Source organism: Streptomyces sp. CB02009 (assembly GCF_001905825.1).
Lineage (GTDB): Bacteria > Actinomycetota > Actinomycetes > Streptomycetales > Streptomycetaceae > Streptomyces.
The window spans coordinates 140,594-196,322 of sequence record NZ_LIVV01000005.1 but is presented as its reverse complement, the minus strand read 5'-3'; the positions used below and the strand labels follow the sequence as shown (position 1 = coordinate 196,322).

Sequence of the window (55,729 nt, the reverse complement as noted above, 5' to 3'; positions counted from 1 at the left end):
GGTGTCGGAGGCGGGCAGGGACTGCTCGGCCATGTCGTGCAGGAGGTCGGTGACCAGGCCGACGGTGGAGCCCCAGCGGCGGTAGACGGTGGTCTTGCCGACGCCCGCGGTCGCGGCGATCCGGTCCATGTTCAGGGCGTGGAAGCCGGTGTCGGCGAGCGCGTCCCGGGTGGCGTCGAGGACGGCCCTGCGGACCTTCGCGGTGCGGCCGCCGGGGCGCAGGGTGCCGGGCGAGGCCGGCTGGCTCTCAGTCAAATGGGTCTCCTGTTCCATTAACGCCATCGACTCTGCTACGGTACGGGACATCTTAACGGAACCAGTCTCCCATTAAGGGGTCGTACGCATGGTTGCCCTGGACCACCCCACGCCCGCCGCACAGCCCGAGGCCCCGGCCGCCGGGCCCGCGGACGCCCGTATGACCGGACGGATGCGCCTCGTCCTCGTCGTCCTCCTCCTCGCCCAGTTCATGCTCGCCGTCGACTTCTCGATCCTGAACGTCGCCCTGCCCGTCATCGGCCAGGGACTCGGCTTCAGCCTCGGCGGCCTCCAGTGGATCGCCACCGCCTTCGCCCTCGCGGCAGCCGGATTCACCCTGCTCTTCGGGCGCGTCGCCGACCTCGTCGGCCGCCGCCGGCTCTTCCTCGGCGGCATGGCGCTCCTCGGCGTCTCCTCCCTCGTCGGCGGCCTCGCCACCGGCCCGGAGATGCTGATGGCCGCCCGCGTCGCCCAGGGCCTCGCCACCGCCGCCGTCACCCCCGCCGGGCTCTCCCTGCTCACCGCCTCCTTCCCCGAGGGCCCGCTGCGCGCCCGCGCCCTCGGACTCAACGGCGCCCTCATGTCCGCCGGCTTCACCACCGGCGCGATCCTCGGCGGCGTCCTCACCGACCTGCTCTCCTGGCGCTGGGCGTTCCTCGTCAACGTGCCGGTCGCCCTCGCCGTCCTCCTCGTCGCCCCCGCCGTCCTCACCGAGAGCCGCCCGGCCGTCCGCCCCCGCCTCGACATCCCCGGCGCGATCACCGTCACCGGCGGACTCCTCGCCCTCGTCTACGGCCTGACCGTCAGCGGCGAACACGGCTGGACCGACCCCACCGCGCTCATCGCCCTCGCCGCGGGCGCCGCGCTCCTGGTCGCCTTCGTCCTCGTCGAACGCCGGGCCGCCGCCCCCCTCGTCCCGCTCCACATCCTCAAGCGCCGCACCGTCGTCTGGGGCAACCTCGCCGGGCTCGTCGCCTTCGTCACCGAGACCTCCCTGGTCTTCCTGATGACCCTCTACCTCCAGGACGTCCTCGACTTCTCCCCGCTCGCCGCCGGCCTCTCCTTCGGCGTCCTCGGCGCGGGCACGGTCCTCGGCGGAGTGTTCGCCTCCCGCTTCATCGGCCGCTTCGGCGCCCGTACGGCCCTGGTCTCCGGCGGCCTCCTCCAGGCCGTCGCCACCCTCTCCCTGTACGGACTCGGCGAAGGCCCCGGAAGCCTCTGGCTGCTCCTCGCCGCGACCTTCGCCGGCGGCATCGGCAACATGCTCGCCATCGTCGGCTTCATGGTCACCGCCACCTCCGGGATCCCCGACCACGAGCAGGGCACCGCGACCGGACTCGCGACCATGACCCAGCAGATCGGCATCACCATGGGCACCCCGATCATGAGCGCCGTCGTCGTCACCGCGCCCGTCCTCCTCGACGGCATCGGCCTCGCGGTCCTCGTGAACGCCGCGATCGTCACCGCCGGAGCCGTCCTGGCCGGCCTCTTCCTGCGCCGCACGTGACGGGTGGCGGGGACGCGAGAAGGGCCGGACCCCCACGGGAGTCCGGCCCTTCTCGCCGTTCCACGACCGGCTACACCGGCCAGTACGACCGCGCCCACGCCCGCGGACCCGGCCGGTGACGCACCGACCGCGCGATCCGGGACGGATCCGACCAGCCCTCCGGCACCGCCGGGCCGCCACCGTCGGCGGACGCCGCCGCCGACGCCGCGGCCCGCGCCTGAACCACCGCCAGTGCGGCGGCCAACTCCTCCGGGGTCGGGTTTCCTCGTACGACCTTGATCATGTCGACTCCTTGAAGGGTCAGGTCCGGAGCGGCCTAGAGCGGGATGTTGCCGTGCTTCTTCGGAGGCAGGGATTCCCGCTTCGTCCGCAGCTGACGCAGCCCCTTCACGATCTGCGGACGCGTGTCCGACGGCATGACCACCCCGTCGATGTACCCGCGCTCGGCCGCGATGTACGGGTTGAGCAGGGCGTCCTCGTACTCCCGCATCAGCCGCGCCCGCTCCGACTCCTGGTCCTCCGCCTCCGCGATCGTCCGGCGGTGCAGGATGTTGACCGCGCCCTGCGCGCCCATCACCGCGATCTGCGCCGTCGGCCACGCCAGGTTCAGGTCCGCGCCCAGGTGCTTGGAGCCCATCACGTCGTACGCGCCGCCGAAGGCCTTCCGCGTGATGACCGTGATCAGCGGCACCGTGGCCTCCGCGTACGCGTAGATCAGCTTCGCGCCACGCCGGATGATGCCGCCGTACTCCTGGTCCACGCCCGGCAGGAAGCCCGGCACGTCCACGAACGTCAGCACCGGGATGTTGAACGCGTCGCAGGTGCGGACGAACCGCGCGGCCTTCTCGGACGCGTCGATGTCCAGGCACCCCGCGAACTGCATCGGCTGGTTCGCCACCACGCCGACCGGGAAACCCTCCACCCGGCCGAAGCCGGTCAGGATGTTCGGCGCGAACAGCGACTGCGTCTCCAGGAACTCACCGTCGTCGAGCACGTGCTCGATGACCTTGTGCATGTCGTACGGCTGGTTCGCCGAGTCCGGGATCAGCGTGTCCAGCTCCCGGTCCTCGTCCGTCACCTCGGTCTCCGCGACCTCCGCGAAGGCCGGCGGCTCCGACAGGTTGTTCGACGGAAGGTACGACAGCAGGGACTTCACGTACTCGATGGCGTCCTTCTCGTCCCCCGCCATGTGGTGCGCCACGCCCGAGGTCGCGTTGTGCGTCCGGGCGCCGCCCAGCTCCTCGAAGCCCACGTCCTCACCGGTCACCGTCTTGATGACGTCGGGACCCGTGATGAACATGTGCGAGGTCTGGTCCACCATCACCGTGAAGTCGGTGATCGCGGGGGAGTACACCGCACCGCCCGCGCACGGGCCGACGACCAGCGAGATCTGCGGGATCACCCCGGAGGCATGGGTGTTGCGACGGAAGATCTCGCCGTACATGCCGAGCGCGCTCACACCCTCCTGGATACGGGCGCCGCCGGAGTCGTTGATGCCGATGACGGGGCAGCCCGTCTTCAGCGCGAAGTCCATCACCTTGATGATCTTCTGCCCGTACGTCTCGCCGAGCGCCCCGCCGAAGACCGTGAAGTCCTGCGAGAACACGGCCACCGGACGCCCGTCGACCGTGCCGTAGCCGGTGACGACACCGTCTCCGTACGGACGGTTCTTCTCCAGACCGAAGTTGGTCGACCGGTGCCGGGCCAACTCGTCCAGCTCCACGAACGAGCCCTCGTCGAGCAGCAGGGCGATCCGTTCGCGCGCGGTCAACTTGCCCTTCGCGTGCTGCTTCTCCACCGCACGCGCCGAGCCGGCATGAGTGGCCTCGTCGATACGGCGCTTGAGGTCCGCGATCTTGCCTGCGGTCGTGTGAATGTCGATCTCGTACTGCTCTGCCGGCTCGGACATCGGGATGCGGCTCCCTGCCTGGTCACGGGGGGTTCGTTGACTACGAATGGGCTACTGCTCAGCTACTGAGCCGTAGCGTATCGACGCCGATACGGTTCGGCACTGCGGTCTTTGCCACACCTAGTCTGGCTTGCATGACGTCCTCCCAAGGCTCCGGCGGACCCTGGTCCGACCTCGACCGGCCCCCGCTGAACGCCCCCGCACTGCGCCGCGCCCTCGTCCTCCCCGACGGTCTGTGGACCTCGCTCGACGTGGTCACGAGCACCGGATCCACCAACAGCGACCTCGCCGCCCGCGCCGACGAGCTGCCCGAGGGCGCCGTACTCGTCGCCGAGGAGCAGACCACCGGCCGCGGCCGCCTCGACCGCAGCTGGACGGCACCCGCCCGCTCCGGACTCTTCCTCTCCGTCCTCCTCAAGCCGGAGGTACCGGTCCACCGCTGGGGCTGGCTCCCCCTGCTCACCGGCGTCGCCGCCGCCACCGGCCTCGCGAAGTCCGCCGGGGTCGACATGTCCCTCAAGTGGCCCAACGACCTGCTGGTTTCCGTCGGAGGCGAGGAGCGCAAAACCGGCGGCATCCTCGCCGAGCGGGCCGGAGCGGACGGCATCGTCGTCGGCCTCGGCATCAACGTCACCCTCCGTGAGGACGAACTCCCCGTCCCGGCGGCCGGCTCGCTGCTCCTCGCCGGCGCCGCCTCCACCGACCGCGACACCCTCCTGCGCGCCGTCCTGCGCTCCCTCGCCGAGTGGTACGGCGACTGGGTACGGGCCGACGGAGACCCCGCCGCATCCGGCCTCCAGGCGGCCTACGCGGCCGGCTGCGCCACCCTCGGCCGCCGCGTCAGGGCCGAGCTGCCCGGCGAGCGGATGCTGGAGGGCGAAGCCGTGGCCCTGGACGGAGACGGCCGCCTGGTCGTCGCCACCGAGGGCGGCGGCACGGAAGCCGTCGGCGCCGGAGACATCGTCCACCTGCGCACGTAGGCGGACCCGGCGACCACCCCACGCGCGGCGCGCCCTCGCGGCCGTGCAACCCCCGAGGGCGCGCCGCGCCCACGGGGCCCCGCACGGCCGGAGGGCCCGCACGACAGGCCCACGGACACGGGCGGCAGCCTTCAAGGCGTGAGCCAAGCCACAGCTGTCGTATCGTGGACCGCGATCCAGGGCGACAGATCGGCAGGGCAAGTGGGCAGGGAACGGGCAGGAGGCGGCCGGTGACCGTCGACGACGAGAACGAGGGCGGCGCGCCCGAGCCTCCCACGTACCCCACCCCCCATCACGAGGTCGACCACACGGCCGAGCCGAGCGACGATCCGCTCGCCATCCGCCTCGAACAGCTCATCCTCGGCGCGGACCGCCGGTACACCCCGTTCCAGGCCGCCCGCACGGCCGGCGTCTCCATGGAACTCGCCTCCCGCTTCTGGCGCGCCATGGGCTTCGCCGACATCGGCCAGGCCAAGGCGCTCACCGAGGCCGACGTCCTCGCCCTGCGCCGACTGGCCGGACTCGTCGAGGCCGGACTGCTCAGCGAACCGATGGCCGTGCAGGTCGCCCGCTCCACCGGACAGACCACCGCCCGGCTCGCCGAATGGCAGATCGACTCCTTCCTGGAGGGCCTCACCGAGCCGCCCGAGCCCGGCATGACCCGCACCGAGGTCACGTATCCGCTGGTCGAGCTGCTCCTGCCCGAGCTGGAGGAGTTCCTCATCTACGTCTGGCGGCGGCAGCTCGCCGCCGCCACCGGCCGGGTGCTCGTGCAGGCCGCCGACGACGAGGAGATGGTCGACCGGCGGCTCGCGGTCGGCTTCGCGGACCTGGTCGGCTTCACCCGGCTGACCCGCCGCCTGGAGGAGGAGGAGCTCGGCGAGCTCGTCGAGGCCTTCGAGACGACCTGCGCCGACCTCGTCGCCGCACACGGCGGCCGGCTCATCAAGACCCTCGGCGACGAGGTGCTGTACGCCGCGGACGACGCCGGTACGGCCGCCGAGATCGCGCTGCGCCTGATCGAGACCCTCGGCCACGACGAGACGATGCCCGCGCTGCGCGTCGGCATCGCCTTCGGCACGGTGACGACCCGGATGGGCGACGTCTTCGGCACGACCGTGAACCTGGCGAGCCGGCTCACCTCGATAGCGCCGAAGGACGCCGTCCTCGTCGACGGCGCGCTCGCGGAGGAACTGATCAGGACGGGTGAGGCGCCCGCCTCGGAGACGCAGGCCGCCGAGGAGGCCGCCCACGCGGAGAAGGAGGGCCGCCAGGCCGCCACGTACCGCTTCGCGCTCCAGCCGATGTGGCAGCGGCCCGTCCGCGGTCTCGGCGTCGTCGAACCCTGGCTCCTGACCCGCCGCCCCACCTAGGATCTCCCGTGCACGCCTGTTAACAGCCGTTAACAGGCTCTGGATCGGGAGGGTGCGGTCATGTCCGAGCAGCGCTTCGGTGAGTTCGTGGTGGTCCGGAAGGACGGGAACGGGCACGTCGCCGAGCTGGTCCTCGACCGGCCCAAGGCGATGAACGCCGTCTCGTCCGAGATGGCCCGCTCCCTCGGCGCCGCCTGCGACGCGCTCGCGGCCGACCCCTCGGTCCGCGTCACCGTGCTGACCTCCTCGAACGACCGGGCGTTCTGCGTCGGCGCCGACCTCAAGGAGCGCAACTCCTTCACCGACGCCGAGCTGGTCCGCCAGCGGCCGACCGCCCGCGCCGCCTACACCGGCGTCCTGGAGCTGCCCATGCCGACCGTCGCCGCCGTGCACGGCTTCGCCCTCGGCGGCGGCTTCGAGCTGGCGCTCGCCTGCGACGTGATCGTGGCCGACGCGACCGCCGTGGTCGGACTCCCCGAGGTGTCCGTGGGCGTCATCCCGGGCGGCGGCGGTACGCAGCTGCTGCCGCGCCGGGTGGGCGCGGCGCGCGCGGCCGAGCTGGTCTTCACGGCCCGCCGGGTGGAGGCCGCGGAGGCCCGCGAGCTGGGCCTGGTCGACCTCCTGGAGGAGGACGCGCGGACGGCGGCGCTGGAGCTCGCGGGCCGGATCGCGGCGAACTCGCCCGTCGGGCTGCGGGCCGCGAAGAAGGCCATGCGGCTGGGCCAGGGCCTGGACCTGCGGGCGGGCCTCGAGGTGGAGGACGCGGCCTGGCGCTCGGTGGCGTTCTCGGGTGACCGCGCGGAGGGTGTGGCGGCCTTCAACGAGAAGCGGAAGCCGAACTGGCCGGGCGAGTGAGCCCCGCCGTTCCGCAGCGAATGTCACGTACGGTGACGTCTCGAAGGTGAAAACGGGTCGAACCTCCCTAAGCTGGAGGAATGGGTGAGGACGGACGGCTGCGGGCCGTAGTGGCGCTGGCGCAGGGGATGGCGGCGGCGCACACTCCACGCGAGTTCTGGCGGGCGGCGGCGCTCGGGTCCTGCGAGGGGCTCGACGGCACCTTCGCCGCCCTCTCCGTCTGGCAGCGGGACCACGGACGCCTCAAGGTCCTGGTGAACGCCGGGGAGCGGGCCGTGGGCGAGGAGGAGTTCCCGGACTCGGAGACGTATCCGGTGCACCAGTTCCCCGAGATCACCGAGTTCCTGCACGAGCAGTGGGCGGGCGGCGGCGAGCCGGACGCCTGGGTGGAGACCGCAGAGGACCCGGTCCCGACGGGCCGGGTGGCCGGCCTGCGGCGGCGCGGGCGGGGCTGCTGCGTGGTCGCCCCGATCGTGCTGCACGGCCGGGCGTGGGGCGAGCTGTACGTGGCCCGCCCACCGCAGGAGAAACCTTTCACTCGTGCGGACGCCGACTTCGCCACCGTCCTCGCGGCGGTGGTCGCGGCGGGCATCGCGCAGGCGGAACGCCTGGAGGAGGTCCGCAAGCTCGCGTTCACCGATCCTCTGACGGGACTGGCCAACCGCCGGGCCGTCGACACCCGCCTGGACGAGGCGATCGAGCGCTACCGGGTGGACGGCTCGGTGGTCAGCCTGATGGTCTGCGACCTGAACGGCCTCAAGCGGGTCAACGACACCCACGGCCACGCGGTGGGAGACCGGCTGCTCGAACGCTTCGGATCGGTCCTCTCCCGCTGCGGAGCGATGCTCCCGGGCGCCCTGGCGGCGCGCCTCGGCGGCGACGAGTTCTGCCTCCTGACGGTCGGCCCGACGGCGGACGAGGTGGTGGCGGTCGCGGAGGAGCTCTGCGTACGGGCGGCGGAGCTGGAGCTGGGGGAGGGCGTGGCCTGCGGGGTGGCGTCCACGGGCGACCCGATCGGCCCGCTGAGGTCGGCCCGCCGCCTCTTCCGCCTCGCGGACGCGGCCCAGTACCAGGCGAAGGCGGCCCGCTCGTCGAAACCGGTGGTGGCGGGCCGCGACGGCACGGTCGTCCGCCTGGCGGACGCGCCGCCGGGAGCCCGGGACCGAAGGAGGTTCAGGGACGCGCCACCGGTGGACCCGCCGGTGGGGGGTGGGGGGTGAGGTGAGGGCGAGGTCCTGGGGGTGGGCCGGGTTGGTGGGGTGCGGGTGCGGCCGCCCTCTTTCCGAGTGTGGCGGCCTCCGCCGCCGCGTCAAGGGCGCTCCCTGCGGTCGCGTCGGCTTCGCCGATGGGCTGCGCCCACCCTTGACCCGGCGGCGGAGGCCGCCTTTTCACACTCGGAGGGCGGCCGAGGGCCGGGGCCGACGCCAGGGCCCGGGTAGTGGCCGCCGCTTGGGGGCGTCTGATCGCCGGTGGGTGGGGGGCTTGGTTTGTGGCGGGGGTGAGTGGGCTCCGGTCGGCCGGTTCGGGGTGCGCGGTTGTTGAATGGGGCGGCCCGGCGGCGCTTAGCGGCTGCCCTTCGTCGTTGGGCTGGGACTCAGGCCCCGCTGGTCACTGCCGGTGGGCGGTGGGGTGGGGTCGGTGTGAGTTTCTTACACTTTCAACGCCCGATAAGGGCGATTCGCCCCTCATAGGGCATCTTTCGGGTCGTGTTACTCGGAGTAGCCCGCAGTTTCCTCCACTCACACCCCACCGGGGGTGACCAGCGGGGCCTGAAGCCCCACCACGAACGACCTTCCGCCGCTGAGCCGGGCCCAACTGCCCCATTCAACAACCGCGCACCCACCCACCGGTCGGCACACGCCCGCCGCCCCCGGCCACTGCCCGAGGCCTGGCGTGGACCCGGTCCCCTGGACCGCCCTCCGAGAGTGTTCTCGCTTCTGGAGGTGGTGGGTCAAGGGTGGAGCGCAGCGGAATCGGCGAAGCCGACGCGACGAAGGAGCGCCCTTGACGCACCGCCGGAAGGAGCGACTCTCGGAAAGAGGGCGGTCCCACCCGTCACTCACACACCCGGCCCACCCTGAGGACCCCACCCGAGGCACTCGGAGCAGAGCACCTCGTCGGCGACCGGCCGGAAGAGCATGGGCTGGGTGTGTGCGCCGCCCGCGCACTCCCGCGCGCCTTGGAGGCGCGACGAGAGGCGAGGGCCGGGCGGGGAGGTCGACGGTTCGGGCCGGGGGAGGGTGCGGGGCGGTACCTCGCGCAGCAGGTACCGCACGAGCCCGCCCGGCCGCTGTACGGGCGTTCCGGCGCCCGGCAGGCCGCGCAGGACGTGCTCGTGCACGTCGGCCGAGGTGTGTCCGGCGGCCAGCCAGCGGGCGGTGAGTCGCGTGAGCTCCTCGCGCATGCCGGGTGGGATGTGCCGGAGTGCGGGGGAGAGGAGTGGCAACGCGCCGACGAGCGCGCGTGCTTCGTCGAGTTGTGCGGTCGCCGGGACTTCGCCGGCGGACTCAGGGACCTGCGGTTCCGACGCCGATGCCGACGCCGATTCCGACACCGGTTCGGTCCCGGGCTTCGCCTCCAACGCAAGCGCTGGCTCCGACGTAGGCCCCCCCTCACCCCCCGACCCCGGCTCCGCCGGAAGGTCGGAGGTGTTCTCCCTGCGGTGTTTCTCTGGATGACCGTCGGTCGACGGGGGCGTCGGGTGACCGACGGCCGGGACCGGGGTACTCGGTGCCACCTGCGCGTACACCCGCTCGACGCCGCTGTGCACGGGCATGCGGGCGAAGATCTTGGCGGCTTCCTCCGGGCGTAACGGAGAGCTGGAGACGAGCTGCTGGGTCACCCAGAGTCCGCCGCCCACCTGCACGCGCCGCTCGTGCACGTACCCCTCCGCCTTGAGTTGGCGCTTGGCCGTGGTGAAGGAGGTCGCCCCGATCCGAGCCCGCTTTGCGGTCTCCGACAGGGTTTCCCGCGCGTGTGCGGGGAGCGAGAGCTGCCAGGTGAGGAGCCGCGCGGCATGGGAGTCGAGGCGCGGGTGCCGGATGATCTCGTGAGAGAACTGGCTGAAGGCGCGAGAGGGCGCGATAAAGTTCCGGTAGATCACGGTGGGGCCTAGTCCACTAGTGGTTCAGGCCCGCGTCGTTGGTTCCCGCCGACGACGTGGGCCGATTTGTTGCGAACGTACCGTACGGGCATATGCCCGCAGCGACACGCGGAGTGAAGACCCCCCGTACGAGTGACGGGCCCTCAGGCGCCGCCGCTCCGCGCGGGCGACGTGCTGATGACGCGTACGGCTCCCTGCGGCGTCCGCTTCGAACGCACCGCCACCCCCAACGCCTCGGTCGCCTTCACCGCCTTCGCGCGGATCCGCGCGCTCTGACCTACTGCACGCTCCACCGCGCCGGGTGTCCCGGATCGGCGGGGCAGGCGAAGACGTTCAGCTCGCCGTGGTTGCCGACGACGACCGCGGTCGGCAGGGCCGCCACGCTGGGGTGGAGGCCCTGCTCCTCCAGCGGGGTCCAGCTTCCGCTGCCGCCGTCCCACTCGGACGTGTCGACGGTCAGCAGCAGGTGCATGGGGGTCGCGCAGGTCGTGCAGTCCATCGCGTACGGGTCCGTCTTGTGCCAGGACGCGTACCCGCCGGCCCGCCAGCCGGGCGGGATCGACAGGTCGTACTGGTAGCCGACGGGGTCGGCCTCCTCCCCGCCGTCCTCCCGTTCCTCCGCCTCCTCCTCCAGCGCCTCCTCCCAGGCGTAGATCCGTTCGCACAGCTCCTCGGGCAGCAGTCCCGCGAAGGGGTACGTGACCACCTGCTCCGGGTGCAGGACGCACGGCTCCGGTACGTACCCCTCGTAGCCGACGACCTCCGGAACCGGCGGCGACGTCAGTACGTCGGTCACCTCCGCCGCCCTCCGCCAGCGCACGTGGAGCAACATGCCGTAGCCGGTGGGGCCGTGGGCGTCGAACGGGCACCAGAAGACCTGGAGCAGGTCGGCGCCGTCCGGCCCCGCCGGGAGGTCCGGGACGTCGCGCGCGTAGAGCTGCGCGAGGCCGATCATCGGCACCGGCTCGTCCTCGCTCGCCCCCGGCACCCGGTGCTCGCGCTCCAGCTCCTCGACGAGGCGCCGTTCCTCCTCCGTCAGGCCCTCGTACGGCTCCCGCGCGTGCGCGGCGGCCCGGACCTCGCGCCCGCGGCGGACGTCCTCGGGCCGCCTCCCGCGCCCGCGTCCGTGGGTCTCCGTGCACACCGGCCACGGTTCGTCCGCGGGCCACAGCACCGGTCCGCCGACCGAGCTCTCCGACAGGCCCGGACGGCCCGGCCGCGGGTGCAGGCGGGTGGTGGTGCCCCGGTGGGCGGCCAGTTCAGGGAAGAGCGCTTCGACGTCGAGTGGACGCGGCGGCGTGGTTCTCGTCATGGGCCGACCCTAGAGAGTGCCCCGACCTGTCCACCCCCTGCCTCCCTCCCTTCCGGCGGCACCCCCGGCGCCGCCTCCCGCGTCGCCGGCGCCCCCGGGCGGCAGACTGGAACCCGCCGGTGGCCGCCGGTCCCGCGGCAGCGGTCCGGTGGACCGGCGCTCGCGGTCCAGTAAGGGGCCGTCCCCTGTCGAGCCGGTGACCCCTCACCTAGTGACAGGTTGGTCTTCAATCCGTAGGGTGCTGAATATGGATATGCAGACAGTCGTCCTCGGCACGTCCGGCACGACCCCGCAGGACGTCATCGACGTCGCCCGCCACGGCGCCCGCGTCGAGCTGTCGCCCGAGGCCGTGGAGGCCCTGGCCGCCGCCCGCAACATCGTCGACGCGCTCGCCGCCAAGCCCGAGCCCGTCTACGGGGTCTCCACCGGCTTCGGCGCGCTCGCCACCCGGCACATCGGCCATGAGCTCCGCGCCCAGCTCCAGCGCAACATCGTCCGCTCGCACGCCGCCGGCATGGGCCCGCGCGTCGAGCGCGAGGTCGTCCGCGCCCTGATGTTCCTGCGGCTCAAGACCGTCGCCTCCGGCCGCACCGGCGTCCGCCCCGAGGTCGCGCAGACCATGGCCGACGTCCTCAACGCCGGCATCACCCCGGTCGTGCACGAGTACGGCTCCCTCGGCTGCTCCGGCGACCTCGCCCCGCTCTCCCACTGCGCCCTCGCGCTCATGGGCGAGGGCGACGCCGAGGGCCCCGACGGCGAGCTCCGGCCCGCCGGCGAGCTGCTCGCCGCCCACGGCATCGCCCCCGTCGAGCTCAAGGAGAAGGAGGGCCTCGCCCTCCTCAACGGCACCGACGGCATGCTCGGCATGCTGATCATGGCGCTCGCCGACCTCGACACCCTCTACAAGTCGGCCGACATCACCGCCGCCCTCTCCCTCGAAGCCCTCCTCGGCACCGAGAAGGTCCTCGAACCCGAGCTGCACGCCATCCGCCCGCACCCGGGCCAGACGGCCTCCGCCGCCAACATGCTGGCCGTCCTCAAGGGCTCCGAGCTCACCGGGCACTTCCAGAGCGGCGAGGCCCCCCGCGTCCAGGACGCCTACTCGGTCCGCTGCGCCCCGCAGGTCGCCGGCGCCGGCCGCGACACCATGGCCCACGCCCTGCTCGTCGCCGAGCGCGAGCTGGCCGCCGCCGTCGACAACCCGGTGGTCCTCCCCGACGGCCAGGTCCGCTCCAACGGCAACTTCCACGGCGCGCCCGTCGCGTACGTCCTCGACTTCCTCGCCATCGCCGCCGCCGACCTCGGCTCCATCGCCGAGCGCCGCACCGACCGGCTCCTCGACAAGAACCGCTCGCACGGCCTGCCGCCCTTCCTCGCCGACGACGCCGGTGTCGACTCGGGCCTGATGATCGCCCAGTACACCCAGGCCGCCCTGGTCAGCGAGATGAAGCGGCTCGCCGTCCCGGCCTCCGCCGACTCCATCCCGTCCTCGGCGATGCAGGAGGACCACGTCTCCATGGGCTGGTCCGCCGCCCGCAAGCTGCGCATCGCGATCGGCAACCTCAACCGGATCATCGCCGTCGAGCTGTACGCCGCCACCCGCGGCATCGAGCTCCGCCACGGCCTGTCCCCGGCGCCCGCCTCCGCCGCCGCCATCGAGGCGCTGCGCGCGGCCGGCGTCCAGGGCCCCGGCCCGGACCGGTTCCTCGCCCCCGACCTGGCGGCCGCCGACACCTTCGTACGCGAAGGGAAGCTGCTCGCCGCGGTGGAGCCGGTCACCGGCCCGCTGGCGTAACCCTGAGAAGACGTGTGACCCGTCCCGGACTCCCGGGGCGGGTCACACGTGTGTGTACGGAAAGCGCGCCGAAGACAGTACGGAAAGCGCTACGGAGACGGCCGCTCAGGACGTCCGGTCGCGGCGGTGCATCGCCAGCGCCACGAAACCCGCCCCGACCCCCAGGAAGCCCGTCCCGCCCAGCAGGTACGGCAGCGTGTCCCCGCCGCCGGTCTCCGCCAGGCGCCCCTCGCCCGCGGCGGGGCCGTCCTGGATCACCCCGATCCGTACCCCGCCCTGCTCGTCGGTGGCGTTGGCGTTCGGGACGAACCACAGGGCGCACAGCAGCGTGCCCGCGGCGGTCGCGGTCAGCAGTGGGCGGCGGGCGGCGGACACGGAAATTTCGATCCCCCTTGCGGAAACCGCGAATTGGTCGGTGCGCCGATGCTAATGAACACAGCGGGTCGTGGGAAAGCCGGGACCCCCGGGGCGCCTACGCTCCGACCCATGAGTACTTCCGAGACACCGCGCTATGTACGCCTTCGGGTCGATGTGGTCCTGGAGATCGACGGACCGGCCGCACTGGCCTCGGCGGCCGAGGCCAGGATCGACGCCGACGAGTTCATGCCCGAGGAGGAGCGGGTGCCCGCCCGTGCCGCCGCGAACGAGGACAGCGCCGAGGCCCTCGCGTACCTCGTCGAGCCCTTCGACCTGATCCGGGACGTCCCCGGCATCGAGATGGTCCAGGCCTCCTGGAGCAGTGAGGAGATCGAGTACGACCCCGATGCGCTGGAGTGGGATCTCGGCGAGGAAAATGGGCAGGAGGAAGACGACGACGACCGGTCGTAGGACCGGTATCCGACCTGTTCGCAGGCCCCGGGACGGCGTCCCGGGGCCTGCCTCGCGACCAGCGGGCGAAAGGTGACGGGGGCCACTGAGGCTCCGGGAACCGGTCGGGACCGTACGAGCGTGTCGGGCAGTGGTGTTCCCCACAAACGCTCCGCTTCCGGAACGGACGGGGTGTCATGGGCGTTCTTATCAAGAAGTTGGCAGGGGATCGGCGACGATGGAGAAGCGTGTGATGACGGACGGCAAGCGCCGCCGCAGGAGCCTGGCCGCCGCGGCCGCCGTGCTCAGCGGTGTGCTGGTGCTCTCGGCGTGCAGCGACGAGGACAAGGGCGCGGGCTCCTCCGGTTCCGCGACGCCGCAGTCACAGGCCCAGGTCGACGAGGCGGCAGCGCAGAAGACCTCCAAGGCGAAGATCACGATCTCGCCGAAGAACGGCGCGCAGAACGCCTCCATCAACAACGACGCCAAGGTCTCCGTCACCGAGGGCAAGCTCACCGAGGTCGTCATGACCTCCGCCGAGGGCGAGGCCGTCAAGGGCGAGATAGCCGCCGACGGCCTGAGCTGGAAGCCGTCCGGTCAGCTGGAGCGCGCCACGGTCTACAAGATCGCCGCCACGGCCACGGACGCGGAGGGCCTGGAGGCGCACGAGAACTCCTCGTTCACCACGGTCTCCAAGGCCAACAGCTTCATCGGCAACTTCACGCCGGAGGACGGCTCGACCGTCGGCGTCGGCATGCCGGTCTCGATCAACTTCAACAAGGCGATCACCGACAAGAAGGCCGTCCAGGCCGGCATCACGGTGACCTCCAGCAGCGGCCAGGAGATCGTCGGGCACTGGTTCGACGGCACGCGCCTCGACTTCCGTCCGGACGACTACTGGACCGAGGGCTCGACCGTCACCCTCAAGCTCGACCTCGACGGCGTCGAGGGCGCCGACGGTGTCTTCGGCGTCCAGCAGAAGACCGTCACCTTCAAGATCGGCCGCAACCAGGTCTCCACCGTCGACGTCGCCACCAAGACCATGACGGTCACCCAGGACGGCAAGACGATCAAGACCATCCCGATCTCCGCCGGCTCCCCGGACAACCCGACCTACAACGGTCAGATGGTGATCTCCGAGAAGTTCAAGGAGACCCGGATGAACGGCGCGACCGTCGGCTTCACCGACGACGACGGCAAGGGCGAGTACGACATCAAGGACGTGCCGCACGCCATGCGCCTGTCCACGTCCGGCACCTTCATCCACGGCAACTACTGGGGCCCGGACTCGATCTTCGGCTCGGCCAACACCAGCCACGGCTGCGTCGGCCTGAACGACGTCAAGGGCGCCGGCGACCCGAACCAGCAGGCCGCCTGGCTGTACGACCACTCGATCGTCGGCGACGTCGTGATCGTCAAGAACTCCAAGGACAAGACGATCGCCCCCAGCAACGGCCTCAACGGCTGGAACATGAGCTGGGCGGACTGGAAGGCCGGCTCGGCCGCCTGATCCCCCGGACGCACACGGGAAGGGCCCCCTCCTGGCGGAGGGGGCCCTTCCCGTCCTGTCACCTCAGCGTGTCCGCCGGCTCGTCCACACCCCACTGCGCCAGCAGCCGCAGCGCGTCCGCCGACGCCGACCCCGGCTCCGCCTGGTACGTGATGAGCATCAGGTCCGGGTCCCCGCCCGCCACCTGCATGCTCTCGTACGTCAGCGTCATCTCGCCCACCAGCGGATGCCGCAGCACCTTCGTCCCGTGCCCCTTGTCCGCGACCGTGTGCGCCGCCCACAGCGAGCGGAACTCCTCGCTGCGCACCGACAGTTCGCCGACCAGCGCGAGCAGCGCCGGATCCTCCGGGTAGCAGCCCGCGTACAGCCGCAGGACGCTCACCACCTCGGTCGCCTTGCACTCCCAGTCCCGGTACAGATCACGCGAGTTGGGCCCCAGGAAGACCATCCTGGCCACATTGCGCTCGGCCGGCTCCATCGCCTCGAAGTCGCCCATCAGAGCCCGCGCCATCCGGTTCCAGGCCAGGATGTCGAGCCGCCGGCCCACGAGGAACGCGGGAACGCCCTCCATCGCGTCCAGCAGATGCCGCAGCCCCGGCCGCACCTGCTGGGGGCGGGCGATCGCCGCCCGGTGCTGCTTCTTCTTCGCCGTCGGCTTCGCCAGATGCGTCAGATGCGCCCGCTCCGTGTCGCTCAGCCGCAGGGCACGCGCGATCGAGTCCAGCACCTCCATGGACACATTGCGGCCGTTGCCCTGCTCGAGCCGGGTGTAGTACGCCACCGACACCCCGGCCAGCTGCGCCAGCTCCTCGCGGCGCAGCCCGGGCACCCGGCGGTGGCGCCCGAACTCCGGCAGACCCACGTCCTCCGGCTTCAGACGGGCCCGGCGCGAGCGAAGGAATTCGCTGAGTTCGGCACTGAGATCCATGCGTCCCGATTATCCCAGGTCGCGCGTCCCGGCGGACGGCTGTTCCTGTCCCTGCCAGTGGTAGGCACGCTGGACGTAGGCAGAACAGGGGGCTGGGTGATGCCCGCGCCCTCGCGCAGGCTGGAGCCATGACCACGAACGTGACCACCGTCCCCGCGTACGCCGCACCCGCCGCCAACGCCCCGCTGGAGCGCACCACCGTGCCGCGCCGGCCCGTCGGCGAGCACGACGTCCTCATCGAGATCAAGTACGCCGGCATCTGCCACTCCGACATCCACCAGGCCCGCAACGGCTGGGGCGAGGGCATCTTCCCGATGGTCCCGGGCCACGAGATCGCCGGAATCGTCGCCGAGGTCGGCCCCGGGGTCAGCCGCTTCCAGGTCGGCGACCGGGTCGGCGTCGGCTGCTTCGTCGACTCCTGCCGGGAGTGCGCGTACTGCCTCCAGGGTCTGGAGCAGTACTGCGTCACCGGCGGCACCGGCACGTACAACGCCGTCGGCACCGACGGCGAGCCCACCTACGGCGGCTACTCCAGCCACATCGTCGTCGACGAGAACTACACCCTGCGCATCCCCGAGGGCATCAGCCTCGACGAGGCCGCCCCGCTGCTCTGCGCCGGCATCACCCTCTACTCGCCGCTCGCCCACTGGCAGGCCGGCCCCGGCAAGAAGGTCGCGATCGTCGGCCTCGGCGGCCTCGGCCACATGGGCGTCAAGATCGCCCACGCGCTCGGCGCCGAGGTGACCGTCCTCAGCCAGTCCCTGAAGAAGCAGGAGGACGGCCTGAAGCTTGGCGCCGACCACTACTACGCCACCAGCGACCCGGCGACCTTCACCGAGCTGGCCGGCACCTTCGACCTGGTGATCTCCACGGTCTCCGCGCCGCTGGACTTCAACGCCTACCTCGGCCTGGTCAGGACCGACGGCGCCCTCGTCAACGTCGGCGCCCCCGAGGAGCCCGTCTCCGTCAACCTCTTCTCCCTCATCGGCGGCCGCAAGACCCTCGCGGGCTCGATGATCGGCAGCATCGCCGAGACGCAGGAGATGCTCGACTTCTGCGCCGAGCACGGCCTCGGCGCGGAGATCGAGGTGATCCGCGCCGAGCAGATCAACGAGGCGTACGAGCGGGTGCTCGCCAGCGACGTCCGCTACCGCTTCGTGATCGACGCGGCGACGATCTGACACCGGGCGCCGACACCGCGGGCTGACACCGCGGGGCTGACACCCCGCGCCGACACCGTGCGCCGACACCCGTCCGCTCCGGCGGACGGGTGTCGCGATCATGAGGCCGGGCAGGACGTCGATCATGACGCCGATCATGACCTCAGAGGTCATCGACTCCACGGCGCATGCTCAGGCATTCTTCGATCATGACCGCATACGCCATCGGAAACCTGCACCCGAAGCCCGTCCTCGACGAGGAGGTCTTCACCTACATGGAGCGCGTCCAGAGCACCCTGGACCCCTTCGGAGGCCGCTTCCTCGTCCACGGCGCACCCGCCCGCGAGGTCCCCGAGGGCGAGTGGCCGGGCGCCGTCGTCATCATCGGCTTCCCGTCCTACGACGACGCCCGCGCCTGGTACGCCTCCGCCGCCTACCAGGCCCTCATACCGCTCCGCACCCGCCACATGGCCGGCGACATCCTCCTGATCGAGGGCGTCGCGGACGGGTACGACCCGGCGGCGACGGCCGCCGCCATGCGGGCCGCGTCAGGCGACCAGGCCTGACCGGAGCTCCAGCCGCCGGCCGCCGAAGCCCGCCCGGAAGCGCTCGTCGTGGGAGACCGCGACCACCGCCCCCGGAAAGGCCGCCAGAGCCTCCTCCAGGTCCTCCACCAGGGAGAGCGCCACATGGTTGGTCGGCTCGTCCAGCACCAGCAGATCGACCGGCCGGGTCACCAGCCGGGCCAGCTCCAGACGGCGCTGCTGGCCCACCGAGAGCCGCGCCACCGGCACGGACAGGTCCTCCTCCCGGAAGAGCCCGAGGGCGAGCAGCTCCGCCGCGTGCTCCTCGGGCGGACCGGGACGCCCCGCCGCGTACTCCGTGAGCAGCGGCTTCGGCGACGGCACGGCGGGCAGCTCCTGGCGCAGCCGGCCGACCCGGCCCGAACGGCCGACCGTCCCGCGGTCGGGACACAGGTCCCCGGCGAGGACCCGGAGCAGGGTCGTCTTGCCGGCGCCGTTGGGCCCGGACACGAGCAGCCGGTCCCCGGCCGAGACCCGCAGCGCGTCGATCCGCAGCCGCTCGCCGACGACGACGTCGGCGAGCTCGACGAGCGGCCCGTCGACGGAGCCTCCTTCGGCGCCGGGGGCCGCCGTCGCGATCCGGGCCGTGAAGCGCAGGGGTTCCGGCGGGGCCGGGACCGGGGACCTCCGCAGCTGCTCCAGCCTGACCCGGGCCGCCCTGACCTGCCCCGACAGCTTGTTCTCGTGCGAGCGGCGGTGCTTGCCGAAGCCCTGCCGGGGGTCCTTCCCGGCCCCCGCGAGCCGCTGCCCGGCCGCCGCCACCAGCTCCTCGGTACGGGCCAGCTCCTCCCGCCACTCCTCGTGCTCCTGCACCCTGCGGCGCCGCGCCGCGACCTTCGCCGCGCGGTAGCCGGACCAGCCGTCGCCGTACCGGGTCACCGCGCGGGTGTCCCGGTCGACCTCCAGGATCGTGGTCGCCATCCCCTCCAGGAACGCCCGGTCGTGGGTGACCGCGACGACGGTGCCGCGGTGGGCGCGCAGCCGTTCCTCCAGCCAGTCGGCGGCGGCCCGGTCGAGGTGGTTCGTCGGTTCGTCGAGGAGCAGCAGCTCGGCGCCCGAGGCGAGGACGCAGGCGAGGGCGAGCCGGGACTGCTCGCCGCCGGAGAGCGTGCCGAGGCGCCGCCCGTACGGGACGTGACCGAGGCCGAGCCCGTGCAGGGCGGCGTCCACCCGGGCGTCGGCCTGGTAGCCGCCGCGCTCCTCGTAGCGGGCGGCGAGTTCCCCGTACGCGGCGAGTTCCCCGGGTGTGGCGGAGCCGAGCGTCTCCTCGGCGGCCCGCATCTCCCGCTCCATGGAACGGAGTTCGGCGAGCGCCGCGTCGACGGCGTCCCGCACGGTGTGCTCGGGCCCGAGGCCGAGGGTCTCGGCGAGCGTCTGGGCGAGACGTGCGGCGCCGCCGGGGAAGCGGACGGTCACCTCGCCGGTGTCGGGCGCCTCCGCCCCGGCCAGGAGCCGGAGCAGGGTGGACTTGCCGGAGCCGTTCTCACCGATGACGGCGGCCTTCTCGCCCGGGCGGACGGTGAGCGTGAGCTGGTCGAGGACGGAGCGGTCCCCGTAGGACTTGGAGACGTCTTTCAGGGTCAACTGGGCGCGGTCGCGCATGGGATCTTTCCCTGGGTGCTGGGGGGCGTTCGGGCCGGAGAGGGGACAACGGGACCACCACTGCCGCGCCCCGGGGGCGGCGGATCAGCGGGTCGGACCGTGTCCTCGGCCGGAATCAGAGAAAGAAGTAGAACGCACCCATGCCGGCGAGTGTAGCTACCGGGGGTGCGGTGCCGCCGCTGCTTTTACGGCGTCGTCCAGGAGGGCACTGATCAGTAGCCCGAAGGGTGCGCGGACAGCCACGCGGTGTGCCGGTCGCGCAGCCGGTCCCGCTCCTCGGGGGTGGCGAGGACGACGTCCGCGCCCCCGTCGTACGGAGCGTGGATACGGGTGAGGCCCGTGTCCGTCACGAAGACGCCGGGAAGCGCTTCGTCCGCGGCGGCGCGGAACAGCGGATCGACGCATCCACGTCGCCACGGTCGGCGGTCGGCGTAGTAGAACCAGCGGATGTGATCGTCCGGATCCGGATGGTCGGTCTCGTCCAGGGTGGTCCACAGCGTGCCCTCCGGGTGGAGGGCGGCGCGGTGGGCCGACCAGTGCGTGGGCTCGGACGGGTCGGCCCAGTCGATCGTCACCACGTACACCTCGCCGCCCGCGAACAGCTCGTCGAGGACCGTGTTGTACCGGTCGAGGAGGATCGCGTACTCGGTCTCGTCCTCCGCGTAGCGCTTCGACCCCGGCAGGCTGTGGAACCGCACCCAGCGGCTCGCGTAGGCCGTCTTCAGCTCCCACGGCAGCACCGGCCCGGCAGGCCGGTGGGCCTGCCAGAGCCGGGTCAGCCGCTCGTGGGCCGGGTCGGCGAGCGGGGCGCTGCTCACTCCCCGGGTGCCTTCGCGACACCGATCGGGCACGAGACGCCCGTGCCGCCGATGCCGCAGTAGCCCCCGGGGTTCTTGTCCAGGTACTGCTGGTGGTATCCCTCCGCCGGGTAGAAGGCGCGGCCCTCCGCCGGGAGGATCTCCGTGCTGATCGTGCCGTAGCCGGAGCCCGTCAGGACCTGCTGGTAGGCCTCGCGGGAGGCGTCGGCGGTCGCCGCCTGGGCGGGGGAGTGGGTGTAGACGGCCGAGCGGTACTGGGTGCCCACGTCGTTGCCCTGGCGGAAGCCCTGGGTCGGGTCGTGGGACTCCCAGAAGAGCTTCAGGAGGGACTCGTACGAGACCTTCGCCGGGTCGAAGACGACCCGGACGACCTCGGTGTGACCGGTCAGGCCCGAGCAGACCTCCTCGTAGGCCGGGTTCGGCGTGTAGCCGCCCTGGTAGCCGACGAGGGTGGTCCAGACGCCCTCGGTCTGCCAGAACTTGCGCTCGGCGCCCCAGAAGCAGCCGAGGGCGAAGTCGGCGACCTCCAGGCCCTCCGGGTACGGGCCGAGGAGCGCGTTGCCGAGGACCGTGTGGCGCTCGGGAACGGCGAACTCCGGCTCGGGACGGCCGCGCAGGGCCTGCTCGGGGGTGGGGAGGACGGGGGTGCGGGACAGGAACATGCTGCATCTCTCCTCGACGGTCGGCAGTGGTCACAACGCCGGCGGGCGCGGAGGGATTCCCCGAGGCGCTCCTCGGAGGGGCTCCGGGAAGGGGGCCCCGAAGGGGTCCCTCGGAGGGGCGCCCGCCCTCCGCGCCGTCAGTGCGGCAGCGTCGCCGGGTTGCCGCCGTTCGCCTCGTACCCCGCCACCGCCAGGTTCCGGAAGACCGTGAACTCCGCCGCCGGGTCGCCGCTCAGCGTCCACGGCACCGCGCCCACGTGCCCGTCGACCTTCACCAGCTGGTGCATGGCCTCCGCCCAGCGTTCGCCGCGCACCAGGAACCAGACGAGCAGATGGCGCACGTGCGCCAGCATCGGGTCGTCGGACCGGGCCGAGTGCACCGCGTACAGCGCGCCGTCCATCGCCTTCGACACCACGGCCGTACGGAAGAAGTCCTGGACGAGCACCACGTCCGGCACGTGCTCGTACACCGCGAACAGCGGGAGCGCCGCGAGCAGCGAACCCCGCGGGGCGCGCGCCGCGGCCGTCGTCGCGAAGTGGTCGGCCTCCTCGCGGGAGCCGTGCCACTTCTCGCACCAGTAGTGCAGGGCCGCGAGGTGCGCGCCCATGTGCTGCGGCGCCCGGTCGATGACCCGCGCCCACACCTGGTCGAACTGCTCGTGGCTGTAGCCGAGGCCGCGGGCCACGGCCAGCTGCGTGATGGAGGGGACGGGGTCGCCCGGGGCGAGCAGCGCGGCCTCCTCGGTGACCTTCCGCGCCTCCTCCAGGATGATCCGGAAGTCCTCGGTCCCGGCCGCCGAGGAACGCCAGGCCTGCTGCACCAGGAACTCGCCGTGCACGGCCGCGCCGCCCGCGTCCTTCGGGGCCTCCGCCCGCCACGTCCGCAGCCAGGCGCCGCCGACGCCGGGCCGCTCCTGGAGTTCCAGGGACGCGGCGCCCGCGAAGGCCTGGACGCGCTGCCAGCGCACCTCGCCCTCCTTGTCGGTGGCGGCGAGGAGCCGCGACGCGGCCCGCCAGTCCTGGGTGGCCTGGACGACGTCGAGGACGTGCAGGAGCTCGTCGTCCGCGCCCGGGAGCCGTACGTCCTGGTCCTCCTGGCGCACGAATCCGTACGCCTCCGGGTCCGCCGCGTCGGGTGCGCCCGGAGCGACCTGCCGGATGCCGCCACCGCGGCGGCGCAGCAGGTAGGGGCCGAGGACGCCGAACAGCAGGCCCAGCGCGATCAGGAACCAGAGAATCTCCATGGTGTCCATTGTCCAGGACGCGTGGTGAGACGATCGCGGCGCCGGGGGCCGCTCGGGACTACGCTCCTGACACATGAGCGACCAGCACTCTCACCAGAGCTTCGAGACCCGCGCGATCCACGCGGGCAACACCGCCGACCCGCTGACCGGCGCGGTCGTCCCGCCCATCTACCAGGTGTCCACCTACAAGCAGGACGGCGTGGGCGGGCTGCGCGGCGGTTACGAGTACAGCCGCAGCGCCAACCCCACCCGTACGGCCCTTGAGGAGAACCTGGCGGCCCTGGAGGGCGGCCGGCGCGGTCTCGCCTTCGCCTCGGGCCTGGCCGCCGAGGACTGCCTGCTGCGCGCGCTCCTCGCGCCCGGTGACCACGTGGTCATCCCGAACGACGCCTACGGCGGCACGTTCCGGCTGTTCGCCAAGGTCGTGCAGCGCTGGGGCGTCGACTTCTCCGTCGCGAACACCTCCGACGTCGAGGCGGTGCGCGGCGCCGTCAACGACCGCACGAAGCTGATCTGGGTCGAGACCCCGTCGAATCCGCTGCTCGGCATCACCGACATCGAGGCGATCGCGGGCGTCGCCCGCCAGGCCGGCGTGAAGCTCGTCGTGGACAACACCTTCGCCTCGCCGTACCTCCAGCAGCCGCTGGCGCTGGGCGCGGACGTCGTCGTGCACTCCCTCACCAAGTACATGGGCGGCCACTCCGACGTCGTCGGCGGCGCGCTGGTGACGGCCGACGAGGCGCTCGGCGAGGAGCTGGCGTACCACCAGAACGCGATGGGCGCGGTCGCCGGCCCGTTCGACTCGTGGATCGTGCTGCGCGGCATCAAGACCCTCGCGGTCCGCATGGACCGGCACAGCGAGAACGCCGAGAAGATCGTCGAGATGCTGGTCCAGCACCCGAAGGTCACGCAGGTCCTCTACCCGGGTCTCCCGGAGCACCCGGGGCACGAGGTCGCCGCCAAGCAGATGCGTTCCTTCGGCGGCATGATCTCGTTCCGCGTGGAGGGCGGCGAGGAGGCGGCCGTCGAGGTCTGCAACCGTGCGCAGCTCTTCACCCTCGGTGAGTCCCTCGGCGGTGTCGAGTCCCTCATCGAGCACCCGGGCCGGATGACCCACGCGAGCGTCGCGGGTTCCGCCCTGGAGGTTCCGGCCGACCTCGTCCGTCTCTCGGTGGGCATCGAGAACGTCGACGACCTGCTGGCGGACCTGCGGCAGGCGCTGGGCTAGTCGCCGGTACGGGGCCGGGCGGGCGTTCCGCGGTGTCGCGGAGCGCCCGCCCGGCCCGTCGTGCGGGTACGGCTCGTCTCAGGTGCCGGGCAGTGGCTCCTTCATGGAGGCCCGGATCTCCGCGCGGAGTTCGGGGCTGTCCGTGTGCTCGTGGACGGAGACCACGTGCTGGACGGCGGCCCGTTCGAGTTCCTCCTCCTCGCCCGACATGTAGAGGGAGCAGCCGGAGACGCTCGGGGTGTCCCGGCAGTCGGTGGCTTTCCTGGCCATGACGACCTCCTGACGGGCCTGCGGGCAGGCCCCTCCTTCCAGGCTAGGACCGTCCTCACACGCCGTCGAACGGCGGAGTGGTCTCCAGCGCCGGGGGCTCCCAGGGCTGTGCCGCCGACGCCCAGAGGACGAAGGCGAGCACGGCGAGCGCGAACAGGGTCCAGGCCAGCCGTCGTGCCGCGCGGTTCCTTCGGAGCAGGCGGGCGCCGCGTTCCGCGGCCTCTCCTGCGAGGCTGCCGGGGACCGGCGGGTGCGGGGTGTCGAGGAGGCGCCGGACCGCCGCCTCCTTGTCCTCGTACCGGCTCATGCGGCGGTTCTCCCGGCGGGCTGCCCGGCGGCGCGGCCGGCGGTTCTCAGGGTGGCCACCGCCCGGGCGTGGACGGCCCTGACGCGGGCCTCGGACAGGCCGAGCAGGGCCGCGACCTGTTCCTCGGCGACCCCCTCGTACAGCCGGAGGACGACGACGAGCCGTTCCTGCGGGTGGAGGGCGGAGAGCACGCCGCCCCGGCCGCCGTGGTGCCGCCAGGCGGTGCGGGCGAAGCGGGCGGCGAGCGCGCGCCGGGTGAGGTCGTACGGGTCCTCGTCCCGCAGCCGTTCCCACACCGCGTAGGTGTGGGCCAGGGCGGCGGTCAGCAGGGCCTGGGCGTACGGGTTGCGGGTCCGGGTCTCGGCGGTGAGCAGGGTCGCGGTGTGCAGCAGCCGGCCTGCCGCCCCGGCCACGAACGCGTCGAACTCCCGGGTGCGGTAGGCGCGTTCGGTACGGGGTCCGTTCCGCTGCTGTCCCACGTCCTCATCTGAGGACAGCGCGGGGGCGGGGTCAAGAGGTCTGCGCGGACTCACTCGTCCCGTCGGCCCGGTCGTCGGCGACGAGCGCGGTTCCCGCCGGGTCAGCCGGGTCCGCCGTGGCGGGCGGCGCCGTGGCGGCGGATTCCGTCGAGGGTACGCCCGTGTGCGCCGACTGCCGTGCGGACAGGGCGGTGTTGAAGCGGGTGAGCAGGGTGCAGAAGGACTCCCGCTCGTCCGGTGTCCAGCCTTCCGTGACCTCCACCATCAGCTGGCGGCGCGAGGAGCGGACCTCCTCCAGGCGGGCGAGTCCGCGGGGCGACAGCTGGAGCACGACCGCGCGCCCGTCCTCGGGGTGCGAGGTGCGCTTGACCAGGCCGGTGTCGACGAGCGGGGCGACCTGGCGGGTGACGGTCGAGGAGTCGATCCCCATGCCCGCGGCCAGGGCCTTGACGCCCATCGGGCCTTCCTGGTCAAGACGGTTGAGGAGCAGGTACGCGGCCCGGTCCATCGAGTTGCGGAGCTGGCCGGTGCCGCCGAGGCGGGTCTGCTCGGCCCGGCGGGCGAAGACGGCCACCTGGTGCTGGAGGGCATCGAGGAGACCGGGGTCGAACTCAGTCGTCATGTCCTGAGATGTGGGCATGGCTGTGGGTCTCTCTCGTGCGGGGGTGGTCGGTTGGTGGGGGACAGAGTACGCGGCCCCGGGGAGGTCCGTACCGGGGCTGCGCAAACCCGCTGGGGGACCCGGTCGCCGGGCGGCCACCAGGGCCGTGAGCTGCGAGACTTGCTGTCATGAGCTTCCGTACGCCAGACCCCTTGCACCGGCTGATGCTCGACGACGTGCGGGGGGCGCAGAAGATGCTGTCCGGGGTGGCCCGGACGACCGCGATGGAGGGCAGCCGCCATCTGTCGTCGCTGGTGGGGGCGCCTGTCCATCTCAAGTGCGAGAACCTGCAGCGGACCGGTTCGTTCAAGCTGCGCGGGGCGTACGTGCGGATCGCGGGCCTGCGGCCCGAGGAGCGGGCGGCGGGGGTCGTCGCCGCGTCGGCGGGCAACCACGCGCAGGGTGTGGCGCTCGCCTCGAGTCTGCTGGGTGTGCGCGCGACCGTCTTCATGCCGGTCGGGGCGCCGCTGCCGAAGGTCGCGGCGACCCGGGAGTACGGTGCGGACGTCCGGCTGCACGGTCATGTGGTGGACGAGACGCTGGCGGCGGCGGAGCGGTACGCGCGGGAGACGGGGGCCGTCTTCATCCATCCCTTCGACCACCCCGACATCATCGTCGGGCAGGGCACGGTGGGGCTGGAGATCCTGGAGCAGTGCCCGGAGGTCCGGACGATCCTGGTGGGTGTCGGCGGCGGCGGTCTCGCCGCGGGCATCGGGCTCGCGGTGAAGTCGGTGCGTCCGGACGTGCGGGTGATCGGCGTGCAGGCGGAGGGTGCCGCCGCCTACCCGCCCTCGCTGGCGGCCGGGCATCCGGTGGTGGTCGAGTCGCCGGTGACGATGGCGGACGGGATCAAGGTGGGGCGGCCGGGGGACGTGCCGTTCGCGCTGGTCCAGGAGTACGTCGACGAGGTCCGCACGGTCTCCGAGGACGCGCTCTCGTCGGCGCTGCTGCTCTGCCTGGAGCGGGCGAAGCTGGTCGTCGAGCCGGCCGGTGCGAGTCCGGTGGCGGCTCTGCTGAGCGACCCGACGTCCTTCGAGGGGCCGGTGGTGGCGGTGCTGTCCGGCGGGAACGTCGACCCGTTGCTGCTCCAGCGGATCCTGCGGCACGGCATGTCCGCGGGGGGCCGCTACCTGAGCCTGCGGCTGCGGGTCACGGACCGGCCGGGGGTCCTGGCGACCCTCCTCGCGGTGCTCACCGTCGCCGACGCGAACGTCCTGGACGTCGGACATGTGCGCACCGATCCGCGGCTGGGCCTGACCGAGGTGGAGGTCGAGCTGCACCTGGAGACGAAGGGCCCCGAGCACTGCGTCGAGGTGGCGGACGCCCTGCGGGACGCGGGATACACGGTGCTGGGCTGAGTGCCGGGCCGAGTGCCGGGCCGAGTGCCGGGCCGAGTGCCGGGCCGAGTGCCGGGCTGAGTCCGGCGCCGCGCGCGCCCGGCGACATGATCGTGTGTCCCGGATCACAGATTCACTGGGCGGGGCGGGTCGGACGAACCTAGGATCGGTGGGAAACGCCCGATTTCAACGTCCGTATCTCCCTGGGAGTACCCACATGCCAGGCGCGATCTACGCCGAGGGTCTGGTGAAGACCTTCGGTGACGTACGAGCTCTGGACGGCGTGGACCTCGACGTCCCCGAGGGAACCGTCCTCGGCCTGCTCGGCCCGAACGGCGCGGGGAAGACGACCGCCGTGCGCGTGCTGACCACGCTTCTCCGGCCCGACAGCGGCCGGGCCGTCGTCGCCGGGATCGACGTCCTCAAGGACCCCGACGAGGTGCGCCGCAGGATCGGGCTCTCCGGCCAGTTCGCGGCCGTCGACGAGTACCTCACCGGCCGCGAGAACCTGCAGATGGTCGGGCAGCTCTACCAGATGAGGGCGAAGGACGCGAAGGTGCGGGCCGGCGAGCTGCTGGAGCGCTTCAACCTCGCCGACGCCGCCGACCGCACCGCGAAGACGTACTCCGGGGGCATGCGCCGCCGCCTCGACCTCGCGGCCGCCCTCGTCGTGTCCCCGCCGGTCATGTTCATGGACGAGCCGACCACCGGGCTCGACCCCCGCAACCGGCAGGGCCTGTGGGAGGTCATCAAGGAACTCGTCGCGGGCGGTACGACCCTGCTGCTCACCACGCAGTACCTGGAGGAGGCCGACCACCTCGCCCACGACATCTGCGTGGTCGACCGGGGCAAGGTCATCGCGCGCGGCACCTCCGACCAGCTCAAGGCGCAGACAGGCGGCGAGCGCGTCGAGGTCGTCGTGCACGCGCCGGGGATGATCGCGGACGCCCGGGGGGTCCTCGCGCGCTACGGCATCGCGGGCATCGGCCACGGCGAGGTGTCGGTCGAGGAGCACACCCGGAAGCTGACGGTCCCCGTGGCCGGCGGCGCGAAGCTGCTCGCCGAGGTCATCCGCGACCTGGACGCGGTGGGCGTGGAGATCGACGACATCGGGCTGCGCCGCCCCACCCTCGACGACGTCTTCCTCTCCCTCACCGGCCATGTGGCCGAGCGGGAGGCGGAGGAGACCGGCGGGTCGGACGGGGACTCCCGGCCGGGCGGCCGCGGCGGCAGGCGCGTGAAGGAGGCGGCCGAGTGAGCACCATGAACGACTCCCTGGTGATCGCCCGCAGGAACCTGATCAGAATGTCCAGGATTCCCGAGATGATCCTGTTCGGCCTGATCCAGCCGGTGATGTTCGTGATCCTCTTCACGTACGTCTTCGGCGGCTCGATGAGCGTCGACGGCAGCACCTCCCCGGACGTCTACAAGAACTTCCTGATGGCCGGCATCTTCGCGCAGACCGTCACCTTCGCCACGGCGGGCGCGGGCGCCGGCATCGCCGACGACATGCACAAGGGCCTCATCGACCGGTTCCGGTCCCTGCCCATGGCCCGGGGCGCGGTCCTCACCGGCCGCACCCTCGCCGACCTCGTGCAGACCGCGCTGACGTTGACCGTGCTCGCGGTCGTCGCGCTGATCATCGGCTGGCGGCCCGGTTACGCGGCGCCGACCAACTTCGGGAAGGTGATGGCCGGCTTCGCCCTGCTGCTCCTCCTCGGCTACGCCTTCACCTGGATCGGCGCCCTGATCGGCCTCTCGGTCCGCACCCCGGAGGCCGCGACCTCGGGCGGCCTGATCTGGCTCTTCCCGGTGACCTTCATCTCGAACGCCTTCGTGGACACCAGCAACCTGCCGGGCTGGCTGCAGCCCGTCGCGGAGTGGAACCCGTTCAGCGCGACCGTCCAGGCCTGCCGCAAGCTCTTCGGCGATCCCGGCCTGTCACCGTCCGACGCCTGGCCGATGCAGTACCCGGTGTGGGCCTCGCTGATCTACTCCGTCCTGATCGTCGCCATCTTCCGGACCCTGTCCGTCCGCAAGTACCGGCGCGCGAACGGCTGAGCGCTCCGCGCACCCGGAGCCGTCAGGGCAGATACCGGGAGCCGTCAGGGCAGGTACCCGGAGACGACGAGGCCGTCGGGGAGGGCGAGGAAGACCGCCCCTCCGGCGGCCAGCGCGTCTCCGGTGGCCTGCGCGTCGAAGTCGTCCGGGAGGTTGGCATCGAAGCGCTCCTGTCCGGAGGGGGCGGCCGCGGCGAGGGAGACCACCTCTCCCTTCCCCACCGTGATCACGCGGTCGCCCGCGAAGTAGATCCGCTGCGGGTCGCCCTCGGTCATCATCGGCGTCATCGACCAGTCCTTCTCGCCGGTCCGCAGGTCGTAGGTGGTCACGGTCTGCCCGTTCGTCACCGCCACCAGGCCGTCCGCGTTGACGGCGGGGCCCGCCGTCACCCCCGAGCCGAGGGACCGCCGCAGCTTCAGCGTCGCCGCGTCGAGCACGGTCACCGAGCCGTCCGCGGTGCCCGAGCAGAGCACGCTGCCGCTCTTCTCGTGCACGGTGACCTTTTGGCAGCCCTCCGCCCCGCGCGCCGCCGTCCTCCCGGTCCGCCCGTTGAGCGCCACCGGCACGGTCCCGACGGGGACGTACACGCGACCGCCCGCCGCCACCGGCTGCTCGGGGAAGCCGTCCAGCGGTGCCTTCCACAGCACGCTGCCCGCGTCCTTCCCGCTCCCGCCGAGCCTCACCGCCGTCACGAGGCCTCCGCCCGCCCCGCCGTCCGCCTCGGTGGACGCCGTGTTCACGTACGCGATGTGGAGGACGCCGTCGGCCAGGTCGGAGCCCTTCACCGCCCACGCGGCGCCGGGACCCGGGAGGGTGCCCTCCTTCCGGCCGTTCTGCAGGCCGTACGCGACGGTCCCCGAGGACTCCGCCACGTAGACCCGGTCGCCGACGATGGCCGGGTACTGCGCTGTGGACCGCAGCCCCTCGGCGTTGGTGCGCGCCTCGACCGACCACAGCTCATGGCCGTCCGCCGCGCTCAGCCCCACCAGCGCGCCGCCGGAGCCCGCGCAGACCAGCACCTTCGGGGAGAGGGAGCAGGCGCCGTCGGTGGCCTCCGTCCGCACCATCCAGGGCGACCAGCCCGCCGGGCGGTGCCCCCGGTCCGTCGCCGCCGTGCCGAAGTCGTTGGTACGGCCCTTCCCGCCGTACGGCAGGACGACCTGGCTCAGGGTCGACGGGCCGGCGCTCCCCGTACCGGTCGCGCCGGGGGAGGAGCTGTTCGAGACCGAGGGCCCCGCCGTCCCGCCGCCGTCCCCGCCGTCCCGGTTCACCAGGACCACACCGGCCGTGGCCGCGACGGCGACGGCCACCGCACCGGCCACGGCCGCGCCCCAGCGGCGCCGGCGCGGCGCCACGGGGTCCGCCGGCGGGGTCGCCGGACGGTTCGGGACGGCCGTCGGGGAGTACGGCACCACCGGCCCGAGCGTCGGCAGGTCCGCCACGCCCGCGCCCGAGGCGGCCGCCTCACCGGCCGTCCGCGCCGCCTCCCCGTACTCGGCGAGCAGCGACAGCACCCCGCCGGGCCAGGGGAAGACCCCGGGGCCCGCTCCGGCACCGAGGAGCGCCCCCAGCTCCGCCGCCGTCGGCCGCTCGGCCGGGTCGAGCCGCAGGCAGCGCTCCACCACCGGCCGCAGCTCCTCCGGGACACCGGTCAGGTCGGCGTCCGCCCGGATGATCCGGTAGACCACCGCGGCCATCTCGTCGTCCTGGAAGGGCCCCCGGCCGCTCGCCGCGAACGCGAGGACCGCGCCCAGACAGAACACGTCCGACGCGGGCACCACCGCGCGGCTGCCCGCCAGGTGCTCCGGCGACATGAAACCGGGGGATCCCACGACCAGACCGGTCGAGGTGAGCGCCGTCGCCTCGAAGGCCTGCGCGATGCCGAAGTCGATCAGCTTGGGCCCGGCCGTGCCGAGCAGGACGTTCGCCGGTTTGAGGTCGCGGTGCAGCACCTTCGCCCCGTGGACGCCGGACAGGGCGGTGGCCAGGGCGATCCCCAGGGCCCGCACCGTCGCGGCGGGCAGCGCCCCGGACCGTACGACGGCCTCCGCGAGCGAGGGGCCCGGCACGTACTCCGTCGCCAGCCACGGCGAGGCCGCGTCGGCGTCCGCGTCGACGAGCCGCGCCACGCCCGGCCCGTCGACCGTCCGGGCCGCCGCGATCTCCCGCCGGAACCGGGTCCGGAAGTCCCCGTCGACCTCCAGATCGCTCCGTACGGTCTTCACCGCGACCATCCGGTACGGGTCGGCCGTCGGCGCGTCCGCCCGGCAGGCGAGATGGACCTCGCCCATGCCGCCGGCGCCGAGCCGGGCGAGGAGCCGGTAGGGGCCGACGAGCTGCGCGGGCCGGCCCGGGGGCAGGGCTTCCAGCACGGGACTACTCCTTCTCGCCGGGCAGGGCGACGGAGGCGACCGCGCCCTTGTCGAAGACGACGTACGCGATGCCGCCCACCGGCAGCACCTCCGGCTCCCGGATCTGCCTGGCGACGATGTTCCCGAAGCTCGGGTCGTAGTCCTCCTCCTCGGCGCGCGGCCCGGGGGCGCCCGGCAACGGCGTGACCTTCAGGTCCCCCGGCCTGCCGTCGGCGCCCAGCCGCACCGTGTGGAGGGCGGAGTAGTCGGCGTAGACGATCTGGTCGCCGGCGAGCAGCGGCGACGACCAGCTCTGGGCCAGTCCGGCCGGAGCCCGGCCGGCCGGGAACGAGGCGAGTGTCCCGCCGGTGCGCGGGTCGAGGATCCGCAGGCCGCCGTCGAAGGCCACCACGGCCCGTGGGCCGACCGCCGTGGGAGCCGCCGTGGCGAGGCCGCCGGGCAGCGACGCCTTCGGGGCGAGGGTGCGGGCGTCGAGCTGGTGCAGGGCCGTGTCGGTGTCGCTGCCCGCCCCGGCTCCGGAGCAGTACGCCGACGTACCGAGCACCTTGATGTCCCAGCAGTCCTTGGCGTCGGGTTCGACCTGCCCGAGCTGGGTGCCGTTCCGGCCGTCGTACGAGACGAGTCCGCCCTGGCTGAGGGCGTAGACGACGCCCTTGGCGTAGGCGACGGGTTCGTACGCCCGGCGCTCGGCGAAGGACGTCTCGCCGTTGGTGAGCTCCTCCGACCAGATCGTCTCTCCGTCGGCCAGGGAGAACGCCGTCAGCGCGGCCCGCACGTTCAGGGCGTCCTCCGTCACGTTCGTCGCCGCGAAGACGATCCCGTCGGCGACGACGGGCCGGGTGGCCCAGAGGCCCTGCGGGCCGACGGCCGGCTTCTGCCAGCGGACCGCCCCAGTGCGCGCGTCCCGGACCTGGAGGGAGCCGTTCGCGACGAGGACGACGCTGCCGTCGTGGACCATGGGGGCCGTGGCGCTGCCGGCGGTGAAGGGGAACCCCTTGCCGCTGATGTAGGTCTGGTCGGGGGTGTCCTTGGCGGCCGGGACGTCCCACAGCTGCTTGCCGCTCGCCGGGTCCAGCGCCACGTAGCGTCCGTTCGTGGTCCGGCAGACCAGCACCTTCTCGCCGGCCGAGCAGCCGAGCGCCGGGTCGCCGAGCTTCGCCTGCCAGGGCTTCCAGCCGGCCGGCCGCTGGGCGGTGTTCTGCGGGACCACACCGGAGGAGTCGGCGAGGCCCCGGCCGTCGACGCCCGGGATCCGGGGCGCCACCGGCGCGGCCTTCGGGGGCTGAGGCTTCCCCGGCCCGCCCTCCGGCCACAGCAGGTACGTGCCGACGCCGCCGGCCACGACGGCCAGGGCCACGGCGGCCGCGAGCAGCCGGACCCGGCGCCGGCGGCCGGCCGCGTCGCCCGGGTCGCCCGTGCCGTTCGGGCCGGTCGCGGCCGGCGCGGAGACCGGTGCCCGGGTCGCCGCGGAGTGCAGGCCGGGTGCGTCGGGGTTCGCCGCCGCGTCTCCCGGGTCCGCCGGGGCGGCCTCCAGGAGCGGCCCGCCGGAGGCGACGAGCTGGGCGAGCTCCGTGCCGTACTCGCCGATGTGGTCCCGTACCGCCCCGGGCCACGGGAAGACCTTCGGCGTGCCGCCGCCGAGGAGCTCCGCGAGCTCCTCCGGCGTCGGCCGGTCCGCCGGGTCGAGGGCCAGACAGGCGGCGACGGTGTCGCGCAGCTCCGCCGGGACCCGGGCGAGGTCGGCCTCGGCCTGGGAGACCCGGTACAGGACGGCGGCGAGCGGACCGTCGCCGAAGGGGTCCTCGCCGGTCGCCGCGAAGCAGAGCAGCGAGCCGAGGCAGAAGACGTCGGACGCGGCGGTCACCCGCCGGGCGCCGGCCACGTGCTCGGGCGACATGAAGGAAGGGGTGCCGACCATCAGACCGGTGGCGGTCATCGTGGTGGCCGTGCTGCTGCGGGCGATGCCGAAGTCGATGAGACGGGGCCCGTCGACGGAGAGCATGACGTTGCCGGGCTTGAGGTCCCGGTGCAGGACCCCGGCCCGGTGCAGATCGGCGAGGGCCCGTGCGACGGCGGTGCCGAGCGCGCGGACGGAGTCCACGGGCAGCGCGCCGCCGCGCCGGACGGCCTGCGAGAGACTCGGCCCGGGGACGTACGCGGTGGCCAGCCAGGGCACCTCGGCGTCGGCGTCACCGCCGAGCGGGGCGGCGGCGTACGCGCTGTCCACGAGCGCGGCGACCCGTATCTCCCGGCGGAAGCGGTCGCGGAAGGCGGGGTCGCCCGCGACGTCGCGCCGGACGGTCTTCACGGCGACGAACGTGCCGTCCGCGCCGCCGCCGCCCCGCCCGAGGAAGACCTCGCCCATCCCGCCCGCCCCGAGCCTGGCGAGCAGTTCGTACGGTCCTATCAGGCGCGGTGTGCCCGCGCGCAGCGGTCCCAGCACTTCGTCATCCCCCTTGTGACGCGACGTCAGGCCGCATCATGCCTCATCGCATCACCGGACGGTGGGTGCGGGACGGGGGCCGGCCGTACGCAGCACGAAGGGCCGGCCCCGGTGGGGGCCGGCCCTTCGTGGAGAGCTGTGCCTCAGCCGTTGTACGGCTTCGCGCTGAGGATCTTCACCGTGGCCTTCTTGCCGTTCGGCAGCTCGTACTCGGCGTCGTCACCGGCCTTCTTGCCGTTGACACCGACGCCGAGCGGCGACTGCGGCGAGTAGGTCTCGATGTCGCCGCTCGCGTACTCGCGGGAGGCGAGCAGGAAGGTCGTCGTGTCGTTCTCGTCGCCGTCGAAGGCGATCGTGACGACCATGCCCGGCTCGACGACGCCGTCGTCCGCCGGAGCCTCGCCGACCTTGGCGTGCTCGAGGAGCTGGGTCAGCTGCCGGATGCGGAGCTCCTGCTTGCCCTGCTCCTCCTTGGCCGCGTGGTACCCGCCGTTCTCGCGCAGGTCCCCCTCTTCGCGGGCTGCGGCGATCTTGACGGTGATCTCCGTGCGCGCGGGACCAGACAGGTACTCAAGCTCGTCCTTGAGCTTGTTGTACGCCTCCTGGGTGAGCCAGGTGACGTTGTCGCTGGTCTGGGTCACAGGTGCTCCTCGTAGGTACTGGGAATACAAAGCATCGCCCTACACGGGAAAGCTCTGCTGTCCCGGGTGGGCGAAACCACGAGCCTAACAATGAGTGGCGAAAAGCGGGAGGACATAACCATCAAGATGGCGTCGCCCCAGGTCACCGGGGTGACGCGCCGGGACTCGACACCCGGTCCCTACCCACCGCTACCGAGCCGTACACCCCATGAGCTCCGCACTGGTCGCGCGGGCGGTCGTGCGCAGCGAGTAGACGCGGTCGACCCGGCCCGCGGGCTCGTCGACCCGGACGTCCTTGCGGGCGACCTCGGCGCCGTCCTCGGAGCGGGAGCGCAGGGTGCAGACGCCCTTGACGCCCTCGTCCTTGCGGATCTCCAGGTGTACCTGGACCTCGGTGGCGCTCACCACGTCGAACTTGATCATCTCGGCGCTGATCTTGCTGTCGACGACGTAGTACCAGCCGAACCAGCCCATCAGTCCGAGGAAGAGGACGCCGAGCACGGCGCCGGTGATCCTGAGCTTGCGGTCGGCCGCCTCGTCCGCGGAGCGTCCGTAGCGCCCCTCGGGCAGCTGCTCTCGCACCGCGCTCATGATCGATCCTCTCGAAGCCGGGGGTGGCGGAATTTTCGCTCCCCCGATTCCGTCACTATAGAGACCACGCTCCGCGTCGAATCACTGAGGATCGAGTCTTGACTGAGCAGCTGCGACTGATGGCCGTTCACGCCCACCCCGACGACGAGTCGAGCAAGGGTGCGGCCACGATGGCCAAGTACGTGTCCGAGGGGGTGGACGTCATGGTCGTGACGTGCACGGGCGGCGAGCGCGGCTCGGTCCTGAACCCCCAGCTCCAGGGTGACGCCTATGTCGAGGCGAACATCCACGAGGTACGCCGCAAGGAGATGGACGAGGCCCGCGAGATCCTCGGCGTCTCCCAGGAATGGCTGGGCTTCGTCGACTCGGGCCTGCCCGAGGGCGACCCGCTGCCGCCGCTCCCCGAGGGCTGCTTCGCCCTGGAGGACGTCGACACCGCGGCCGGGGAACTGGTCCGCAAGATCCGCTCCTTCCGTCCGCAGGTCGTCACGACCTACGACGAGAACGGCGGATACCCGCACCCCGACCACATCATGACCCACAAGATCTCGATGGTGGCCTTCGACGGCGCGGCCGACGCCGAGAAGTTCCCCGAGGCCGAGTTCGGCCCGGTCTGGCAGCCCCTGAAGCTCTACTACAACCAGGGCTTCAACCGCCCCCGCACGGTCGCCCTGCACGAGGCGCTCCTCGCGCGGGGCCTGGAGTCCCCGTACGGCGAGTGGCTGGAGCGCTGGAAGGAGTTCGGGGGCAAGGAGCGGACGCTGACCACCCACGTGCCCTGCGCGGAGTTCTTCGAGATCCGCGACAAGGCCCTGATCGCCCACCGCACCCAGATCGACCCCGACGGCGGCTGGTTCCGGGTCCCGATGGACATCCAGAAGGAGGTCTGGCCGACGGAGGAGTACGAGCTCAGCAAGGCGCTGGTGCCGACCTCCCTCCCCGAGGAAGATCTCTTCGCGGGCATCCGCGACAATGCCTGACATGAGCGCACACCTGGCACTGACCCAGCTTGTCCCCTTCGCCGCCGAAGAGCTGGACGAGAACAAGGTGACCCCCGGCGTCCTCGGCTTCGTCGTCTTCGCGGTGCTGGCCCTCGCGGTCTGGCAGCTGATGAAGTCGATGAACCGCCACATGGGCAAGGTCGACTTCGAGGAGGCCCCGGACCCGGCCGCCGCCCCGGGGGCCCCGGCCCCCTCGGCCGGCCCCGCCGGCAAGTAGCCGAACCGCCCCCGGGTCCGTACCTCAGAGGTACGGACCCGGGGGCGCCGTCGTGCCGCGGCGGGCCATCCGCCCGGCGCTGCGGGGCGGGGACGCCCTCGTGCCGCGGCGGGCTATCCCACCGGTACCCCCAGGACCTCCCGGGCGTGCCGGTTCGGCACCATGCCCAGGTCCCAGGCCTGCCAGGGCGTCGACGGGTGGACGCCCCGGCCCAGGACCACCGCGTACGCCTCGGCGCAGTCGTCGAGCCGCGGATCGCGCGCCGGATGCCGGTCCGCGACCAGCGCCGCGAGCTCCTCGCGCGCCGTGACCGTCCCCGGCTCCGGGTTCCCCGGCACCGCGTGCGGGAGCAGCGTGCAGCGCAGGAAGCGGGCCCAGTCCGCGCCCCGCCGGTCGCCGTACGTACCGAACAGCGCACGGGCCTCGTCGCACAGCGCGAGCGCCTGCGGCACCCGGGCGTTTCCGGCGTCGATGACCGCCAGCTCCAGACAGGTCCAGGCCTCCCCGTGCGGCACCCCGATCCGGTGGAAGTCCGCCCGCGCGTCCACGAGCAGCTGCCGGGCGAAGCCCGAGTTGCGCAGACCGCCGGTGCGGGCCGCGAGCTGGTCGCGGGTGACCCGCCCCGAATGGTGCCGGGCACTGGCCAGCCCGTACACGTCCCGCATCCGCGAGAACATCGTCCGGGCCCTGCCCAGCTCCCGCACCGCGTCGTCCCGGTCGCCGCGCTCCTCGAGGGCGTGGGCCAGGTGGAACAGCGTCCACGCCTCCCCGCGCGCGTCCTCCTGCTCCCGGTGCCGGGCGAGCGCCCCGCGCAGCCCCTCGACGGCCGGCTCGGCGTCCCCGGCGGCGAGCCGCGCCCTGGCCAGCTGGGTCAGCGCCCAGGCCGCGCCGCGCCCGTCGTGGATCCGCCCGTAGCCGTCGAGCGCCTCCCGCAGCCCGGCCTCCGCGCCCGCCAGGTCGCCCCGCAGCAGCAGCACCTGGCCCCGCTGGAAGTGCGCCCACGCCTGGCCGTGCGGGGACTCGTGCTCCCGGTGCAGCGCGAGCGACCGGTCGAGCAGCGCCGTCGCCTCCGCCAGGTCGCCGCGGTCCCGCTCCACGGCCGCGAGCGCGTGCAGCGTCCAGCCCCGGTCGGCGGCGAGCGCCGCCGGCTCCTGGAGCGCGAGGGCCTCCCGCAGCCGGGCCGCCGCCTCCGTGAGGCGGCCCTGGTGGTGCAGGGTGATGCCGAGCGAGCAGAGCGCGAGCGCCGCCCCCGGGTCCTGGTGGGCCTCCTGGTAGAGCGACACCACGGACGTCAGGGTCGTGCGCGCCTTGTCGAGCTCGCCGAGCTGCCGGGCCGCGATGCCGGTCCGCCACTGCACCGAGCGGGACAGCTGGCCCTGCCCGACGGACTCGGCCAGTTCGTTGATCTCGCCGAGCCGGTAGAGGTCGCCGCGCAGCAGGCAGTAGTCGCAGAGCGCGCCCAGCAGATCGAGCACGGTCTGCTGGTCGACGCCGTCCGTGTGCCGAAGGGCCGCCGTGATGAAGCTGGACTCCTCGTCGAGCCAGCTCAGGGCGGCTTCGAGGGACCCGAAGCCGTGTCCGTCGAAGCGGTTGGCGCGGGTCGACATCTTGCCGTCGACCATGCGGATCACCGCGTCCGCGAGCTCCGCGTAGTTCCGTATCAACCGCTCCTGCGCCGCCGCGGTCTCCGCCGCGTCCTCCTCGTCGAGGAGCCGGGCCGCCGCGAAGCCGCGCACCGCGTCGTGCAGCCGGTAGCGCTCCCCGCGCACCGGGGCGAGCAGTCCCGCGCCGGCCAGCTCCCGCAGCAGCCGGGCGCCGTCGGCGCCGCTCCCGTCGAGCAGCGCGGCGGCGGCCGCGGCGCCGAGGGAGGCCCGGCCGGCGAGCGAAAGCCGCCGGAGCAGCCGCCGCGCCTCGTCGTCGAGGTCGACGAAGTACCGTGCCCACAGGGCGCGTTCGAGAGGGGCGTCGCCCCAGCCCGGGCGGCCGAGCACCTCCGCGAGGTCGTCCATGGACCGCCGGCGCAGCAGGGAGCCCGCCGCCCGCAGCGCCAGCGGAAGTCCGCCGCACAGCTCCCGGATCCGGTCGAGCGCCTCCGCGTCGTACGGGCCGGGGTCCGCCGCCCCGCCCGCCGCCCGCAGCAGCTCCTCCGCCCCGGCCGCGTCGAGCGCCGCCACGGGGAGGACGTGCGCCGCCACGTCCCCCAGGTCCAGCGGCTCCCGGCAGGTCACCAGGACCAGGCTCTCGGAACGCTCCGGCAGCAGCGCCCGCACCTGGGCCGCGTCCACGGCGTCGTCCAGGATCACCGTCACCGGCACGCCGGTCAGCTGCCGCTGGTACAACTCCGTGAGCCGCGCCGCCTGTTGGTCCGCGGTGGCGCCCTCCCTGAAGAGGAGACGGTCGCGCGGTGCGCCGAGCCGGTTGAGCAGATGGAGCAGCGCCTCCCGGGTCGCCAGGGGCCGCTCGCCGCTCGCGCCTCCCCGCAGGTCCACCACGCACGCGCCGCGGAACTGGTCGCGGAGCGCGTGCGCCGCCCGTACCGCGAGGGCCGTCCGTCCCGACCCGGGCTCGCCGTGCAGCAGGACCACCGTCGGCCGGGTCTCCGCCGAGGCGCGCCCGGTCTGCACCCACCGGGTGATCCGGGCGAGTTCCTCCCGTCGGCCGGCGAAGTCCCCTCCGGCGTCGGGCAGATGGCCGAAGGACCGCTCGAGCACGGCCCGGCGCCTGGCCGCCGCGCTCCGGTCGGAGCCGCGCAGCCGCTCGGGCGGCCGTGGGGCCGGCGTCCGCCGGTCCCAGGAGGGCCGCTCCGCCACGTCGGCCGGGGGTGCGTCCCCGGCGCCGCCTGCGGGTGCGGCCCGCTCCCGCTCAAGGAACGGGCGCATGCCCCGTACCTCCAGCGCGGTCAGCCAGCGCGCCCGTGCCGCCTCGACGGCGCCGTCCGCGACCGCCGCGGGCGCCGCCGCGGCCGTCGGCGCGGCCTGTTCGGCACGTCCGCCCGTGGCCTTGAGCACGGTGGCCGCCGCGCCCGCGACGGCCACCACCGCGCCCGCGCCGAGCGCCGTCCCCGTCGTCGTCCCGAGTGCCAGGTCCGCGCCGACCGCGGCGACGGCCGCGACTCCCGCGACGAGCGCGGGGCCGCCGAACAGCGGGCCTGAGGAGCGGTGCGCGGTGGTGCGGGCGCCGGGTGCTCCCTCCTCCAGGGCCCGTACGTACGCCGTGTACTCCTCGCCGGCGCCCGCCGCCATCGAGTCCAGCGCGGCGCGGCCCCGGGCGAGCAGGGTCTCCGCGCCCGCCCGGCTCCCGGAACTCCGCAGCTCCTCCTCCACCGTCCGTTCCCACAGCCGCTCAGCCTCGGCCCGATGGCTGTCCCGCATGTGCGTCCCCCTCCGCGCGTGCCCGACCATCCCGTCCCTGAGGCCCTGTCAGGCCCCGGACCGTGCGCGTCCAGTGTGCTGCGCGGGGCGCGAAGGCGCGAGAGCGGAGAGGGGAGGGGTGGCCGCGACGGAACGTCCGACATGCCGAACGGTGGGGGGAGTTGTGGGTCGAGAACTGGCCGGATGCCGTCCGGTCCCGGCTCGCCGGGTCCCGGCGCCCGGGGCCGCGGCGCCCGGCCCCCGGGTGACGGGGCTTCGCCGCGCGGCGCCCTCCCAAACACCGTTCGCGGCCGGCGGAATCACCGCCCCCAATCTTCCGAGTCGCCCCGTATAAAGGATCCGTAATGCTGGCCGAAAAGAGCTGTCACTTCTGATGCTTTCCAAGTCCTGTGTTATACGCGGAAGTTGCCGGGTCAATTGCGCTTGACGAGTTCTTGAAGGTCTGCCTAAGGTCGGTCCGCAGCTTCCAGTTGCAAACGTTGTGCAGCGCGTTCACACAGAGCGGGCGACGGGGGTGGCAACGTTCGATACGCCTGGACCATTCGCTCGCATGACCACCGACGAAAGGTTAGTGAAGTGCGATCTGAAATGACTCTTACGAGCTCGAATTCCGCCGAGGCGCTGGCGGCGCAGGACTTTGCGAACACCGTTCTCAGCGCGGCAGGCCCGGGCTTCCACGCGGACTGCGAGACGCCGGCCATGGCCACCCCGGCCACGCCGACCGTCGCCCAGTTCGTGGTCCAGGGCAGCACCATCTGCCTGGTCTGCTGATGCGGGACTGAGCCTGCCGCCGGAGAGGCCCGTCACGCACGGGCCTCTCCGGCGCGCGGTTCCGCAGCACTCACGACGGCGGCCAGGTATGCGACGGGGGAGACGGACAATCCGGTGAAATGGAAGTGGCTGGGGCAGCGCGCCTCGAATGCGAAAGGCGCCCAGGAAGCAGCCGATCGCGTATTTCTTCCGATTGCGGTCGGACAGGCACTGGCGGCCGCGGAGACCCTTTTCCTCCGTGAAGAATTCGAAGAGGACGGATATCTGAGGGGTACATCGGCCCAGCAGTATCCGAAAGGAACACTGCGCCACCGGATAGGCCGCGTACTCGACCATCCGCGTACTCCGCGCGTGCTCGCCGGAGTGACCCTCGCCGCATCGGCGGGACTGGTGCTCGCCCGCGGCAACCGGAAGGCGCAGATCGCCGCCGCGGCGGTCATCGGGACCTGCAACCGGCTGAGCGAGATCCGCACCCCGTACGGGCGGGACGGCGCCGACCAGATGACGGCGGTCATCACGCAGTACCGCGCCCTCACCGCGCTGATTCCCGACCAGCGGCTCTCCGACGACCTCTTCCTGCGCGCGGTCAACTTCCAGGCCGGGCTGAGCTACGCGGTCTCGGGAATCTCCAAGGCCTTCGGCAGCAGCTGGGTCCAGGGCGACGCCCTGCTCGAAGTCCTGCAGACGGAGGCGTACGGCCGGGGACCCGCCGCGGCGATCCTGCGCAGGTACCCGCGGCTCTGCCGCGCCCTCACCGTCGGCACGGTGGTGTGGGAGACGGCCTTCCCGCTCGTCTACCTACTGCCGCGCAAGCAGGCCTCCTATGCGCTCACGGCCGTCAAGGGCTTCCACATCGGCGTGGCGACGGCCATGGAACTGCCCCGCTTCGTCTGGGGGTTCTTCGGCTCCCACGGAGCCGTCGGCTACGTCCTGGACACCCGCGGCGCACCCCGGACCTTCGAGAAGGCCGTCCTCGGCATCGCCGGCGGCGCCGTCCTCACGAGCGCGCTGATCGCCCGCGAGAAGCGCCGGGTCGCCGAGCAGCGCCGGCTCGGCCCCAAGGGCGCCGCGCGGCTGCGCCACGGCGACGGCGAGGTGGAGTACCGGGTGGACCGCCCCGAGGAGGGGACTCCCTCCCGTGCGGTGATCGTCCTGGAGTGCGGCCTCGGGCAGTCCTTCGAGTCGTGGGAGTGGGTCGCGGCGAGCCTGGCCGAGCAGCACACGGTCATCCGCTACCACCGTTCCGGATACGGCCTCACGACGTCCCGCGCGGCCGACGGCGAGCTGCTCGCCGCCGTGCTCGACGAGGTCGGCGCCGAGGGGCGGATCGTGGTGGCCACCCACTCGATCGGATCGCTGAGCGCGGCCTCGTACCTGGGCGAGGAGCCCTTCGCGGGCCGCGTCGACCGGCTGATCGTGGTTGACGGCACCGACCCGGTGCTGCTGGACGAGGACCGCACGGACCGCAGGCGGCTCGGCCGCTTCCTCCAGGCGCAGCTCTACACGCTCGTCGCGGCGCTCACCGGGATCTACGAGTGGGCCCCCAACGCGGTGGAACGGCAGGCGGGCTACACGCCCGACGTCCAGTACAGCCACGTGCAGTTCGTGTTCTCGCCGAGGAACGTCGTGAACTCGGTCCGCGAGTACCGCCGTATGCGCACCGAGGGCGCGGTGGACCGGCTCGCCGCGGTCGACTCGGTCCTGGTCGTCGCCTCGGACGAGTACGCGGACCAGCAGGCGGTGCTGGCCGAGAAGCTCGGGGCGAAGTTCGAGGTGGTACGCGGCTCCGCGCACCGGTCGATCATCGGGTACCGGGAGCACGCCGAACAGGTCGAGGGCGCTATCAGAAGGTTCATGGATGCTTACTGACCGGATCAAGGGCGGGGCGGCGACCGTCGCGGTCGGTGCGCTCGCGGCGCACCTGGTCGCGACCGTGCTGCAGAACACCCCCGACTCGTACAACCAGGACATGCGCACGTTCACGGGCGGCTGGCCCGTTCCCGGCTGGCGGTTCTTCGCGCCCAACCCGGGTGTGCAGAACGTGCACCTGCTGGTGCGGGAGACCACCGACGACGGTCCGACGCCGTGGCGCGACGTGACCCCCGTCGTGCCGCACGGCTGGACGCAGGTGCTGTACAACCCGCGGAGCCGCGGACCCAAGGCGCTCTTCGACGCCATGCAGCAGCTCTCCATCATGAGCGCGAACCAGGCCGACTTCTCCTGGGTCACCCAGAGCCTGCCGTACGACCTGGTGCTCGCGGCGAGCCGCGCCGCGGTGGGCGACGACGCACGGGCACTGCAGTTCCTGCTGATGAACGTGTTTCCCAGCGCGCCCGCGGACCAGCGGATGAAGCCGATCCTCACCTCCGAGTGGATCCCCCTCGGTACCGCCCGCCGGCCGGCGGGAGCCGGCGCGTGAACGTGGAGAAGTTCGAGGGCGCGGAGCTGCACGTCCATGTCACGGGCTCCATCAGCGCGGCGCTCGTGCCGTGGTGGATCCACTGGCTCAGGGAGTTCCAGCCGGAACTGGTCGTCAACGTGTCGGTGACGCCCGCCGCCTCGCGGTTCCTGGCGGTCCGGGCGCTCCGCCACCTGGCCAACGGCGCGGTGTGGGTGGACTCCTGGGACGACCCGGACGTGCCCCGCGAGGTCAACTCGGGGAAGAGCGGCGCCTCCGAGTGCTTCCTCGTCTTCCCCGCCACGCTGGACACCGTGATGCGCCTGGCGCAGGGGCGCGCGGACTCGCCCGCCCTCATGATGCTCCAGCTGACCGACGCGCCCCTCGTGATCGCGGACACGTTCCCGGGGACCAACGAGATCGTCGAGAACAACGTGCGGAACCTCAAGCTCCGCCCGAACGTCGAGTTCGCGCCGCGGGTCAACGGCGTACGCGCGAGCAACCGGCAGACGGCCGAGGTGGGGTTCAACCTGCCGGGTGCCCTCGCCGTGGCCAACAGGATGCGGAAGGAAGGGCGTTCCGGTGAGTGACCCGAGCGTGTACGACGAGACGGCGATCGAGGCGTACGACCTGGTGTCGTCGATGCTCTCCCCGGGGGCCGGGCTCGTCGCCTGGGTGTCCTCGCACCGCCCCCTCGACGGGCGGACCGTGCTCGACCTGGGCTGCGGCACGGGGGTGTCCTCGTTCGCGCTCGCCGAGGCCGGAGCGCGGGTCGTGGCGGTCGACGCCTCGCGGCCGTCCCTGGACATGCTGGAGAAGAAGCGTCTCGACCGCGCTGTCGAGGCGGTGGAGGGCGACTTCCGCGACCTCCGCCTCGACTCCGCGTTCGACGTCGTCACGATGTCCCGGAACACCTTCTTCCTCGCCCAGGAGCAGGAGGAGAAGATCGAGCTCCTGCGCGGTGCCGCCCGGCACCTGAAGCCGGGCGGCGCGGTCTTCCTCGACTGCACCGACCCCGCCGAGTTCCAGCGCGCGGGCGGCGACGCGCAGTCGGTCACCTACCCGCTCGGCCGGGACCGGATGGTGACGGTGACCCAGACCGCGGACCGCGCGGGCCAGCATGTCCTGAGCATCTTCCTGGTCCAGGGCGCGCAGACGCTCACCGCGTTCCACGAGCAGGCCACCTGGGCTACGCTGGCCGAGATCCGGCTGATGGCACGGATCGCGGGTCTGGAGGTGACGGGCGTCGACGGGTCGTACGCGGGAGAGCCCTACACCGCGCGCTCGCGGGAGATGCTGGTCGTTCTGGAGCGGCAGTGAGCGAAGTACCGGCGATCGCCGCGGAGGACGCCTCGGTCGTCCTGGACGGGACCACCCTCCTCGCGCCGACCACGTTCGAGGTGAAGCCCGGCGAGTTCTGGTGCCTCACCGGCAGCAACGGCTCCGGGAAGACGACCCTGTTGCGGGCCTTCCTGGGCAGCCGGAGGCTGACGGACGGCGCCGTCCTCGTCCGCGGCGAGACCGTCGACATGGCCAGGCCCCGGCACCGGCGCCTGATCGCCTCGCTCGTCGAACCGATCCCCGTCGCCCGTGACATGACGCTCCGCGAGCAGGTGACCCTGGTCGCCGCCTCCTGGTACGGCAACACCGCGGAGACCGCCGAGCGCGCCGACGAGATCGTCGGGCGACTGGGGCTCACGGCGCTGGGCACCCGCTTCCCCTCCCAGCTCTCCTCCGGCCAGCTCCAGCTCTTCAACCTCGCGCTGACCCTGGTCCGGCCCGCCGACGTCATCCTGCTCGACGAACCCGAGCGGCACCTCGACACCGACCGCGTCGACCTCGTCGCCGCCCTGCTCTCCGAGCGCGCCGAGCAGGGCACGTCGTTCCTGGTCGCCACCCATGAGGCCGCCATGGTGGAAGCCTGCGACGGCCTCATGGAGCTGGGATGACCACGGACAGCATCACCGCCGTCGAGGCCGGCCCCAGGGACCGCGTCCACGCGGTCCGGCACCGGTACGCCCACCGCGGCGACCGCGCCACGGTGCAGGACTGGGCGTACACCCTCTACCTCAGCGTCATCCTCGGCGCCGTCTACGTGGCGCCCGTCGTCTACCTGGTGCGAACCACGGAGGCCCTGGTCTCCCTGCCGACCGCCGAGGCGGCGACGCCGGTGGCGTGCCTGGTCGCGGCGGCGGTGGTCGGCGGCGCCCAGCTCACCGGCCGGTTCTGGGGACCGCTGGTGCTCAAGCCGTTCCTGCTGCACGTGTTCATGTCGACGGACCTGTCCCCGACGGACTACCTCGGCACGATCGCCCGTCGCCGGCTCGCGTACGCGGGACTCGGCACGCTCCTGGCGGTCTGCACGGCGACATTCCTCACGACCGACCTGTTCGACCGGCCGGGCAGCGCACTGCTGCCGCAGACCCTGGCCGTCGCCGTGGGCATCGGCGCCGTCGCCCCCGCGGCATGGCTGTGGGGCCAGGTCCGGACGGTGCGCGAGAACGTGCTGCTCGCCACCGCCGTGGCGGGCGCGGCGGCCGCCACGGCCCTGCTCGGCAGCTCCTCCCTCCTGGGCGGGAACGGCCCGTGGCTCGTCACCGGCGTCCTCGCGGCCGCCGCCGTCCTGCTCGGCCGGTCCGCCTTCCGGTCCGTCCGTACGGTCGACCTCGCCCGGCTCGCCCGCGAGTCGGCGCGCGCCGCCGAGGCCCAGACGTTCGCCTGGACCGGCACCCTCCACCACGCGCTCGACCTGTACCGCCCGCAGCCGCGCGGGCTCACCTCCGCCCTCACCCGCCCCGACGGGCGGCTCCGCGGCCACCTCGCCCAGGGCGCGGTCCGCGCGGTCCGCACCCGGGGCCGGGCGATCGCGGCCGCGGTGTTCCTGCCGGCCGGCGGCGCCCTGCTGACGCTCGGCGTCGCCGCACCGGACGCCCGGCTCGCGACCCTGTCCTGGACGGCCGGCGCGGTCGGCGTCTACCTGGGGTCCGGGTGGGTCGGCGAGAGCTGGCGCGGACTGCGCGACGAGCTGACCCTGGCCCCGCTGCTCGGCGAATGGTGGGGCGGGATGCTCGCCCGCACCCTGGCCTGGCCGGTCGTCGCCGTGGCCGTCCCGGTGGGCCTCGCGAGCGCCGTCACCCTCCTGGCCGGCCGCCCGCCCCAGGGCGGACCGGCCGACGCGGTGCTGCTCACGGCGGGGTCTGCGGTCCTCGTGCTGGGCGCCAGGTTCCTGCGCGAGATGAAGATGAACCTGCCCGTCGAACTGCTGCTCCCCCTCATCACACCGCTGGGCGACCTCTCCGCCCTCCGCGTCTTCGTCTGGCAGTTCGACGGACTCGTCGTCGTCCTGGCCGGCGTCCTCGTCATGAACGGGATGCCGTCCGCGTCCGGCGCGGCCCTGGTGGCCCTGGCCGCGGCCGCCTGCTGCGTCTGGGCGGGCCTGCGCCGCACCGGCTGGTCCCTCCGCTCCCTCGCCACCCGCCTCCGGCGGGCGTAGCGACGCCCCGCGGGAGCCGACCCCGCTCCGCCTGGGGCAGGGGTCCCGCGTGGCTCCGGGGCGGCAGGGCAGGATGGACACCATGGCGAACCGACTGGCCCATGAGACCTCCCCGTACCTCCTTCAACACGCCGACAACCCGGTCGACTGGTGGCCGTGGTCGGCCGAGGCCTTCGAGGAGGCCCGGCGCCGCGACGTCCCCGTGCTGCTCAGCGTCGGATACAGCTCCTGCCACTGGTGCCACGTCATGGCGCACGAGTCCTTCGAGGACGACGCCACCGCGGCCCTGGTCAACGAGAACTTCGTCGCCGTCAAGGTCGACCGCGAGGAGCGCCCCGACGTCGACGCCGTCTACATGGAGGCCGTGCAGGCCGCCACCGGCCAGGGCGGCTGGCCGATGACCGTCTTCCTCACCCCGGACGCGGCCCCCTTCTACTTCGGTACGTACTTCCCGCCCGAGCCCCGCCACGGCATGCCCTCCTTCCCTGAGGTCCTGGAGGGCGTCAAGGGCGCCTGGGCCGACCGGCGCGACGAGGTCGGCGAGGTCGCGGAGCGCATCGTGAAGGACCTCGCGGGCCGGTCCCTCGCGTACGGCGGCGACGGCGTCCCCGGCGAGGAGGAACTCGCCCAGGCCCTCCTCGGTCTGACCCGCGAGTACGACGCGACCCGCGGCGGCTTCGGCGGTGCCCCCAAGTTCCCGCCGTCGATGACCCTGGAGTTCCTGCTCCGCCACCACGCCCGTACCGGCTCCGAGGGCGCCCTCCAGATGGCCGCCGACACCTGCGAGGCGATGGCCCGCGGCGGCATCTACGACCAGCTCGGCGGCGGCTTCGCCCGGTACGCCGTCGACCGCGCCTGGGTCGTGCCCCACTTCGAGAAGATGCTGTACGACAACGCCCTGCTCTGCCGGGTGTACGCGCATCTGTGGAAGGCCACCGGCAGCGACCTGGCCCGCCGGGTCGCCCTGGAGACCGCCGACTTCATGGTCCGCGAACTGCGCACCCCCGAGGGCGGTTTCGCCTCCGCGCTGGACGCGGACAGCGACGACGGTACGGGCCGGCACGTCGAGGGCGCCTACTACGCGTGGACGCCCGACCAGCTCACCGAGGTCCTCGGCGCGGAGGACGCCGCCCTCGCCGCCGCCCACTACGGCGTCACCGAGGACGGCACCTTCGAGCACGGCAGCTCCGTCCTCCAGCTCCCGCAGGAGGCCGGTCCGGCCGACGCCGACAGGATCGCCTCGATCGCCGCCCGGCTCCTCGCCGCCCGCGAGGAGCGCGAGCGTCCGGGCCGCGACGACAAGGTCGTCGCCGCCTGGAACGGTCTCGCGATCGCCGCGCTCGCCGAGACCGGCGCCCTCTTCGACCGCCCCGACCTCGTCGAGCGCGCCACCGAGGCCGCCGACCTCCTCGTCCGGGTCCACATGGACGAGTCCGCCCGCCTCACCCGCACGTCCAAGGACGGCCGGGCCGGCACCAACGACGGTGTCCTGGAGGACTACGCCGACGTCGCCGAGGGCTTCCTCGCCCTCGCCGCCGTCACCGGCGAGGGCGCCTGGCTCGACTTCGCCGGCTTCCTCCTGGACCTCGTCCTGGACCGCTTCACCGCCGAGGGCGGCGCCTTCTACGACACGGCCCACGACGCGGAGACGCTGATCCGCCGCCCGCAGGACCCCACGGACAACGCCGCCCCGTCCGGCTGGACCGCCGCCGCCGGCGCCCTGCTCTCGTACGCCGCGCACACCGGCTCGGACGCCCACCGGGCCGCGGCCGAGGGCGGTCTCGGCGTCGTCAAGGCACTCGGCCCGCGCGCGCCCCGCTTCATCGGCTGGGGCCTGGCCGTCTCCGAGGCCCTCCTCGACGGGCCCCGGGAGATCGCCGTGGTGGGCGCCCCCGGTGACGCCGTCTTCCAGGAACTGCGCCGCACCGCGCTCCTGGCGACCGCCCCCGGCGCGGTCCTCGCCTTCGGCGCCCCCGACAGCGAGGAGTTCCCGCTCCTGAAGGACCGTCCGCCGGTGGCCGGTGGTCCCGCCGCGTACGTGTGCCGTCACTTCACCTGTGACGCGCCGGTCACCGACCCGGAGGCGCTCCGCCGGAAGCTCTGAGCCCTCTGGAAAGGGGACGGCCCCGCAACCCCTCCGAGGAGGGGCGGCGGGGCCGCGCCGTGCCGTGCGTCGTCGCTCAGCTGTTGCCGGCGCCGTTGCCGGACAGCACGGGGATGTCGCTGAGGATGTGCGAGAGCGGCTCGTCACCCTTGGCCTGGGTGGAGTTCTCGGTGCACTGCTGGTTCTGCGGGGAGGACAGGACGTTGACGTCCTGGACCGCGATCGGGACGAGGCCGACCAGCGAACCGGCGTTGACCTTGGCCGGCAGGCCGACGCAGGGCTTGTTCAGGGAGCCCTGAACGAGCGCGAACTGCGGGCTCATGTTGCCGTGGGTGGCGGAGTTGCCGAACTCCTGGTGGGCGCCGTTGCCGCTGAGCGACGTGGTGCCACCGTCGTCGGCGATGGCGAGCGCCTGTCCGGCACCCGCCGCCGTCGCGCCGAGCACCGACGCGGCCACAGCAGCCGTAGCCAACAGCTTCTTCATTGTTCAGGCCTTTCGGATCGTGGCCCGCTGAGTGCCGAGCCGTGCTGATCAACTGGTCAGCGGTGCGGAGGTTCCGCGAAGTCCACCGGACGGACTACGGGCAGATGAGCGAAGCCCCCGGCGCCGGCCGGTAGGTGGCGGCGGAGACCTGGCTGGGCGCGACCTCGTCCGCCGCCGGCAGCGGCCGGTCCTCGCGCAGCCGCCGGAAGACCTCGGCCGCCCCCTCCTCGTCCCAGGCGACGGTGGACCCGACACCGGCGATGACCGGGTGGAAGCCGCGTACGGGCACGGTGGCGAACTCCGTACGGTCCGGGCGCAGGTTCCGCAGCCGCCAGGCGAGCCGGACCAGCTCGGGCGCGGTGATCCCGCGTGCGGTCGCGCCCGTCCCGCGCAGGGTCTCCGCGAGTTCCTTCAGCCGGCCGGGGTGGTGGAGGACGTCCTCGCGGAGCCGCTCCAGGGTGTTCACCACGAACTTCTGCTGCTTCCGGATGCGGCCGAAGTCCATCTGCCCGTCGGCCTTCCGCGACCGCACGTACTGGAGCGCCTCGCCGCCGCCGACCGGCCTGGTCCCGGGCTGCAGGTCGATGCCGGTGGCCGGGTCCTTGAGGGCCTTCTCCGTACAGATGGGGACGCCGCCGTCGACGCGGTCCACGGTGTCCATGAAGCGCCGGAAGTCGATCTCCAGGTAGCGGTGGACGGGCAGCCCCGTCATCGACTCGACGGTCTCCACGGCGAAGGCGGAGCCGCCTTCCGACCAGGCTCCGTTGATCTTCGCCTGGTGGGCGGCGTGCAGCTTTCCGGTGCGCCGGTCGCGGTGCCGGTCGGGGAAGGAGGTGAGCGAGTCGCGGGGCAGGCTCACCACGTCGACGCGGTCGTTCCCGGCCGAGACGTGCACGAGCATCATGACGTCCGTGCAGTCGCACTCCTTCCCGCCGAGCCGGAAACGTTCCTTCTCCGCCGCGGTGAGCCCCTTGCGGCTGTCGATGCCGACCACGAGGAGGTTCAGCCCCTGTGCGGGGGCGGGGAGACCGGTGGGGGCGGCGGCGAGGGCGCCGGGGGCGAGGGCGGCGACGGCGGCGAGCACCGCCGGGACGAGCAGCGGACGTCGGGGGCGCCGTGATCGCGGGAATTTCATGCCCGCACGGTAATTCGATCACTCTCGCACACAGATACGCGACGCGACATGAACAGGACGAATCACTCTCCCGCGACGCCTGTGGAATGATGCGGGAATCGCAGCGGAAGGAGCGAAGATGGCGCCGGATCCCGGGAAATGGGAACGGATGGCCTTCATTCCGAAGAGCCGATATGTGAGCGACCCGGCCCCGGCCGACCGCACACCTTTCCCCCTCTATTCCTCACTCGTGACCCAGTGGGTGCAGGCGGGCCGGACGGTGCCGGGGATGCCCGACCGCGAGTGGGAGCGCCTGATGGCGACCCCGGTCTGGCCGACCTGGTAGCGACGGGCCGGCCCGGTACGGAGCAGACGAAAGGGGCCGCCCCGGAGGGCGGCCCCTGACGTGTGGACGTCGTCGCGCGAAGGCGGGACGTCAGTTGTTGCCGACGCCGTTGCCCGAGAGGATCGGGATGTCGTCCAGGATGTGCGAGAGCGCCTCGTCACCCTTGGCCTGGGTGGAGTTCTCGGTGCACTGCTGGTTCTGCGGGGAGGACAGGACGTTGATGTCCTGGACCGCGATCGGGATGGCCCCGATGAGCGAACCGGCGTTGACCTTGGCCGGCAGGCCGATGCACGGCTTGTTCAGCGAGCCCTGGACCAGCGCGAACTGGGGGCTCATGTTGCCGTACGTGGCGGAGTTGCCGTACTCCTGGTGGGCGCCGTTGCCGCTGAGCGACGTGGTGCCGCCGTCGTTGGAGATGGCGAGCGCGGGAGAGGCAACGGCGGCGGTGGCGCCGACGATGGAGACGGCTGCGGCCGCAGTGGCCATAACCTTCTTGATCACGGGAGTTCCCTTCTAGAACCGGCTCCGTGCAGGGAGCTGCCTGATCAACTGGCTCTGGACGCAAGGGTTCCGCTGTGTCACCCCCTTGGCGGAGCGCACTCGGCAGCGCTAAACGAGGGGCCAGTCGAACGGGTGAAGCGCCGGAACCTCGGCCCCCGCGCGCAGTTGATCCCGTCGCATCAATCACGTCGATTGGTGGGAACAGGAACGGAATCACCGTGATCAAGAAGATTATGGCGGCTGCGGCTGTGACGGCCTCTGTTGTCGGCGCTTCTGCTGCGGCGGCCTCCCCGGCGCTCGCCATCGCCGACGACGGCGGCACCACCTCGCTCAGCGGCAACGCCGCGAGCCAGTCGTTCGGCAACTCCAAGACCGTGGGCGACATGAGCCCCCAGTTCTCGGCCGTCCAGGGCTCGCTGAACAAGCTCTGCCTCGGCGTCCCGGTCAAGGGCAACGTCGGCTCGGTCGTCGGCGTCCTCGTCCCGGTCGCGGTCCAGGACATCAACGTCCTCTCCTCCCCGCAGAACCAGCAGTGCGCGGAGAACTCCACCCAGGCCAAGGGTGACGAGCCGCTGTCGCACCTCCTGGAGGACATCCCGGTCCTCTCCGGGAACGGCGCCTACAACGGCTGATCCGTCGCGCGCACGACAGGGCCGGAGGGAACGATCGCGTTCCCTCCGGCCCTGTCCGTGCGCGCAATGGAGTGAAAGAACGGAACTCGTCGATTTCGCGGGTTTCCTTTGCACGACATGATCGTTGTGTTGCGTGAAAAGTGTTCCGCCACCGAAAGGATGCAGACGAAATGAACTGTAAGAAGGCTGCTGCCGTCGTCGCCGGAATCATCATGGCCATGGGTGCGGCGACCCCCGCCTTCGCCGACGCGGGCGCCGAGGGAATCGCCGTCGGTTCGCCGGGCGTCCTCTCCGGCAACGTCGTCCAGATCCCGATCCACGTGCCGATCAACGTCTGCGGCAACAGCGTGAACGTCATCGGTGCGCTGAACCCGGCCGCGTTCAACACCTGCGCCAACGTCTGAGCCCTCCGCGGCACGCAGACACAGGGGCCGGCCCCGGGAGAGCGTCCGCTCCCCGGGGGCCGGCCCTCGCTCATGCCGAGACCGGCGCCTTCCCGCCCGTACGCGGCCGGCCCACCGCCCCGCCCCGGGCCCCCGTCCGCAACCGCCGCCGCACCCCGCGCACCAGACGCCCCGCCGTGTACTCCGCGCCGAAGACGAACCGCATCGACGGACCGTACGAAGGAGCGGTGAGCAGCCCGGCCAGGAACAGGCCCGGCCACGAGGACTCGAAGAGACGGCCGACCTCCGGGGCGCCGCCCGCGCCGACCGTCCGCAACGCGCCGCGCAGCTCGGGCGAGAGCACACCGGCCCGGTCCAGGCTCGGGGTGAACCCGGTGGCCGCGACGACATGGTCGGTCTCCAGGACCGCGGCCCCCTCCGGCCCGGTCACGTCGAGCCGCAGCCGCCCGTCCCCCGTCACCGCCGCCGCGGTGATCCGCTGCCCGAGGCGTACGTCCCCGACCGCGGCGAACCGCTCCCGCAGCCACCAGGCACCCGCCGGGCCGAGCGCCGAGTCGAAGATCCGCTCACGCGTCCCGGCCGGCAGCCGGCGGAAGACGCCCGGGGAGTCCGCGTACAGCTTGTTCCGCCAGCCGCAGCCGAGCCCCGTGTGCGGCGCGCGCACGCTCGGCCACGGGCCCCGGTCGAGGGCCGGGGGCAGCGTGTTCCAGTTCAGCCGGTCCGCGCGGGCGAGGATCCGTACGGTCGCGGCGCCCCCCTCGACGAGGAGCGCGGCCGTCTCCAGTGCGGCCTGCCCGGCCCCGACGACGGTCACGTCCCGGCCGGCGAAGCGGTCCAGCTCCCCGTGGTGGCTGGAGTGGGTGACGTAATGCCGGGGCAGGCCCCGCAGCGGCCCCGGGATCTCCATGAACGGCAGGACGCCGACCGCCAGCGCCACCGTCCTCGCCCGCAGCGGCTCGCCGTCCTCGGCGCGCAGCTCGAAGCCGTCCGCGCCGGGCGCGACCGCGTCGATCAGCCGCTCGTCGAGCGCGGGCACCGCCTGCCGGGCGAACCAGTCGCCGTACGCGGCGAAGAAGTCCACCGGCAGCGGCACCCCGTGCGTGGCGCGCACCCCGCGCGTGGCGGCGTAGGCGTCCAGTCCGTAGGCCCGCTCCGGGTCGGAGAGGTGGGACGCCCAGGGCTCCGACTTCAGGAACATGCCCGAGGGCATCGCGTGCCAGGACTCCATCGAGCGGCCGAAGGTCCGCAGGCGCAGGCCGTGGGCGGCCGCGTGCGCGGCCACGGACAGACCGTACGGCCCGGCCCCGACGACCACCAGGTCGTACATCGACTTCGACATCGTGCCTTCCGCCTTCATCGTGGGGTGAGCTGCTGGGAGGAGCTGCGGGCCCGCGGCGTCGTCGGGCCCAGCGGCGGACGCGTCCGCAGGGAGCTGAGGAAGCGGCGCGCCGAGGCCACCGCCCTGCGCAGCAGGTGCCCGAACCAGGCGAGGCCCATCGCGAACGCCGGTGCCGGGTCGTCGGCCGCCCACCAGGCGTACTCGGTCCGCTGCGACGGGCCCTCGCACCCGGCACCGGCACCGGCACCGGTCCCGGCTCCGTCCGCGCGACGGCGGCGCGGGGAGGTGAGGAGCGACAGCGCCGCGTAGTTCTCGACCACGAACCGGCGGCCGCACGCGGGGGAGTGCGGCGGTACGGGACGCCCGGTGAGGTCCAGGTGGAGCGCCCGCACCACGTCCAGGCCGTCCGCGTCGGCGAAGAGCCGGAACTGCGCGCCGGGCCGGGGATTGAAGTCGAGCAGGTGGTACGCGCCCGTCGACCGGTTCATCCGGAAGTCCAGGTCGCACACGCCCCGGTAGCCGAGCGCCTCGAACAGCTCGCGGGCCGCCCGCTCGACGGCCGGGTTCGCCGCCCAGCGGCCCACCGCGGTGAGCCCGGCCCCGTCCGGCCAGGACCGCTCCTTGCGGCCCGTCGCCCCCGTCGTACAGCCGCCGTCCGCGGCCACGTAGCCGTGGAAGAACCAGTCCAGGTCACGGCCGGCCGGGAGGAGTTCCTGGAGCAGCAGCCGGCTGCCTGCCTCCGGGCTCCGGGCGTACAGCTCCCGCACCTCGGCGAGGGACCGCACGATCGAGGTGCTCCGCAGCCCGCCGCAGGCCGGAAGCAGCCAGGGACGGCTCCACTTGGCGACCACCGGCAGGCCGAGCGACCAGGCCATCGCGGCGGCCTCGTCGGATCCGGCGGGAAGTTCGGTACGGGGATGGGGCAGGCCGAGCTCCGCGCAGGTCTCGGCGAGCGCCGCCTTGTCCGCGACCTGCAGCAGCTGCTCCTCGGTCTGCTCGGGGAGCAGGAGGCGCGGGGAGAGCTCGGCGCGGCGGCGCGCCAGGGCGAGGGCGCTCACGTCGTCCAGGGGAAGCACGAGGAGGGGAGTTGACGCGGCGTCGGGTGCCCGCGCCGACTCCCCGTCGATCTCGTCCGCGTACCGGTGGAGGAGCGCGGTCAGCTCGTTGGCGGTGGGCGTCCCGGGACTCGCGCGGGTCGACCGGAGATATCGGGAGCGGGCGACCGGGCTGGTGCTCGATTCGATGACCGCGTGGACCGGAATTCCCGCCCGGCCCAGTGAGCGCGCGGCGCCGAGGGTGCCGTGATGGAAGGGATTCCGGTCGATCCGTACAAGGACGGTGGGAACGCTGGTGTCGAAACTCTGACGACGCAGCACGGCATGCCCTTCATCTCGGGGTGCCCCAACTGGGCGATCAAATCCTCTAATGGACTACTGATCAGGGGGAAGCCGAGTTCACGGTCGGCTCATTAGGAATACTTTCGGAGCATCGGATTGACGGATCATCAAAACGCGTACGACGCGAAGGAGCGGCCATGGCGGCTACACATCGGCGACCATCGAGAGTGTGGCTGGGGGTGTTCACCGCCGGTCTCCTCGCTTCGGGCTCAGTCGTGCTCGCGTCCCCCGCGCGCGCCTCCGAACCAGTAACGACGACGGACCCCGGACCGACTCTCTCCAGCGCCATGGGAGCCTTCCTCGACTCGGGCGACCTCGGGGTCGCCCGCATCGAGCAGCTGCAGCAGTGGCTCGGCGGGCGCGAACTCCGGGTCGGCCACACCTACCTCCCCGGCGACCTCTGGAAGAACATCGAGGGCCCGCCCGGCTTCCTCGACGCCTGGGCGGACTGGCGCAACGAGAAGGCCGACCGCCTGTTCGTCCTCAACGTCCCCATGCTGGAGCGCAACGAGGCCGGCGTCTCCGACGCCGAGGTCCGCCGCCAGCTCCAGCTCGGCGCCGCCGGGTACTTCGACCACCACTTCACGGCCCTCGCCGAGCGGCTCGTCCGGCTGCGGGCGGCCGACACGGTCGTCAACCTCGGCTGGGAGATGAACGGGACGACGTACACCCACCGCTGTGCGCCCGACCCGACCTCGTGGAAGAAGTACTGGAACCGGATCGTCACCGCGATGCGTGCCGTCCCCGGCCAGGAGTTCCGCTTCGACTTCAACCCGAGCCGCGGCCGCGATGCCGTTCCGTGGACCGAGTGCTATCCGGGCGACGACGTCGTCGACATCATCGGGATGGACTCGTACGACCAGCCTCGGGGATCGAGTTTCGACCAGCACGTCAGCGAACCGTACGGACTGCAGAAGCAGGTCGATTTCGCCGCCGAGCACGGAAAGGAGATCTCCTATCCCGAATGGGGGCTCTTCCGTAACGGCGACAACCCGGAATACATGCGGCGCATGCTGGAGTGGATGAAGCAGCACAAGCCGCTGTATCACACGATCACCGATTACTGCCCGCACGGCGTCTGGCAGTGCGACGACAATCCCCGGTCGTCGCAGACGTTCCGCCAGATGCTCTACGGCACGGAGCCGGAGCTCCCGACCCAGCCGACGGATCCGACGGACCCGGTCGACCCGACGGACCCGACGGACCCGACGTGGCCGACGGACCCCGTGGACCCGACGCTTCCCGAGCCGAAGCCTGAGCCGAAGCCTGAGCCGAAGCCTGAGCCGAAGCCGGAACCCAAGCCTGAGCCCAAGCCTGAGCCCAAGCCTGAGCCGAAGCCTGAGCCGAAGCCGGAACCCAAGCC

The 55,729-nt window shown here is 72.7% G+C and carries 53 protein-coding genes (1 of these 53 only partly in view); 28 read left to right on the top strand and 25 right to left on the bottom strand.

Going from position 1 to position 55,729, the window contains the following annotated elements:
- Positions 1-306, bottom strand: the start of a protein-coding gene (locus AMK27_RS20355) for a TetR/AcrR family transcriptional regulator (RefSeq protein ID WP_445194862.1). The gene continues 363 nt to the left of window position 1, outside the view; 306 of the gene's 669 nt are visible here — the first part of the coding sequence; it begins with the start codon at positions 304-306; the stop codon falls past the left edge of the window.
- Positions 307-343: 37 nt separating this feature from the next.
- Between AMK27_RS20355 and AMK27_RS20350 the strand changes: the two genes are divergently transcribed.
- On the top strand, positions 344-1,762 hold the full coding sequence (locus tag AMK27_RS20350) for an MFS transporter (RefSeq protein WP_073910101.1): 1,419 nt from the start codon (positions 344-346) through the stop codon (positions 1,760-1,762).
- Positions 1,763-1,832: 70 nt separating this feature from the next.
- On the opposite strand, the gene AMK27_RS20345 is transcribed toward AMK27_RS20350, so the two are convergent.
- Complete coding sequence (locus AMK27_RS20345; protein WP_073910099.1) at positions 1,833-2,045, bottom strand: acyl-CoA carboxylase epsilon subunit; 213 nt, start codon at positions 2,043-2,045, stop codon at positions 1,833-1,835.
- 33 nt (positions 2,046-2,078) lie between these two features.
- A complete protein-coding gene (locus AMK27_RS20340; protein ID WP_073910097.1) occupies positions 2,079-3,671 on the bottom strand; it encodes an acyl-CoA carboxylase subunit beta in 1,593 nt (530 codons plus the stop codon).
- A gap of 134 nt (positions 3,672-3,805) precedes the next feature.
- Here AMK27_RS20340 and AMK27_RS20335 point away from each other — a divergent pair, with 134 nt between their 5' ends.
- From AMK27_RS20335 to AMK27_RS20320, 4 genes are all read left to right on the top strand, one after another.
- Positions 3,806-4,651, top strand: coding sequence for a biotin--[acetyl-CoA-carboxylase] ligase (locus tag AMK27_RS20335; protein ID WP_073910095.1), 846 nt, complete (start codon positions 3,806-3,808; stop codon positions 4,649-4,651).
- 230 nt (positions 4,652-4,881) lie between these two features.
- A complete protein-coding gene (locus AMK27_RS20330) occupies positions 4,882-6,024 on the top strand; it encodes an adenylate/guanylate cyclase domain-containing protein (RefSeq protein WP_073910093.1) in 1,143 nt (380 codons plus the stop codon).
- Positions 6,025-6,084: 60 nt separating this feature from the next.
- A complete protein-coding gene (locus AMK27_RS20325) occupies positions 6,085-6,879 on the top strand; it encodes an enoyl-CoA hydratase/isomerase family protein (RefSeq protein WP_073910091.1) in 795 nt (264 codons plus the stop codon).
- 80 nt (positions 6,880-6,959) lie between these two features.
- On the top strand, positions 6,960-8,099 hold the full coding sequence (locus AMK27_RS20320; protein ID WP_073910089.1) for a GGDEF domain-containing protein: 1,140 nt from the start codon (positions 6,960-6,962) through the stop codon (positions 8,097-8,099).
- Between the two features lie 839 nt (positions 8,100-8,938).
- On the opposite strand, the gene AMK27_RS43740 is transcribed toward AMK27_RS20320, so the two are convergent.
- The gene (locus AMK27_RS43740) at positions 8,939-9,283 is read right to left on the bottom strand and encodes a hypothetical protein (protein WP_241847563.1); all 345 of its coding nucleotides are present in this window, start codon (positions 9,281-9,283) and stop codon (positions 8,939-8,941) included.
- A gap of 831 nt (positions 9,284-10,114) precedes the next feature.
- Between AMK27_RS43740 and AMK27_RS42715 the strand changes: the two genes are divergently transcribed.
- A complete protein-coding gene (locus tag AMK27_RS42715; protein ID WP_158076925.1) occupies positions 10,115-10,258 on the top strand; it encodes a hypothetical protein in 144 nt (47 codons plus the stop codon).
- Position 10,259: 1 nt separating this feature from the next.
- Here the strand turns inward: AMK27_RS42715 and AMK27_RS20310 are convergent, their stop codons facing one another.
- Entirely contained in the window at positions 10,260-11,294 is a 1,035-nt protein-coding gene (locus AMK27_RS20310) for a hypothetical protein (protein ID WP_073910085.1), read from the bottom strand.
- 253 nt (positions 11,295-11,547) lie between these two features.
- On the opposite strand from AMK27_RS20310, the gene hutH reads away from it, so the two are divergent.
- On the top strand, positions 11,548-13,089 hold the full coding sequence (hutH, locus tag AMK27_RS20305; RefSeq protein ID WP_073910083.1) for a histidine ammonia-lyase: 1,542 nt from the start codon (positions 11,548-11,550) through the stop codon (positions 13,087-13,089).
- Between the two features lie 105 nt (positions 13,090-13,194).
- Here the strand turns inward: hutH and AMK27_RS20300 are convergent, their stop codons facing one another.
- Entirely contained in the window at positions 13,195-13,464 is a 270-nt protein-coding gene (locus AMK27_RS20300) for a hypothetical protein (protein WP_198955911.1), read from the bottom strand.
- Positions 13,465-13,575: 111 nt separating this feature from the next.
- Here AMK27_RS20300 and AMK27_RS20295 point away from each other — a divergent pair, with 111 nt between their 5' ends.
- Both AMK27_RS20295 and AMK27_RS20290 read left to right on the top strand, forming a co-directional pair.
- Positions 13,576-13,917, top strand: coding sequence for a hypothetical protein (locus AMK27_RS20295; protein ID WP_073910077.1), 342 nt, complete (start codon positions 13,576-13,578; stop codon positions 13,915-13,917).
- 217 nt (positions 13,918-14,134) lie between these two features.
- Entirely contained in the window at positions 14,135-15,406 is a 1,272-nt protein-coding gene (locus AMK27_RS20290) for a L,D-transpeptidase (RefSeq protein WP_073910074.1), read from the top strand.
- Positions 15,407-15,464: 58 nt separating this feature from the next.
- Here AMK27_RS20290 and AMK27_RS20285 read toward each other — a convergent pair whose 3' ends face one another.
- Entirely contained in the window at positions 15,465-16,334 is an 870-nt protein-coding gene (locus AMK27_RS20285) for a helix-turn-helix domain-containing protein (RefSeq protein ID WP_073910072.1), read from the bottom strand.
- A gap of 128 nt (positions 16,335-16,462) precedes the next feature.
- Here AMK27_RS20285 and AMK27_RS20280 point away from each other — a divergent pair, with 128 nt between their 5' ends.
- Complete coding sequence (locus AMK27_RS20280; RefSeq protein ID WP_073910069.1) at positions 16,463-17,515, top strand: NAD(P)-dependent alcohol dehydrogenase; 1,053 nt, start codon at positions 16,463-16,465, stop codon at positions 17,513-17,515.
- 188 nt (positions 17,516-17,703) lie between these two features.
- The gene (locus AMK27_RS20275) at positions 17,704-18,060 is read left to right on the top strand and encodes a DUF1330 domain-containing protein (protein WP_073910066.1); all 357 of its coding nucleotides are present in this window, start codon (positions 17,704-17,706) and stop codon (positions 18,058-18,060) included.
- Here the strand turns inward: AMK27_RS20275 and abc-f are convergent.
- The 4 genes from abc-f to AMK27_RS20255 form a co-directional block, all read right to left on the bottom strand.
- Positions 18,043-19,680 carry a ribosomal protection-like ABC-F family protein gene (gene abc-f / locus AMK27_RS20270; RefSeq protein WP_073910064.1) on the bottom strand — a complete coding sequence of 546 codons (1,638 nt, stop codon included), beginning with the start codon at positions 19,678-19,680 and terminating at the stop codon, positions 18,043-18,045. The two genes, AMK27_RS20275 and abc-f, sit on opposite strands and share 18 nt — an antisense overlap.
- 212 nt (positions 19,681-19,892) lie before the next feature.
- Positions 19,893-20,498 (bottom strand): DUF3885 domain-containing protein, encoded by a 606-nt coding sequence (locus AMK27_RS20265; protein ID WP_241847562.1) that lies wholly within the window; start codon positions 20,496-20,498, stop codon positions 19,893-19,895.
- Positions 20,495-21,160 (bottom strand): peptide-methionine (S)-S-oxide reductase MsrA, encoded by a 666-nt coding sequence (msrA, locus tag AMK27_RS20260; protein WP_073910061.1) that lies wholly within the window; start codon positions 21,158-21,160, stop codon positions 20,495-20,497. The genes AMK27_RS20265 and msrA overlap by 4 nt, the downstream gene beginning before the upstream one ends.
- A gap of 137 nt (positions 21,161-21,297) precedes the next feature.
- On the bottom strand, positions 21,298-22,404 hold the full coding sequence (locus AMK27_RS20255) for a hypothetical protein (protein ID WP_073911825.1): 1,107 nt from the start codon (positions 22,402-22,404) through the stop codon (positions 21,298-21,300).
- Between the two features lie 73 nt (positions 22,405-22,477).
- Here AMK27_RS20255 and AMK27_RS20250 point away from each other — a divergent pair, with 73 nt between their 5' ends.
- Positions 22,478-23,632 (top strand): cystathionine gamma-synthase, encoded by a 1,155-nt coding sequence (locus tag AMK27_RS20250; protein ID WP_073910058.1) that lies wholly within the window; start codon positions 22,478-22,480, stop codon positions 23,630-23,632.
- Positions 23,633-23,710: 78 nt separating this feature from the next.
- Here the strand turns inward: AMK27_RS20250 and AMK27_RS20245 are convergent, their stop codons facing one another.
- Genes AMK27_RS20245 through AMK27_RS20230 form a run of 4 tightly spaced genes read right to left on the bottom strand, consistent with a single transcriptional unit; the run spans position 23,711 to position 25,328 of the window.
- A complete protein-coding gene (locus tag AMK27_RS20245) occupies positions 23,711-23,902 on the bottom strand; it encodes a DUF1059 domain-containing protein (RefSeq protein WP_073910055.1) in 192 nt (63 codons plus the stop codon).
- Positions 23,903-23,957: 55 nt separating this feature from the next.
- Positions 23,958-24,209, bottom strand: coding sequence for a hypothetical protein (locus AMK27_RS20240; protein WP_073910052.1), 252 nt, complete (start codon positions 24,207-24,209; stop codon positions 23,958-23,960).
- Complete coding sequence (locus tag AMK27_RS20235; RefSeq protein ID WP_073910049.1) at positions 24,206-24,688, bottom strand: sigma factor-like helix-turn-helix DNA-binding protein; 483 nt, start codon at positions 24,686-24,688, stop codon at positions 24,206-24,208. The genes AMK27_RS20240 and AMK27_RS20235 overlap by 4 nt, the downstream gene beginning before the upstream one ends.
- A 31-nt stretch (positions 24,689-24,719) precedes the next feature.
- Complete coding sequence (locus tag AMK27_RS20230) at positions 24,720-25,328, bottom strand: MarR family winged helix-turn-helix transcriptional regulator (RefSeq protein ID WP_241847561.1); 609 nt, start codon at positions 25,326-25,328, stop codon at positions 24,720-24,722.
- 149 nt (positions 25,329-25,477) lie between these two features.
- On the opposite strand from AMK27_RS20230, the gene ilvA reads away from it, so the two are divergent.
- The 3 genes from ilvA to AMK27_RS20215 all read left to right on the top strand — a co-directional run bounded on the left by ilvA (position 25,478) and on the right by AMK27_RS20215 (position 28,747).
- A complete protein-coding gene (gene ilvA, locus AMK27_RS20225) occupies positions 25,478-26,707 on the top strand; it encodes a threonine ammonia-lyase (protein ID WP_073910046.1) in 1,230 nt (409 codons plus the stop codon).
- Between the two features lie 196 nt (positions 26,708-26,903).
- Positions 26,904-27,944 carry an ATP-binding cassette domain-containing protein gene (locus tag AMK27_RS20220; protein WP_073910043.1) on the top strand — a complete coding sequence of 347 codons (1,041 nt, stop codon included), beginning with the start codon at positions 26,904-26,906 and terminating at the stop codon, positions 27,942-27,944.
- 5 nt (positions 27,945-27,949) lie between these two features.
- Positions 27,950-28,747, top strand: coding sequence for an ABC transporter permease (locus AMK27_RS20215; protein WP_073911823.1), 798 nt, complete (start codon positions 27,950-27,952; stop codon positions 28,745-28,747).
- A gap of 44 nt (positions 28,748-28,791) precedes the next feature.
- Here AMK27_RS20215 and AMK27_RS20210 read toward each other — a convergent pair whose 3' ends face one another.
- From AMK27_RS20210 to AMK27_RS20195, 4 genes are all read right to left on the bottom strand, one after another.
- On the bottom strand, positions 28,792-31,119 hold the full coding sequence (locus AMK27_RS20210; RefSeq protein WP_073910040.1) for a protein kinase domain-containing protein: 2,328 nt from the start codon (positions 31,117-31,119) through the stop codon (positions 28,792-28,794).
- A gap of 4 nt (positions 31,120-31,123) precedes the next feature.
- Complete coding sequence (locus tag AMK27_RS20205) at positions 31,124-33,562, bottom strand: protein kinase domain-containing protein (RefSeq protein ID WP_073910037.1); 2,439 nt, start codon at positions 33,560-33,562, stop codon at positions 31,124-31,126.
- A 143-nt stretch (positions 33,563-33,705) separates the two neighbouring features.
- Positions 33,706-34,203 carry a transcription elongation factor GreA gene (gene greA / locus AMK27_RS20200; RefSeq protein ID WP_073910034.1) on the bottom strand — a complete coding sequence of 166 codons (498 nt, stop codon included), beginning with the start codon at positions 34,201-34,203 and terminating at the stop codon, positions 33,706-33,708.
- Between the two features lie 189 nt (positions 34,204-34,392).
- Positions 34,393-34,794 (bottom strand): DUF4307 domain-containing protein, encoded by a 402-nt coding sequence (locus AMK27_RS20195; protein WP_073910031.1) that lies wholly within the window; start codon positions 34,792-34,794, stop codon positions 34,393-34,395.
- 98 nt (positions 34,795-34,892) lie between these two features.
- Here AMK27_RS20195 and mca point away from each other — a divergent pair, with 98 nt between their 5' ends.
- Both mca and AMK27_RS20185 read left to right on the top strand, forming a co-directional pair.
- A complete protein-coding gene (mca, locus tag AMK27_RS20190) occupies positions 34,893-35,774 on the top strand; it encodes a mycothiol conjugate amidase Mca (RefSeq protein WP_073910029.1) in 882 nt (293 codons plus the stop codon).
- Position 35,775: 1 nt separating this feature from the next.
- Positions 35,776-36,012: a hypothetical protein gene (locus AMK27_RS20185; RefSeq protein ID WP_073910026.1), complete on the top strand. Its 237-nt coding sequence runs from the start codon at positions 35,776-35,778 to the stop codon at positions 36,010-36,012.
- Between the two features lie 113 nt (positions 36,013-36,125).
- Here AMK27_RS20185 and AMK27_RS20180 read toward each other — a convergent pair whose 3' ends face one another.
- On the bottom strand, positions 36,126-39,383 hold the full coding sequence (locus AMK27_RS20180) for a tetratricopeptide repeat protein (RefSeq protein WP_073910023.1): 3,258 nt from the start codon (positions 39,381-39,383) through the stop codon (positions 36,126-36,128).
- A 588-nt stretch (positions 39,384-39,971) separates the two neighbouring features.
- Between AMK27_RS20180 and AMK27_RS20175 the strand changes: the two genes are divergently transcribed.
- The 8 genes from AMK27_RS20175 (at position 39,972) to AMK27_RS20140 (ending at position 48,149) form a co-directional block, all read left to right on the top strand.
- Positions 39,972-40,154, top strand: coding sequence for a cypemycin family RiPP (locus tag AMK27_RS20175; protein WP_073910020.1), 183 nt, complete (start codon positions 39,972-39,974; stop codon positions 40,152-40,154).
- A gap of 351 nt (positions 40,155-40,505) precedes the next feature.
- Positions 40,506-42,023: an alpha/beta fold hydrolase gene (locus AMK27_RS20170; protein ID WP_073910017.1), complete on the top strand. Its 1,518-nt coding sequence runs from the start codon at positions 40,506-40,508 to the stop codon at positions 42,021-42,023.
- The gene (locus AMK27_RS20165) at positions 42,013-42,573 is read left to right on the top strand and encodes a hypothetical protein (RefSeq protein WP_073910014.1); all 561 of its coding nucleotides are present in this window, start codon (positions 42,013-42,015) and stop codon (positions 42,571-42,573) included. Before AMK27_RS20170 ends, AMK27_RS20165 begins: the two co-directional genes overlap by 11 nt.
- Positions 42,570-43,142 carry a CypD family RiPP peptide-cysteine decarboxylase gene (locus AMK27_RS20160; RefSeq protein WP_073910011.1) on the top strand — a complete coding sequence of 191 codons (573 nt, stop codon included), beginning with the start codon at positions 42,570-42,572 and terminating at the stop codon, positions 43,140-43,142. The genes AMK27_RS20165 and AMK27_RS20160 overlap by 4 nt, the downstream gene beginning before the upstream one ends.
- Positions 43,135-43,872, top strand: coding sequence for a class I SAM-dependent methyltransferase (locus AMK27_RS20155; RefSeq protein WP_073910008.1), 738 nt, complete (start codon positions 43,135-43,137; stop codon positions 43,870-43,872). The genes AMK27_RS20160 and AMK27_RS20155 overlap by 8 nt, the downstream gene beginning before the upstream one ends.
- The gene (locus AMK27_RS20150) at positions 43,869-44,501 is read left to right on the top strand and encodes an ABC transporter ATP-binding protein (protein WP_073910005.1); all 633 of its coding nucleotides are present in this window, start codon (positions 43,869-43,871) and stop codon (positions 44,499-44,501) included. The genes AMK27_RS20155 and AMK27_RS20150 overlap by 4 nt, the downstream gene beginning before the upstream one ends.
- Positions 44,498-46,045, top strand: a complete 1,548-nt coding sequence (locus AMK27_RS20145) for a hypothetical protein (protein ID WP_073910002.1) — start codon at positions 44,498-44,500, stop codon at positions 46,043-46,045. The genes AMK27_RS20150 and AMK27_RS20145 overlap by 4 nt, the downstream gene beginning before the upstream one ends.
- Before the next feature lie 82 nt (positions 46,046-46,127).
- Positions 46,128-48,149 (top strand): thioredoxin domain-containing protein, encoded by a 2,022-nt coding sequence (locus AMK27_RS20140; RefSeq protein ID WP_073909999.1) that lies wholly within the window; start codon positions 46,128-46,130, stop codon positions 48,147-48,149.
- Between the two features lie 76 nt (positions 48,150-48,225).
- Here AMK27_RS20140 and AMK27_RS20135 read toward each other — a convergent pair whose 3' ends face one another.
- The 3 genes from AMK27_RS20135 to AMK27_RS20120 all read right to left on the bottom strand — a co-directional run bounded on the left by AMK27_RS20135 (position 48,226) and on the right by AMK27_RS20120 (position 50,594).
- Positions 48,226-48,633, bottom strand: a complete 408-nt coding sequence (locus AMK27_RS20135) for a rodlin (RefSeq protein WP_073909996.1) — start codon at positions 48,631-48,633, stop codon at positions 48,226-48,228.
- Between the two features lie 94 nt (positions 48,634-48,727).
- A complete protein-coding gene (locus AMK27_RS20130; protein ID WP_073909993.1) occupies positions 48,728-49,768 on the bottom strand; it encodes an LCP family protein in 1,041 nt (346 codons plus the stop codon).
- Positions 49,769-50,183: 415 nt separating this feature from the next.
- Complete coding sequence (locus tag AMK27_RS20120) at positions 50,184-50,594, bottom strand: rodlin (protein ID WP_073909987.1); 411 nt, start codon at positions 50,592-50,594, stop codon at positions 50,184-50,186.
- Positions 50,595-50,812: 218 nt separating this feature from the next.
- Between AMK27_RS20120 and AMK27_RS20115 the strand changes: the two genes are divergently transcribed.
- The gene (locus AMK27_RS20115; protein ID WP_073909984.1) at positions 50,813-51,226 is read left to right on the top strand and encodes a rodlin; all 414 of its coding nucleotides are present in this window, start codon (positions 50,813-50,815) and stop codon (positions 51,224-51,226) included.
- A gap of 170 nt (positions 51,227-51,396) precedes the next feature.
- Positions 51,397-51,630, top strand: coding sequence for a chaplin (locus tag AMK27_RS20110; RefSeq protein WP_073909981.1), 234 nt, complete (start codon positions 51,397-51,399; stop codon positions 51,628-51,630).
- A 70-nt stretch (positions 51,631-51,700) separates the two neighbouring features.
- Here AMK27_RS20110 and AMK27_RS20105 read toward each other — a convergent pair whose 3' ends face one another.
- Positions 51,701-52,957, bottom strand: a complete 1,257-nt coding sequence (locus AMK27_RS20105; protein ID WP_073911821.1) for an FAD-dependent oxidoreductase — start codon at positions 52,955-52,957, stop codon at positions 51,701-51,703.
- 26 nt (positions 52,958-52,983) lie between these two features.
- Positions 52,984-54,345 (bottom strand): carboxylate--amine ligase, encoded by a 1,362-nt coding sequence (locus AMK27_RS20100; protein WP_073909977.1) that lies wholly within the window; start codon positions 54,343-54,345, stop codon positions 52,984-52,986.
- A gap of 158 nt (positions 54,346-54,503) precedes the next feature.
- On the opposite strand from AMK27_RS20100, the gene AMK27_RS20095 reads away from it, so the two are divergent.
- On the top strand, positions 54,504-55,729 hold a 1,226-nt coding region (locus AMK27_RS20095), incomplete at its 3' end, for a glycoside hydrolase family 26 protein (protein WP_073911818.1).

Excerpts from the sequence above, each read along its gene's own strand:
- AMK27_RS20350 (WP_073910101.1), top strand. The coding sequence starts at position 344 with ATGGTTGCCCTGGACCACCCCACGCCCGCCGCACAGCCCGAGGCCCCG.
- AMK27_RS20345 (WP_073910099.1), bottom strand. The coding sequence starts at position 2,045 with ATGATCAAGGTCGTACGAGGAAACCCGACCCCGGAGGAGTTGGCCGCC.
- AMK27_RS20340 (WP_073910097.1), bottom strand. The coding sequence starts at position 3,671 with ATGTCCGAGCCGGCAGAGCAGTACGAGATCGACATTCACACGACCGCA.
- AMK27_RS20335 (WP_073910095.1), top strand. The coding sequence starts at position 3,806 with ATGACGTCCTCCCAAGGCTCCGGCGGACCCTGGTCCGACCTCGACCGG.
- AMK27_RS20325 (WP_073910091.1), top strand. The coding sequence starts at position 6,085 with ATGTCCGAGCAGCGCTTCGGTGAGTTCGTGGTGGTCCGGAAGGACGGG.
- AMK27_RS20320 (WP_073910089.1), top strand. The coding sequence starts at position 6,960 with ATGGGTGAGGACGGACGGCTGCGGGCCGTAGTGGCGCTGGCGCAGGGG.
- AMK27_RS43740 (WP_241847563.1), bottom strand. The coding sequence starts at position 9,283 with ATGCGCGAGGAGCTCACGCGACTCACCGCCCGCTGGCTGGCCGCCGGA.
- AMK27_RS20310 (WP_073910085.1), bottom strand. The coding sequence starts at position 11,294 with ATGACGAGAACCACGCCGCCGCGTCCACTCGACGTCGAAGCGCTCTTC.
- hutH (WP_073910083.1), top strand. The coding sequence starts at position 11,548 with ATGCAGACAGTCGTCCTCGGCACGTCCGGCACGACCCCGCAGGACGTC.
- AMK27_RS20295 (WP_073910077.1), top strand. The coding sequence starts at position 13,576 with ATGAGTACTTCCGAGACACCGCGCTATGTACGCCTTCGGGTCGATGTG.
- AMK27_RS20290 (WP_073910074.1), top strand. The coding sequence starts at position 14,135 with ATGGAGAAGCGTGTGATGACGGACGGCAAGCGCCGCCGCAGGAGCCTG.
- AMK27_RS20285 (WP_073910072.1), bottom strand. The coding sequence starts at position 16,334 with ATGGATCTCAGTGCCGAACTCAGCGAATTCCTTCGCTCGCGCCGGGCC.
- AMK27_RS20280 (WP_073910069.1), top strand. The coding sequence starts at position 16,463 with ATGACCACGAACGTGACCACCGTCCCCGCGTACGCCGCACCCGCCGCC.
- AMK27_RS20275 (WP_073910066.1), top strand. The coding sequence starts at position 17,704 with ATGACCGCATACGCCATCGGAAACCTGCACCCGAAGCCCGTCCTCGAC.
- abc-f (WP_073910064.1), bottom strand. The coding sequence starts at position 19,680 with ATGCGCGACCGCGCCCAGTTGACCCTGAAAGACGTCTCCAAGTCCTAC.
- msrA (WP_073910061.1), bottom strand. The coding sequence starts at position 21,160 with ATGTTCCTGTCCCGCACCCCCGTCCTCCCCACCCCCGAGCAGGCCCTG.
- AMK27_RS20255 (WP_073911825.1), bottom strand. The coding sequence starts at position 22,404 with ATGGAGATTCTCTGGTTCCTGATCGCGCTGGGCCTGCTGTTCGGCGTC.
- AMK27_RS20250 (WP_073910058.1), top strand. The coding sequence starts at position 22,478 with ATGAGCGACCAGCACTCTCACCAGAGCTTCGAGACCCGCGCGATCCAC.
- AMK27_RS20245 (WP_073910055.1), bottom strand. The coding sequence starts at position 23,902 with ATGGCCAGGAAAGCCACCGACTGCCGGGACACCCCGAGCGTCTCCGGC.
- AMK27_RS20240 (WP_073910052.1), bottom strand. The coding sequence starts at position 24,209 with ATGAGCCGGTACGAGGACAAGGAGGCGGCGGTCCGGCGCCTCCTCGAC.
- AMK27_RS20230 (WP_241847561.1), bottom strand. The coding sequence starts at position 25,328 with ATGCCCACATCTCAGGACATGACGACTGAGTTCGACCCCGGTCTCCTC.
- ilvA (WP_073910046.1), top strand. The coding sequence starts at position 25,478 with ATGAGCTTCCGTACGCCAGACCCCTTGCACCGGCTGATGCTCGACGAC.
- AMK27_RS20220 (WP_073910043.1), top strand. The coding sequence starts at position 26,904 with ATGCCAGGCGCGATCTACGCCGAGGGTCTGGTGAAGACCTTCGGTGAC.
- AMK27_RS20215 (WP_073911823.1), top strand. The coding sequence starts at position 27,950 with ATGAACGACTCCCTGGTGATCGCCCGCAGGAACCTGATCAGAATGTCC.
- AMK27_RS20195 (WP_073910031.1), bottom strand. The coding sequence starts at position 34,794 with ATGAGCGCGGTGCGAGAGCAGCTGCCCGAGGGGCGCTACGGACGCTCC.
- AMK27_RS20185 (WP_073910026.1), top strand. The coding sequence starts at position 35,776 with ATGAGCGCACACCTGGCACTGACCCAGCTTGTCCCCTTCGCCGCCGAA.
- AMK27_RS20180 (WP_073910023.1), bottom strand. The coding sequence starts at position 39,383 with ATGCGGGACAGCCATCGGGCCGAGGCTGAGCGGCTGTGGGAACGGACG.
- AMK27_RS20175 (WP_073910020.1), top strand. The coding sequence starts at position 39,972 with ATGACTCTTACGAGCTCGAATTCCGCCGAGGCGCTGGCGGCGCAGGAC.
- AMK27_RS20165 (WP_073910014.1), top strand. The coding sequence starts at position 42,013 with ATGCTTACTGACCGGATCAAGGGCGGGGCGGCGACCGTCGCGGTCGGT.
- AMK27_RS20145 (WP_073910002.1), top strand. The coding sequence starts at position 44,498 with ATGACCACGGACAGCATCACCGCCGTCGAGGCCGGCCCCAGGGACCGC.
- AMK27_RS20140 (WP_073909999.1), top strand. The coding sequence starts at position 46,128 with ATGGCGAACCGACTGGCCCATGAGACCTCCCCGTACCTCCTTCAACAC.
- AMK27_RS20135 (WP_073909996.1), bottom strand. The coding sequence starts at position 48,633 with ATGAAGAAGCTGTTGGCTACGGCTGCTGTGGCCGCGTCGGTGCTCGGC.
- AMK27_RS20130 (WP_073909993.1), bottom strand. The coding sequence starts at position 49,768 with ATGAAATTCCCGCGATCACGGCGCCCCCGACGTCCGCTGCTCGTCCCG.
- AMK27_RS20110 (WP_073909981.1), top strand. The coding sequence starts at position 51,397 with ATGAACTGTAAGAAGGCTGCTGCCGTCGTCGCCGGAATCATCATGGCC.
- AMK27_RS20105 (WP_073911821.1), bottom strand. The coding sequence starts at position 52,957 with ATGTACGACCTGGTGGTCGTCGGGGCCGGGCCGTACGGTCTGTCCGTG.